Annotated in this window: 47 protein-coding genes, 1 tRNA gene and 1 pseudogene; 18 read left to right on the top strand and 31 right to left on the bottom strand. The window is 61.5% G+C overall.

Going from position 1 to position 51,221, the window contains the following annotated elements; translation table 11 throughout:
- Positions 1-457 precede the first annotated feature (457 nt).
- From ACFO3E_RS10950 to glmM, 5 genes are all read right to left on the bottom strand, one after another.
- On the bottom strand, positions 458-1,087 hold the full coding sequence (locus tag ACFO3E_RS10950; protein WP_066527239.1) for a L,D-transpeptidase family protein: 630 nt from the start codon (positions 1,085-1,087) through the stop codon (positions 458-460).
- Between the two features lie 139 nt (positions 1,088-1,226).
- Positions 1,227-1,826 (bottom strand): ribonuclease HII, encoded by a 600-nt coding sequence (locus ACFO3E_RS10945; protein ID WP_066527236.1) that lies wholly within the window; start codon positions 1,824-1,826, stop codon positions 1,227-1,229.
- Positions 1,819-2,580: a bifunctional hydroxymethylpyrimidine kinase/phosphomethylpyrimidine kinase gene (thiD, locus tag ACFO3E_RS10940; RefSeq protein ID WP_066527234.1), complete on the bottom strand. Its 762-nt coding sequence runs from the start codon at positions 2,578-2,580 to the stop codon at positions 1,819-1,821. The genes ACFO3E_RS10945 and thiD overlap by 8 nt, the downstream gene beginning before the upstream one ends.
- Positions 2,577-2,801 (bottom strand): DUF1272 domain-containing protein, encoded by a 225-nt coding sequence (locus ACFO3E_RS10935; RefSeq protein ID WP_066527232.1) that lies wholly within the window; start codon positions 2,799-2,801, stop codon positions 2,577-2,579. The genes thiD and ACFO3E_RS10935 overlap by 4 nt, the downstream gene beginning before the upstream one ends.
- 105 nt (positions 2,802-2,906) lie before the next feature.
- Positions 2,907-4,247 carry a phosphoglucosamine mutase gene (glmM, locus tag ACFO3E_RS10930; protein ID WP_066527230.1) on the bottom strand — a complete coding sequence of 447 codons (1,341 nt, stop codon included), beginning with the start codon at positions 4,245-4,247 and terminating at the stop codon, positions 2,907-2,909.
- 89 nt (positions 4,248-4,336) lie between these two features.
- On the opposite strand from glmM, the gene ACFO3E_RS10925 reads away from it, so the two are divergent.
- Positions 4,337-5,743 (top strand): alanine/glycine:cation symporter family protein, encoded by a 1,407-nt coding sequence (locus ACFO3E_RS10925; RefSeq protein WP_066527228.1) that lies wholly within the window; start codon positions 4,337-4,339, stop codon positions 5,741-5,743.
- Positions 5,744-5,792: 49 nt separating this feature from the next.
- On the opposite strand, the gene ACFO3E_RS10920 is transcribed toward ACFO3E_RS10925, so the two are convergent.
- The 5 genes from ACFO3E_RS10920 to ACFO3E_RS10900 form a co-directional block, all read right to left on the bottom strand.
- Positions 5,793-5,975 carry a general stress protein CsbD gene (locus ACFO3E_RS10920; RefSeq protein ID WP_066527225.1) on the bottom strand — a complete coding sequence of 61 codons (183 nt, stop codon included), beginning with the start codon at positions 5,973-5,975 and terminating at the stop codon, positions 5,793-5,795.
- Between the two features lie 143 nt (positions 5,976-6,118).
- The gene (gene rpsI / locus ACFO3E_RS10915; protein WP_082919615.1) at positions 6,119-6,646 is read right to left on the bottom strand and encodes a 30S ribosomal protein S9; all 528 of its coding nucleotides are present in this window, start codon (positions 6,644-6,646) and stop codon (positions 6,119-6,121) included.
- Positions 6,646-7,125 (bottom strand): 50S ribosomal protein L13, encoded by a 480-nt coding sequence (gene rplM / locus ACFO3E_RS10910; protein WP_082919614.1) that lies wholly within the window; start codon positions 7,123-7,125, stop codon positions 6,646-6,648. The genes rpsI and rplM overlap by 1 nt, the downstream gene beginning before the upstream one ends.
- 131 nt (positions 7,126-7,256) lie before the next feature.
- A complete protein-coding gene (gene cutA / locus ACFO3E_RS10905) occupies positions 7,257-7,577 on the bottom strand; it encodes a divalent-cation tolerance protein CutA (RefSeq protein ID WP_066527223.1) in 321 nt (106 codons plus the stop codon).
- Positions 7,574-8,620, bottom strand: coding sequence for a COX15/CtaA family protein (locus ACFO3E_RS10900; protein WP_066527222.1), 1,047 nt, complete (start codon positions 8,618-8,620; stop codon positions 7,574-7,576). Before ACFO3E_RS10900 ends, cutA begins: the two co-directional genes overlap by 4 nt.
- A gap of 141 nt (positions 8,621-8,761) precedes the next feature.
- Between ACFO3E_RS10900 and ACFO3E_RS10895 the strand changes: the two genes are divergently transcribed.
- A complete protein-coding gene (locus tag ACFO3E_RS10895; RefSeq protein WP_066527219.1) occupies positions 8,762-10,795 on the top strand; it encodes a hybrid sensor histidine kinase/response regulator in 2,034 nt (677 codons plus the stop codon).
- 154 nt (positions 10,796-10,949) lie between these two features.
- Here ACFO3E_RS10895 and ACFO3E_RS10890 read toward each other — a convergent pair whose 3' ends face one another.
- Both ACFO3E_RS10890 and ACFO3E_RS10885 read right to left on the bottom strand, forming a co-directional pair.
- Positions 10,950-11,576, bottom strand: a complete 627-nt coding sequence (locus ACFO3E_RS10890; protein WP_066527218.1) for a 2-dehydro-3-deoxy-6-phosphogalactonate aldolase — start codon at positions 11,574-11,576, stop codon at positions 10,950-10,952.
- On the bottom strand, positions 11,573-12,475 hold the full coding sequence (locus ACFO3E_RS10885; protein ID WP_066527215.1) for a 2-dehydro-3-deoxygalactonokinase: 903 nt from the start codon (positions 12,473-12,475) through the stop codon (positions 11,573-11,575). The genes ACFO3E_RS10890 and ACFO3E_RS10885 overlap by 4 nt, the downstream gene beginning before the upstream one ends.
- A gap of 138 nt (positions 12,476-12,613) precedes the next feature.
- On the opposite strand from ACFO3E_RS10885, the gene ACFO3E_RS10880 reads away from it, so the two are divergent.
- Complete coding sequence (locus ACFO3E_RS10880; RefSeq protein WP_066527212.1) at positions 12,614-14,416, top strand: IlvD/Edd family dehydratase; 1,803 nt, start codon at positions 12,614-12,616, stop codon at positions 14,414-14,416.
- A gap of 99 nt (positions 14,417-14,515) precedes the next feature.
- Positions 14,516-15,262: a FadR/GntR family transcriptional regulator gene (locus ACFO3E_RS10875; protein ID WP_066529196.1), complete on the top strand. Its 747-nt coding sequence runs from the start codon at positions 14,516-14,518 to the stop codon at positions 15,260-15,262.
- Positions 15,263-15,303: 41 nt separating this feature from the next.
- Here ACFO3E_RS10875 and ACFO3E_RS10870 read toward each other — a convergent pair whose 3' ends face one another.
- Positions 15,304-17,964, bottom strand: a complete 2,661-nt coding sequence (locus ACFO3E_RS10870; RefSeq protein ID WP_066527211.1) for a GAF domain-containing protein — start codon at positions 17,962-17,964, stop codon at positions 15,304-15,306.
- Positions 17,965-18,186: 222 nt separating this feature from the next.
- Here ACFO3E_RS10870 and ACFO3E_RS10865 point away from each other — a divergent pair, with 222 nt between their 5' ends.
- Positions 18,187-18,846, top strand: a complete 660-nt coding sequence (locus ACFO3E_RS10865) for a protein-L-isoaspartate(D-aspartate) O-methyltransferase (RefSeq protein WP_066529194.1) — start codon at positions 18,187-18,189, stop codon at positions 18,844-18,846.
- 271 nt (positions 18,847-19,117) lie between these two features.
- On the top strand, positions 19,118-20,107 hold the full coding sequence (locus ACFO3E_RS10860) for a LacI family DNA-binding transcriptional regulator (protein WP_066529189.1): 990 nt from the start codon (positions 19,118-19,120) through the stop codon (positions 20,105-20,107).
- A 5-nt stretch (positions 20,108-20,112) separates the two neighbouring features.
- Here the strand turns inward: ACFO3E_RS10860 and ACFO3E_RS10855 are convergent, their stop codons facing one another.
- Together ACFO3E_RS10855 and ACFO3E_RS10850 are read right to left on the bottom strand one after the other, a co-directional pair.
- On the bottom strand, positions 20,113-20,970 hold the full coding sequence (locus tag ACFO3E_RS10855; protein ID WP_066527208.1) for an SMP-30/gluconolactonase/LRE family protein: 858 nt from the start codon (positions 20,968-20,970) through the stop codon (positions 20,113-20,115).
- A 4-nt stretch (positions 20,971-20,974) separates the two neighbouring features.
- Positions 20,975-22,132 (bottom strand): aldose epimerase family protein, encoded by a 1,158-nt coding sequence (locus tag ACFO3E_RS10850; RefSeq protein WP_066527207.1) that lies wholly within the window; start codon positions 22,130-22,132, stop codon positions 20,975-20,977.
- A 101-nt stretch (positions 22,133-22,233) separates the two neighbouring features.
- Between ACFO3E_RS10850 and ACFO3E_RS10845 the strand changes: the two genes are divergently transcribed.
- On the top strand, positions 22,234-23,538 hold the full coding sequence (locus ACFO3E_RS10845) for a sugar MFS transporter (RefSeq protein WP_066527205.1): 1,305 nt from the start codon (positions 22,234-22,236) through the stop codon (positions 23,536-23,538).
- Positions 23,539-23,604: 66 nt separating this feature from the next.
- Here the strand turns inward: ACFO3E_RS10845 and ACFO3E_RS10840 are convergent, their stop codons facing one another.
- Entirely contained in the window at positions 23,605-24,498 is an 894-nt protein-coding gene (locus ACFO3E_RS10840) for an N-formylglutamate amidohydrolase (RefSeq protein ID WP_066529188.1), read from the bottom strand.
- A 148-nt stretch (positions 24,499-24,646) separates the two neighbouring features.
- On the opposite strand from ACFO3E_RS10840, the gene cpdR reads away from it, so the two are divergent.
- On the top strand, positions 24,647-25,024 hold the full coding sequence (gene cpdR / locus ACFO3E_RS10835; RefSeq protein ID WP_066527203.1) for a cell cycle two-component system response regulator CpdR: 378 nt from the start codon (positions 24,647-24,649) through the stop codon (positions 25,022-25,024).
- 5 nt (positions 25,025-25,029) lie between these two features.
- Here cpdR and ACFO3E_RS10830 read toward each other — a convergent pair whose 3' ends face one another.
- Positions 25,030-26,376, bottom strand: a complete 1,347-nt coding sequence (locus ACFO3E_RS10830) for a dicarboxylate/amino acid:cation symporter (protein WP_380804671.1) — start codon at positions 26,374-26,376, stop codon at positions 25,030-25,032.
- A 124-nt stretch (positions 26,377-26,500) separates the two neighbouring features.
- Between ACFO3E_RS10830 and ACFO3E_RS10825 the strand changes: the two genes are divergently transcribed.
- The 4 genes from ACFO3E_RS10825 to ACFO3E_RS10810 all read left to right on the top strand — a co-directional run bounded on the left by ACFO3E_RS10825 (position 26,501) and on the right by ACFO3E_RS10810 (position 28,832).
- A tRNA-Val gene (locus tag ACFO3E_RS10825) sits at positions 26,501-26,575 on the top strand.
- Positions 26,576-27,092: 517 nt separating this feature from the next.
- Positions 27,093-28,130 carry a tyrosine-type recombinase/integrase gene (locus ACFO3E_RS10820; protein WP_380804668.1) on the top strand — a complete coding sequence of 346 codons (1,038 nt, stop codon included), beginning with the start codon at positions 27,093-27,095 and terminating at the stop codon, positions 28,128-28,130.
- A 136-nt stretch (positions 28,131-28,266) separates the two neighbouring features.
- Positions 28,267-28,464 (top strand): type II toxin-antitoxin system VapB family antitoxin, encoded by a 198-nt coding sequence (locus ACFO3E_RS10815; protein ID WP_380804666.1) that lies wholly within the window; start codon positions 28,267-28,269, stop codon positions 28,462-28,464.
- Positions 28,461-28,832, top strand: coding sequence for a type II toxin-antitoxin system VapC family toxin (locus tag ACFO3E_RS10810; protein ID WP_380804663.1), 372 nt, complete (start codon positions 28,461-28,463; stop codon positions 28,830-28,832). Before ACFO3E_RS10815 ends, ACFO3E_RS10810 begins: the two co-directional genes overlap by 4 nt.
- A 538-nt stretch (positions 28,833-29,370) precedes the next feature.
- Here ACFO3E_RS10810 and ACFO3E_RS10805 read toward each other — a convergent pair.
- Positions 29,371-30,900 carry a YfhO family protein gene (locus ACFO3E_RS10805; RefSeq protein WP_380804660.1) on the bottom strand — a complete coding sequence of 510 codons (1,530 nt, stop codon included), beginning with the start codon at positions 30,898-30,900 and terminating at the stop codon, positions 29,371-29,373.
- 117 nt (positions 30,901-31,017) lie between these two features.
- Between ACFO3E_RS10805 and ACFO3E_RS10800 the strand changes: the two genes are divergently transcribed.
- Positions 31,018-32,034 carry a glycosyltransferase family 2 protein gene (locus tag ACFO3E_RS10800; protein WP_380804657.1) on the top strand — a complete coding sequence of 339 codons (1,017 nt, stop codon included), beginning with the start codon at positions 31,018-31,020 and terminating at the stop codon, positions 32,032-32,034.
- Positions 32,031-32,732: a class I SAM-dependent methyltransferase gene (locus tag ACFO3E_RS10795; protein ID WP_380804654.1), complete on the top strand. Its 702-nt coding sequence runs from the start codon at positions 32,031-32,033 to the stop codon at positions 32,730-32,732. Before ACFO3E_RS10800 ends, ACFO3E_RS10795 begins: the two co-directional genes overlap by 4 nt.
- Here the strand turns inward: ACFO3E_RS10795 and ACFO3E_RS10790 are convergent.
- Entirely contained in the window at positions 32,706-34,007 is a 1,302-nt protein-coding gene (locus tag ACFO3E_RS10790; RefSeq protein ID WP_380804651.1) for a hypothetical protein, read from the bottom strand. The genes ACFO3E_RS10795 and ACFO3E_RS10790 overlap by 27 nt on opposite strands.
- Positions 34,008-34,553: 546 nt before the next feature.
- Here ACFO3E_RS10790 and ACFO3E_RS10785 point away from each other — a divergent pair.
- On the top strand, positions 34,554-36,332 hold the full coding sequence (locus ACFO3E_RS10785) for a hypothetical protein (protein WP_380804649.1): 1,779 nt from the start codon (positions 34,554-34,556) through the stop codon (positions 36,330-36,332).
- A 73-nt stretch (positions 36,333-36,405) separates the two neighbouring features.
- Here the strand turns inward: ACFO3E_RS10785 and ACFO3E_RS10780 are convergent, their stop codons facing one another.
- From ACFO3E_RS10780 to traA, 9 genes are all read right to left on the bottom strand, one after another.
- Positions 36,406-37,356, bottom strand: coding sequence for a glycosyltransferase family protein (locus tag ACFO3E_RS10780; protein ID WP_380804647.1), 951 nt, complete (start codon positions 37,354-37,356; stop codon positions 36,406-36,408).
- Positions 37,334-38,635 (bottom strand): glycosyltransferase family 2 protein, encoded by a 1,302-nt coding sequence (locus ACFO3E_RS10775; protein WP_380804645.1) that lies wholly within the window; start codon positions 38,633-38,635, stop codon positions 37,334-37,336. The genes ACFO3E_RS10780 and ACFO3E_RS10775 overlap by 23 nt, the downstream gene beginning before the upstream one ends.
- A gap of 175 nt (positions 38,636-38,810) precedes the next feature.
- The gene (locus ACFO3E_RS10770; protein WP_380804642.1) at positions 38,811-40,052 is read right to left on the bottom strand and encodes a class I SAM-dependent methyltransferase; all 1,242 of its coding nucleotides are present in this window, start codon (positions 40,050-40,052) and stop codon (positions 38,811-38,813) included.
- A gap of 3 nt (positions 40,053-40,055) precedes the next feature.
- Entirely contained in the window at positions 40,056-41,027 is a 972-nt protein-coding gene (locus ACFO3E_RS10765; protein ID WP_380804639.1) for a GDP-mannose 4,6-dehydratase, read from the bottom strand.
- A 7-nt stretch (positions 41,028-41,034) separates the two neighbouring features.
- Positions 41,035-42,084, bottom strand: a complete 1,050-nt coding sequence (locus tag ACFO3E_RS10760; RefSeq protein WP_380804637.1) for a glycosyltransferase family 2 protein — start codon at positions 42,082-42,084, stop codon at positions 41,035-41,037.
- Positions 42,081-42,866, bottom strand: a complete 786-nt coding sequence (locus tag ACFO3E_RS10755) for an FkbM family methyltransferase (RefSeq protein WP_380804634.1) — start codon at positions 42,864-42,866, stop codon at positions 42,081-42,083. Before ACFO3E_RS10755 ends, ACFO3E_RS10760 begins: the two co-directional genes overlap by 4 nt.
- A 21-nt stretch (positions 42,867-42,887) precedes the next feature.
- Positions 42,888-44,429 carry an oligosaccharide flippase family protein gene (locus tag ACFO3E_RS10750; protein ID WP_380804632.1) on the bottom strand — a complete coding sequence of 514 codons (1,542 nt, stop codon included), beginning with the start codon at positions 44,427-44,429 and terminating at the stop codon, positions 42,888-42,890.
- Positions 44,413-45,507, bottom strand: a complete 1,095-nt coding sequence (gene gmd / locus ACFO3E_RS10745; protein WP_380804630.1) for a GDP-mannose 4,6-dehydratase — start codon at positions 45,505-45,507, stop codon at positions 44,413-44,415. The genes ACFO3E_RS10750 and gmd overlap by 17 nt, the downstream gene beginning before the upstream one ends.
- 286 nt (positions 45,508-45,793) lie before the next feature.
- Positions 45,794-48,643, bottom strand: a complete 2,850-nt coding sequence (gene traA / locus ACFO3E_RS10740; protein ID WP_380804628.1) for a Ti-type conjugative transfer relaxase TraA — start codon at positions 48,641-48,643, stop codon at positions 45,794-45,796.
- Between the two features lie 172 nt (positions 48,644-48,815).
- Here traA and ACFO3E_RS10735 point away from each other — a divergent pair, with 172 nt between their 5' ends.
- The 3 genes from ACFO3E_RS10735 to ACFO3E_RS10725 are packed head-to-tail and all read left to right on the top strand — an operon-like array spanning position 48,816 to position 49,567.
- A complete protein-coding gene (locus tag ACFO3E_RS10735) occupies positions 48,816-49,142 on the top strand; it encodes a conjugal transfer protein TraD (RefSeq protein WP_380804626.1) in 327 nt (108 codons plus the stop codon).
- Positions 49,048-49,380: a conjugal transfer protein TraD gene (locus tag ACFO3E_RS10730; RefSeq protein ID WP_380804623.1), complete on the top strand. Its 333-nt coding sequence runs from the start codon at positions 49,048-49,050 to the stop codon at positions 49,378-49,380. Before ACFO3E_RS10735 ends, ACFO3E_RS10730 begins: the two co-directional genes overlap by 95 nt.
- Positions 49,381-49,399: 19 nt before the next feature.
- A complete protein-coding gene (locus tag ACFO3E_RS10725; protein ID WP_380804620.1) occupies positions 49,400-49,567 on the top strand; it encodes a hypothetical protein in 168 nt (55 codons plus the stop codon).
- A gap of 15 nt (positions 49,568-49,582) precedes the next feature.
- Here ACFO3E_RS10725 and ACFO3E_RS10720 read toward each other — a convergent pair whose 3' ends face one another.
- From ACFO3E_RS10720 to ACFO3E_RS10710, 3 genes and pseudogenes are all read right to left on the bottom strand, one after another.
- Entirely contained in the window at positions 49,583-50,512 is a 930-nt protein-coding gene (locus tag ACFO3E_RS10720) for a HEPN domain-containing protein (protein WP_380804618.1), read from the bottom strand.
- A 60-nt stretch (positions 50,513-50,572) separates the two neighbouring features.
- Positions 50,573-50,821, bottom strand: coding sequence for an RNA polymerase subunit sigma (locus ACFO3E_RS10715; RefSeq protein ID WP_380804615.1), 249 nt, complete (start codon positions 50,819-50,821; stop codon positions 50,573-50,575).
- Positions 50,818-51,120 (bottom strand): annotated as a pseudogene (locus ACFO3E_RS10710) (zincin-like metallopeptidase domain-containing protein); the annotation flags it as partial. The pseudogene ACFO3E_RS10710 and the gene ACFO3E_RS10715, both read right to left, overlap by 4 nt.
- Positions 51,121-51,221: the final 101 nt, after the last annotated feature.

The raw sequence follows: 51,221 nt of genomic DNA, 5'->3' as shown, positions 1-51,221 counted from the left end.
AGATCGTCTCATCATCCATATTCATCTGTCCCGTCCTCCTTCCGGAGGGGGCCAGTTTTCAGTGACGCGAGGGGGTCAGTTTTGCATGTCGCCTAACAGACGCGGCCTGAACCGATCTGGCGGGTTCGTGGCGGGCAAGCTGCGCGGCAGCACGCGACCGATTTATGCCGAAGTTCACAGTGTATGCGCGCGCGTGCCTGGGCGCGCGTAGGCGTGAGGGCATGATTTATCAGACGTTTCAAAGAGGGGGCGGGATAGGCGCGCTGAGGCGGAATAGGACAGGCTAAATGGATGCCTGTTTGAGAAAATAGGATGTTTTTTTAGAAGCCTGTGGCCATTGGGTTACGCCTAGTCTCGAGCGGCCTGCGTTGAGGTCGGGGACGCTATAAGACCGGTTGGCGATAGTGCGCTCCCCTCTCCCCGGCCCTCTCCCCTGACGGGGAGAGGGAGAATGCCCCTACCAGCGGCGAAGTCGGGGTTGGAACACGCTGGGGTCTATGGCAAGCATCGGCGCGTCGCGGGTGGCCAATTCCACCAGAGCTTTCTCCAAAAGCGGAGGCTGGGCATTGGGCGTGAAGGTCACGACAGCCGTGCCGGGATCGTTAAGCACCAGCATGTCGAGCATCAGTGCTGGCCTCAAATCATCCGCATTCACGCGCACCAGTGTTCCAATCTGCGTGAGGGCAAAGAGTTTGCGCGCGAAGGCTTGCGGCAGGCGAATACAGCCATGGCTTGCCGGATAGCCCGGATTGTGCCCGGCATGCAGCGCGATGCCGTCCCAGGTCAGACGCTGCATGAAAGGCATGGGCGCATTGCTGTAGATGTTCGACCTGTGCCATTCCCGTTTTTGCAGGATCGCATATTCGCCAGTGGGCGTGCGATGCCCCTTCGTGCCGGTCGATACGCTGGCCATGCCGACCAGTCGGTCGCCACTATAGACATGGACCATCTGCCGCTCGATGCTGATGATCAGGTAGAGCGGACCGTCGAAAGGCCCCTCCTCCAGCCAACGATAACTACCCGCTGCCAGCGGCTCGCTATCGATCGCCGTTGGTTGCGCCTCGGCCGGTTTAATCCACGGCGACATGACGCAAATGCTAAGCAGGGCAAGGGCTGGCAGAAAGCGCATTAAGTCTTTCTTAACCATCTGCAGCCGCCGTGCCAGCCCGGATTTACGACGATGTGGTGGCGATCATCCCGTCATGGGACGCGGCGCGGCCCTCTAACTAAAGCAGCATCAATTGGGCAACCGGAGCGAAACTGCGGCGATGGAGCGGCGTCGGCCCATGTTCCCGCAGCGCAGCCAGATGCATCGGGCTGCCATAGCCCTTGTTCGTTTCCCAGCCATAATGGGGATGCGAGGAAGCCGCCTCGATCATCATCCGGTCGCGCGCTTCCTTTGCCAGGATCGAGGCAGCGGCGATGGACAGGCATTTGGCGTCGCCTTCCACAACGGCAGTCGATGTCCAGCGCCATTTGGGACAGCGGTTGCCGTCCACCAGGACATGGGCGCAGTCATGGCTCAACGCTTCCATCGCCCGCGTCATCGCCAGCATCGTCGCCCAGAGAATGTTGAGGCTGTCGATCTCCTGGACCGAAGCCATGCCAATCCCCCAGCAGAGGGCGCGCGCTTTGATTTCTCCCTCCAGCACCGCGCGGCGGGCAGCAGTCAGTTGCTTGCTGTCGTTGAGGCCGTCCGGGCAATCGTCCTGCCTGAGGATAACGGCAGCGGCGACCACCGGTCCCGCCAGCGGACCCCTGCCCGCTTCATCCACCCCAGCGACGAGGCCGGGATGATGCAGAAGCTCATGCGCGAAATCAGGCATGGAAGTGAAATCCGAACGGCGCGCCCATCGGCCCGTGTCCCTGCCCTAGGCCGGGCGCCAAGACCAATGCTTCACGGACATATTTGCGCGCGCGATCGATGGCGTCGATCAGATCCAAGCCCTGCCCCAAGCCGGTCGCAATAGCGCTGGCCAGCGTGCAACCCGTGCCGTGCGTATGCGGCGTGTCGATCCGTTTATTGCTCCACGCCTTGCGCACGCCCTGCGGCCCGATCAACCGATCGGTGAGCATCGTCCCTTCGCCATGGCCGCCTTTGGCCAGCACATGGGTATCGAAGCGAAGGGCGATCTCTTCCCCGCCCAAGGCTTCCAGTTCCGGGATGTTCGGCGTGACCAGCGTCGCGATGCTCATCAACTGTTCGAAAGCAGCGATCGTCGACTCGTCCGCAAGGGCCGAGCCGCTGGTCGCGACCATGACGGGGTCGAAGACGATCGGCACATGTTCTAACTGGGCAAGCCGGTCCGCAACTGCGGCCGCGGTTTCAGCAGAGCCGATCATGCCGATCTTTACCGCATCGACGCCGATGTCACTGAGGACGCTGTCCATCTGCTGCACCACCATGGGCGTTGGCACGGCATGGACGCCCTGCACGCCCAGCGTGTTCTGCGCGGTGATCGCGGTGATCGCCGTCATGGCATGGCCGCCGAGCAGCGTCACCGTCCGGATATCCGCCTGGATACCCGCGCCGCCGCCGCTGTCCGATCCGGCGATGATCAATATGCGTGCGGGCGTCATGCCTTATGGCGGCGTTGGGTGGTTGCGGGATGACGGGCGAGCGCATCGCCCATGCGGGTGGGACGATCCATCAACTCGCCGCCGCAATTGGGGCAGCGATCGTCCAGCACCTCGGCACAAGGCGCGCAGAAGGTGCATTCGAAGGAGCAGATGAACGCGCCCGGTTCGTCGGCGGGCAGGTCGGCGCCGCAGCGCTCGCAGTCGGGGCGCATTTCAAGCATGGCCGAACCCCGTCATGCCAGCGGAAGCCGGCATCTTTGGACGAAGGACACGACTCATCCGAAGGAAATCCCAGCCTTCGCTGGGATAACGAGGGAATGGAAAGCTCACGCAGCCACTCTCGCGACGGCGTTGCAGATGCGTTCGACGACGTCCTTCACCTGATCCTCGCGGTCGCCTTCGGCCATCACGCGGATCACCGGCTCCGTACCCGAAGGACGGATGACCAAGCGGCCGCAGCCGTTGAGTTCCGACTCGGCCTGCGCGATCACGCGCTTCACCTCCTCATGCTCCAAAGGCTTGCCGCCCGAAAAGCGGACATTTTTGAGGAGCTGCGGCACTGGATCGAACTGATGCAGCACTTCGCTCGCAGGCTTGCCCGCGCGGACAAGCGCCGCCAGCACCTGCAGCGCGGCCACGGTGCCGTCGCCGGTCGTCGCATAGTCGGACAGGATCATATGACCGGACTGTTCGCCGCCGACATTGAAGCCGCCCTCGCGCATCCGCTCCAACACATAACGGTCGCCGACCTTCGTGCGCTCCAGATTGATGCCCTGGCCCGCAAGATGCCGTTCCAGGCCGAGATTGGACATGACCGTCGCCACCAGCCCGCCACCGCGCAGCGACCCGTCGCGAGCGAAATTGCCCGCGATGAGCGCCATGATCTGGTCGCCATCGACGATCTGGCCCTTTTCATCCACGACGATCAGCCGGTCTGCATCGCCATCCAAGGCTATGCCGATATCGGCTCCCGATGACACGACCGTTTCCTGACACAGGAGCGGAGACGTCGATCCGCATGCGTCGTTGATGTTGACGCCGTTGGGCGTGACCCCGATCGCGATCACTTCCGCGCCCAATTCCCACAAGGCAGAGGGAGCGACCTGATAGGCTGCGCCATTGGCGCAATCGACGACGATCTTCAGCCCGTCGAGGCGCAGGTCCGCGGGGAAGCTGGATTTGACGGCGTGAATGTAGCGGCCGCGCGAGTCCTCCACGCGGCGGGCTCGGCCGATGTCGGAAGGAGCCGCCAGCGGAATATCCTGCTCCAGCATCGCCTCGATCTTCAGCTCATCCTCGTCGGACAATTTGTATCCGTCAGGGCCGAACAGCTTGATCCCGTTGTCGGCATAGGGATTGTGGCTGGCGGAGATCATGACGCCCAGGTCCGCGCGCATCGAATGGGCGAGAAGCGCCACCGCAGGCGTCGGGATCGGGCCGAACTGGACGACGTCCATGCCAACGGCGGTGAAGCCCGCAACAAGGGCGTTTTCGACCATATAGCCGGAAAGGCGCGTGTCCTTGCCGATCACCACACGGTGGCGGTGACTGCCGCGCTGGAAATGCTTGCCCGCGGCCATACCGACCTTCATCGCCAGTTCGGCCGTCATCGGCCACTGGTTGGTGCGGCCCCGGATACCGTCGGTGCCGAAATAACGCCTGCTCATGATTCTCGTCCCGCAAAGCGACCTAAGCTGCCGTCATCCATAGCAATCTTTGTTCGACTTTCCACCGGAGACCAGTCATTCCTTAGCAGATGGACGGGTTCAATGCAGCGGTGGACGCGCTGGCGGGCGCCGTCTTTCTCAAGGTGCCGCTGCTGGGCGCGCAGATCGAACTGATCGTGCTCTATCTGGCTGTGCCGATGCTGTTCTTCACGATCTGGCTGGGCTTTCCCAATGTGCGCGCCGTTGGAAGAGCGCTGCGCATCTTGCGGACGCAACCAGGCCCTGGCCAGGCGAAGGGTGACATTAGCCAATGGGGTGCGCTGACTACTGCGCTGGCCGGGACTATTGGCTTAGGCAATATCGCTGGGGTCGCTGTGGCGCTGACCATGGGCGGGCCGGGTGCGATCCTGTGGATGTTCGTCATCGGCTGGTTCGCGATGACCGTGAAAATGGCCGAGGTAACGTTGGGCCTCAAATACCGGACCTTCGACAGCCGCGGGCATGTGCATGGCGGCCCCATGTATGTGCTGCGCGCGGTGGGCGCGGCGCGGGGATGGCCCCGCTTCGGACTGGCGCTTGGCGGTCTCTATGCCTTTTTCGCGCTGTTCGGGGCGATCCCGATGGTTCAGGTCAATCAGAGCTTTGCCCAGGTGAAGGTGGTGACGGGGCTGTCCAACGGCTGGGCTTACGGCGTCCTGCTTGCTGCTGCGGTTGCGTTAGTAACGCTCGGCGGCGCGGCTTGGCTGGGCGAGGTGGCGAAGCGGCTCACGCCGCTTAAGGTGGCGGTCTATCTCACCGGGGTTGCGGCTGTGCTGATATTTCATGCGCCTGCGATTCCGGGCGCGCTGGCCGAGATCTGGCAAGGCGCGTGGAACGGCACCGCGGCGACGGGCGGCGCTGTCGGCGCGTTCGTCGCGGGAATGCGGCGAGCGGTGTTCGCAAGCGAGGCGGGTGTGGGCTCCGCCGTGATGGCGCACAGCCTGGCGCGGGTGCGCCATCCGGTGTCGGAAGGGCTGGTGGCCCTGCTCGAACCTCTGCTGGGCACGATGATCGTATGCGCTGCCGGCGGCTTGGCCCTGGTGGTCGCGGGCACATGGCGGTCAGGGTTGGAGGGGATAGCCATCACCTCCGCCGCCTTTGCACAGGTGTCACCCTGGTTCCCTTGGCTGCTTGCTGTAGTCGTGGTGCTGTTCGCCTATTCGACGCTGGTGGCCTGGGGCTTTTATGGCTTGCAGGCTTGGGGTTATCTGTTCGGCAACGGGCCGAAGGCGCAGTGGAGCTACAAGATTCTCTACATCATCGCCCTGCCCCCGGCGGCGGCGATTGATCTGGGCCGGGTGGTGGACATTGTGGACAGCAGTTTCTTCCTGATGGCCATACCCAATGTCATCGCGCTCTATCTATGCGCGGGTGAATTGCGGCGGGATGTGCAGGACTATCTACGCGCTTCAGAAGATGGGGCGCAGAGGACCAGCGGGGCGGGTGCCTTGGGATAAAAGAAAGGCCCCGCCACCGGCGAGGCCCTTGGTTTAGTGAAGGTTTCGATCAGATGTCGTCGCCGAGCGCGCCCTTGATCGAACCCTTGATATCCTGCGCCGTGCCCTTGGCCTTTTGCGCCTTGCCCTCGGCGGCCAGGTCGGCATCGCCCTGATTGCGGCCTACGCTTTCCTTGATGGCGCCAGCCGCCTTGTTGCCAGCGGCCTTCGCCTTGTCGGTTAGTTCGCCCATCGGGTCCTCCTGTCGTTAGCTACGGCAGATCAACAACCCGGAGGAAGGAAAGGTTGCCACCGATACGGGGACGCAACGGCATAAGGCAAAAAGAAAGGGGCCAGAAACCCAGCCCCCTTCCAAAAACTCTTGCGAGTAGAAGCTTAGCGCTTCGAGAACTGGAAGCTACGACGGGCCTTGGCCTTACCGTACTTCTTACGCTCGACGACGCGGCTGTCGCGGGTCAGGAAGCCTTCCGCCTTGACCGCGCTGCGCAGCGCCGGTTCGTACTTCGACAGAGCTTGGGCGATGCCGTGCTTCACGGCGCCGGCCTGACCCGACAGACCGCCGCCCTTGACGGTGGCGATCACGTCATACTGGCCTTCACGCTCGGTGACGCCGAACGGCTGGTTGATGACCAGACGCAGGGTCGGACGGGCGAAATAGACTTCCTGATCGCGGCCGTTGACCGTGATCTTGCCGGTGCCGGGCTTCACCCAGACGCGGGCGACGGCGTCCTTGCGGCGGCCGGTGGCGTAGGCGCGGCCGAGGCTGTCGATTTCCTGGGCGCGCAGCGGAGCCGAGGGCTGAACCGGAGCGATCGGGGCGTCAGCAGCGACGGCATCGGCAGCGGCCGGAGCGTTGGCGGTCAGCGACGCGAGGTCGGACAGGGACTGGCGGTTATCGGACATTATGCACCCACCTTGTTCTTGCGGTTGCGCGACGCGAAATCGAGCACTTCGGGGTTCTGCGCTTCGTGCGGATGTTCAGCACCGGCGAAGATGCGCAGGTTGCGCATCTGCTGACGGCCGAGCGGACCACGGGGGATCATGCGCTCAACGGCCTTTTCAAGGACGCGCTCGGGGAAACGGCCTTCCAGAATCTTGGCAGGCGTGGTTTCCTTGATGCCGCCGGCGTAGCCTGTGTGCTTGTAATAGACCTTGTCGGTAAGCTTGCGGCCGGTGAACTTCACCTTGTCCGCGTTGATGATGATGACATTGTCACCGCAATCAACGTGGGGGGTGAAGGACGTCTTGTGCTTGCCGCGAAGGATGTTCGCGACGGTCGAGGCGAGGCGGCCGACGACGAGACCTTCCGCGTCGATCAGGATCCACTTCTTTTCGACCGTGGCCGGGGTTGCCGGCTTAGTGGTCTTCATCAGCGCCTTCATGGTGCCAATCTCCAGAATGAAATAGTGAATTGAACGTGTTTTGAGGGCGTTCAAAGATGGGCGCTAATGACCGGCACACCTTCAGAAGTCAAGAGATTCGGCCACTTTCCTGACGGGTAAAATAATACCCGTCATTTCGCGATCTGCTCGGCGACCCATTTTGCGTAGCTGAGATCGGCCATTTCGACCGGCAGAGCGAGGATTGCAGGCACATCATAGTCGTGAAGTTCGGCGATCCGCGCCATCAGCGCGTCGCGGCGCGACGGGGTGGTCTTGAACAGCACCGGCACCTCGGCCGACATTTCCAGGACGCCGTTCCATTCATAGATGGACGTGCCCTGAGCCAATATGTTGGCGCATGCGGCCAGACGCTCCTCAACAAGCTGGCGCGCGACGCGCTCGGCGGCTTCGGCCGAACCGAACAGCGTATAGACGAGCGCCACCCCGCTCATGCCCGGCGCGCCCCCACGGCATGCGAGCCCCAGGCGGCAGACGCGACTACCAGCGCGCCGACCGCTTGATGCAGCACCGCGAGCGGCAGAGCGATGCCACTGACAACCGTAGCGATGCCGAGCGCAACCTGCGTCCCGACAGCGGCATTGATCGCGATCGACGCGCCACGCTGCCCCGCCCGCTTTGCCTTGCGCGCGAGCAGGATCAGCATGGCGGCTGCGACCCAGGCCCACCAACGGTGGATGAAGTGGACGAGATAGGGGTCGTTGGAGATCGTAGCCCAGAGCGAGCCCAGCCACTCGATGCCCTCAGGCACCAAATGGTCGTTCATGAGCGGCCAGCTATTGGAGACATAACCCGCGTCCAGCCCGGCGGTGAAAGCGCCGAACAGCAGCTGGACGAACAGGACCAGCAGCACGAGCAGCGCAAATGGCGGCAGGATTGCAGGTCGGGCGGATGGATCACGCGCAACCGCGCGCAGATCGAGGGCGGTCCAGATGAGCCCGCCCATGATGAAGAGCGCCGTCAGGAGATGAATGGCGAGCCGGTAATGGCTGACATCGGTGCGCACCGAGAGGCCGGATTTCACCATCCACCAGCCGATCGCACCCTGAAGCCCGCCGAGCGCGAGCAGCGCGACAAGGCGCAGACCATAACCGATAGGGATGGCCCGGCGCCAGGCAAACCACAGCAGGGGCAGCGCGAAAGCGACGCCGATCAGGCGGCCGAGCAGCCGGTGCACCCATTCCCAGAAAAAGATGAACTGGAAATCGGACAGGGTCATGCCCTGCCGAAGCTGCTGATATTCGGGGATCTGCTGATAGAGGCGGAACGCCTCCATCCACTGGTCGTGCGTGATCGGTGGAATGGCCCCGGCAATGGGCTTCCACTGAGTGATCGAAAGGCCCGATTCGGTCAGGCGCGTGATGCCGCCGACCACCACCATGCAGAAAACCAGCGCCGCGACAGCAAGCAGCCAGCGGGCGATGGATGCAGGGCGGGGAGCGGACATGGCCGGGCGACGGAGAGCGATGGCGGTCATGACGGCGATCCATGCGCCGATGCCCCGATTGTTGCAAGAGGGCGACCCATGGACAAAAGGTCGCAGCGGCCCGCGCGAGCGGGATACAATTCAACAGACAGGCGTATCCCTGTCTATGCGGTTCTTAACAGAGGATAATCGATGACGGCGGCGAACAACATCGCCGGGATGATCGCGGCGCAAGGCCCGCTAGGCGAACTGACCACCCGTATCGGCGAACAGTCGCCATTGGGTCCGGTCGATCAATGGTCGCCCGCCCTGATATCGACAGTGCGACTGATGCTGTCGTCCAAGGCCGAGATCGTGCTGTTTTGGGGTCCGGATCTTTGCGCGCTTTACAATGAAGCATATGCCCCGACCATTGGCGACAAGCACCCCGCCGTGCTGGGCCGCCCCGCGCGCGAAGGCTGGGCCGAGTTGTGGCAAGATCTTGAGCCCCTGCTGCTGTCCGTCGTCGAGAAAGGCGAGACGGTCCATGCAAAGGACCGCCCTTTTTATATCGAGCGTGACGGCGGTCGAGGCGAAGAGGTGTTTTTCGACATCAGCTATTCGCCCGTATTCGAAAGCGACGGGTCCATCGGCGGCGCGCTGTGCATCGTCAGCGAAACCACGCAACGCGTGAAGGCCGAGCGCGAAATGCTGGCCGAACGCAATCGTTTGTGGACGCTGGCGCGAGACCCTTTCCTGGTGGCGGACATGACGGGCACATGGCTGTCGGCCAGCCCCGCCTGGACGGACATATTGGGCTGGAGCGAGGACGAACTGATCGGCCGGACGTCGGAATGGATGGAGCATCCCGAGGACGTCGCGCGCGTACGCAACGAACTGGAGACGCTGCAGCAAGGGGTGCCGACGCTGCGGTTCGAAAATCGCTTTCGGGCGAAGGATGGCAGCTATCGCAACTTCAGCTGGACGGCGGTGCCCGACAATGGACTAATCTATTGCGTAGCGCGCGACGTTACCGAGCAGCGCGCTCATAGCAGGGCGCTGGCAGAGGCGGAGGCGGCGCTACGGCAGGCGCAGAAGATGGAGACGCTGGGCCAACTGACCGGCGGCGTCGCCCATGACTTCAACAATCTGCTACAGGTCGTGACCGGCAATCTGGAACTTTTGCAACGCGGCCTGAAGAACAACGATCGACTGCGCCGGGCGGCGGAAAATGCGATGGCCGGGGCCGAGCGGGCCGCGATGCTGACGCAGCGGCTGCTGGCCTTTTCCCGCCGCCAGCCGCTGACGCCCGAGCGAGCCGATCCCAATCGGCTGGTCAGTGGCATGTCGGACCTACTGGGGCGCACGCTGGGCGAGACGATCGAGGTGGAGACGATCCAGACGGCGCGCGTCTGGCCGGTGGAGATCGACGTCAACCAGATGGAAAATGCGCTGTTGAACTTGGCAGTCAACGCGCGCGACGCGATGCCGGGTGGCGGCAAGCTGACGATCGAAGTCGCCAACACGCACATCGACGACCATTATGCCGCCCAGGAAGAAGAGGTGACGCCGGGGCAATATGTGCTGATCAGCATGTCGGATACGGGCCACGGCATGGACCCCGATACGTTGCGACATGCGATCGAGCCGTTTTTCACGACAAAGGAGGTCGGACGCGGCACGGGCCTGGGCCTGTCGATGGTCTATGGCTTCATCAAACAGTCGGGCGGTCATATCCGCGTCTATTCGGAGGTCGGTCAGGGGACCAGCATCAAGATCTACCTGCCGCGCCATCATGGGCCTGTGCCAGCCAATGACCGGGCGGAGGGAAGCCCACGGTTACCGCATGGCGGCGGCCATGAAACGGTGCTGGTATGCGAGGATGACGACAAGGTGCGCGCCTATGCCGTCGAGGTGCTGAACGAACTAGGTTATCGCGTGATAGAGGCCAATAACGGCGCAGCCGCGCTGGATGCGCTGGACCGCGCCACACCGCCGGTCGATCTGCTCTTTACCGATGTGGTGCTGCCCGGCGGGATGACGGGCGCGGACGTGGCGCGGGAAGCGGCGCTTCGGCGGCCGGATCTCAAGATATTGTTCGCGACCGGCTATGCACGCAACGCGATCTTCCACCACGGGCGGCTGGACCCGGGCGTCGAGTTGCTGACCAAGCCTTTCACCTATGCCGATCTGGCGGGAAAGGTACGGGAAATGCTGGACCGGCAAGAGACGCGGCAGGTGGGGTAATGGGCGGGCTTGGCCCTCGACAAATTGACTGAGATACGTGACGGCCACAAACCTCTGTTCGTATCGAGCGAAGTCGAGAAACGGATTAGAGCGCGCGCTTCACGTTTCTCGACTTCGCTCGATACGAACGGGGAGGCGTAGGAGGTCTTATCCGCTAAATCGCGCGCCAGGCGGCGACCAAGGCTGCGGCACGTTCCCCGACCACATCCGCGCTGTCGCCGGGGCGGTATAGAGCGCCGCCGACGCCTATGCCTTCGCAGCCCGCCGCGAGCCACTGACCGATCGTATCTGCGCCGGTGCCCCCTACCGCCCAGAGGCCGACATGGCGGGGAAGAACGTCCTTCACCGCCTTAACATAGGCGGGGCCGAGCTGCGCGGCGGGGAAAAGTTTCAGGCGGCGGGCGCCTGCTTTGACGGCCACGAATGCCTCGCTGGGGGTCAGAAAGCCGGGCAGCAGTTCAAGGCCGAGTTCCGCGCCGCGCGCGATCACGGCTGCGTCGGTATTGGGCGTGACCATGATGCGACCGCCGACGCGGTGCAGATCCTCCACCGCATCGACCGTCAGCACCGTGCCGCCTCCGATCAGAGCCTTAGCTCCGAAAGCTTGCTGAAGTGCACCGATGCTCTCCAGCGGGTCGGGTGAATTCAGTGGCACTTCGAGAATTTGGATCCCCGCATCGATAAGCGCCGCGCCGATCGCGGGGGCTTCTTCGGGACGCAGGCCGCGCAGGATGGCGGCGATCGGGGGCGCGCCATCCGCGAGCAGGGCGTCGAGTGTCATGCGTCATTCTCCGGAAGGGTGAGGCCGGCGAGCACGCAATCGTCGCCGTCCAGCATATGGGTGGTAAGGCCCTGCGCTTCCAGCGCCTGCGCGTAGTGGGTGCAAAGGCGCTGATCGCCGATCAGGGTGATGTTGCCTGCCTCCCCGAGCATCGCGGTGACCTCCGCAATCTCGCATCCGATCAGCAGGCCGGAAAGATAGGCAGCCGCCCAATCGGAAGACCGTCCGGCGCGCAGCCGCATCGACCGTGCGGCGAAGAGGCTGGTGAGCAGACCGCCCTGCCCAGCGCGGCCAAGACCTTCGGCAAAGCCATCGCCTTCTTCGGCAGGATTGTGCGGTTTCGACTTGGCGCCCAGCGTCGATTGGCCATGCAGCAGCGCGTAGAGTTCGCCAGTGGGAACCGTGCGGAAGGTGAGGATGCGGCCATCTTCGACCAGCGTCCACTTATTGTGCGTGCCGGGCAGGACGATCAGTTGGCGGCCATCGGCCAGATGGGGGTGGCGGTTGATGGCGCCGAACAGCTGTGTCTCCTCGCCCCGCATGACGTCCGGCACGCCATCGCTGCTGGTGCAGGCGAGCCCGGCGAGGATGGTGACGGGCACGCCGCGCCAGTCGAACCGGGCTGCGGCGGAGCGCCAGTCGCTGGAAGTAGCGGGACAATCGGCATAGGGCGCCTCCACCCAGCCGTCGCGCGCACCGGCCATGCCGCAGAGGCGAATGCTGCCGGGCATGCCACCGTCGAGCCAAGGCGCGATGCTGTCTGCGAAGGCTGCTTCCGCATTCGCGCCGACCGCAGCAATGCCGGGACCCTCGAGGCGCGCAATAACCTCACCCTGTTCGATGCGGAACAGGCGCAGTCGGCTCGTGCCCCAATCGCCGACGACGTCATAACCGCTCATATCTGGGGACCTGTGTGCTGCTGGGCTAACGGTTTCACGGGAGAATGCAATCCATCCTTGTCTGTCTATTTGTATGAGTATATTGACCGAGCGAAGACGTCAATCTGTTGCACAGCCCTAGCTTTTCAGGATGTTCTCATGGCCGTATCCTTCCCTGCCGACCGGAAATTGCGCAGCCGCGCCTGGTTCGACAACCCCGACAACATCGACATGACCGCACTCTACCTGGAGCGCTACCTGAACTTCGGCCTCAGCCTTGAGGAATTGCGGAGCGGCAGGCCGATCATCGGCATTGCGCAGACCGGGAGCGACCTGTCGCCATGCAACCGTCATCATCTGGTGCTGGCGGAGCGGATTCGCGAGGGCATAAGGGAGATGGGCGGCATCGCGTTGGAATTTCCCGTTCATCCGATCCAGGAGACGGGCAAGCGGCCGACCGCGGGACTGGACCGGAACCTCGCCTATCTGGGGCTGGTCGAGGCGCTGTACGGCTATCCGATCGACGGCGTGGTGCTGACCACTGGTTGCGACAAGACGACACCCGCGCTGCTGATGGCGGCGGCGACGGTCAATATCCCCGCGATCGCGCTGTCGGTGGGACCGATGCTGAACGGCTGGCACAAGGGCGAGCGGACGGGATCGGGCACGATCGTCTGGCATGCGCGGCAGTTGCTGGCGGCAGGTAAGATCGACGATGAGGGCTTCATCAAGCTGGTGGCGTCGTCGGCGCCCTCGACCGGCTATTGCAACACCATGGGCACGGCGACGACGATGAACAGCCTCGCCGAGGCGCTGGGCATGATGCTGCCCGGATCGGCGGCGATCCCTGCGCCCTATCGCGATCGGCAGGAGGCCGCCTATCGCACCGGCAAGCGCATCGTCGAAATGGTGGCGGAGGATCTGAAACCTTCCGACATCTTGACGCTGGACGCATTCCATAATGCGATCGTGGTGAATTCGGCGATCGGCGGATCGACAAATGCGCCGATCCATCTGGCGGCGATCGCGCGCCATGCCGGGGTCGAACTGCCGCTCAAGGACTGGGAGGCAGTGGGGCATAAGGTCCCGCTGCTGGTGAACCTCCAGCCGGCGGGCGAATATCTGGGCGAGGATTATTATCATGCGGGCGGCGTGCCTGCGGTGGTCGGGCAGTTGATCGGCCAGGGCCTGATCCGCGAGGGGGCGATGACCGTCAACGGCAGGACCATGGGCGAGAATTGCCGGGACGCCGCGATCGAGGATGAGAAGGTCATCCGGCCCTTCGCCCAGCCGATCAAGGAGGAGGCGGGATTCCTGGTCCTCTCCGGCAATTTGTTCGACGCGGCGATCATGAAGACCAGCGTCATCAGCGACGAGTTCCGCCAGCGTTATCTGTCCAATCCCAATGATCCCAATGCCTTTGAAGGGCCTGCGGTCGTATTCGACGGGCCGGAGGATTATCATGCGCGGATCGATGACCCGGCGGTGGGCATCACGGCCGACACGCTGATGTTCATGCGCGGCGCGGGGCCGATCGGCTATCCCGGCGCGGCGGAGGTGGTGAACATGCGGCCGCCCGCATATCTGATCACGGAGGGCATCAGCGCCCTGCCCTGCATCGGCGACGGGCGGCAATCAGGCACCAGCGGCAGTCCCTCGATCCTGAACGCCTCGCCAGAAGCGGCGGCCACGGGTGGCCTGGCGCTGCTGCGGACCGGCGATCGGGTGCGGATGGACTTGAATGCAGGCATGGTGAATGTGCTGATTTCGGATGAAGAACTGTCTGCGCGGCGATCGGCTCTGCTGGCCGAGGGGGGCTACCCCTACCCCGCCTCGCAGACGCCATGGCAGGAGATTCAGCGCGCGCTGGTCGGGCAACTCGACAGCGGCGCGATATTGGAAGGGGCGGAGAAATATCAGCGTATCGCCCAGACCAAGGGCCTGCCGCGCGACAATCATTGAGCGGTCAGGCGAGCATCGGCGGACGGCGGCTGCGGGCGACTTTCTTTGAGAGCGGCATTGCCGTACGGCTGGCGTTCGATGACTGGCAAGGAGCGAGCGTTGGGCAGCGAAGGCAAGCATTCAGCTGAACGCATGTTCGGACATGAGGAGGGCGGCCTTCGCATCCACCAGGCGATCGCCCGGCAGCTGGGCAGCGCGATCGTCGCGGGAAAATACAGACCCGGCGAGCTGTTCGAAGGCGAGATCGAGGCAGCCGAGCGGCTTCGCGTGTCCCGCACCGCTTATCGCGAGGCCGTGCGCATCCTGATCGCGAAGGGCATGCTGGAAAGCCGCCCCAAGGCGGGCACCCGCGTGCTGCCGCGCAGCCGATGGAATGTGCTGGACCCGGAGATGCTGGCCTGGATGTTCGCGGGCGAGCCGGACCCCGCCTTTGTGCGCGACCTGTTCGAACTGCGCGGCCTGATCGAACCATCGGCTGCGGAACTCGCGGCGCGGCGGCGGACCGATGCCCAACTGGCGACCATGGAGACAGCGCTCTCGACGATGGGCGAGCATGGGCTGGCGACCGAGGAAGGGCGCGCGGCGGATCAGCAGTTCCACAATGCGATATTGGCCGCGACGCAGAATGAAGCGCTGGCGGCGCTGGCAAGCTCCGTGGGCGCGGCGGTCAGTTGGACGACCATGTTCAAGCAGCGGAAGTCAGCGCCGCCGCGCGATCCGCTGCCGGATCATCGCGCGGTTTTCGAGGCGATTGCCTCCCGCGACACGGCGGCGGCGCGAGCGGCGATGACGGAGCTGTTGCGGCTGGCGCTCGCGGATATGGATATCGCGCTTACTGAACCTTGAGAGGTGGGCGGTAGCTTTTCGCCCGGAGAGCCTCGCCGCCTTCAGACTCGGTCCAAGATGTCGCGGAGGCGACTGGCCAGGTCTTGCAGGGTGAAGGGCTTGGGCAGCAGGGCAATGCCCGGGTCGAGCTTTCCGTCGCGCAGGAAGCCGTCGCGGGTATAACCGCTGGTGTAGAGAATCTTGAGGTCGGGTTTCAACGTACGCGCGCGTTCGCTCAGATCCTTGCCCGACATGCCGGGCATCACGACATCGGTGAAGAGAAGGTCGATCGACTGGCCATCCGCCTCAATCAGGCGCAGCGCGGCATGGCCATCCGCCGCCTCCAGCGCTCGATAGCCCAATTCCCGCAAAGTCTCGACCGAATAGGCGCGCACGGCATCATCATCCTCGACCACCAAAATGGTCTGGCCTGAAGCCGAGAGGTCGTGGGCCGTCACTCGGTCCTCCTGCGTCCCCTCCGCATCGCCGGTGAAGCGCGGCAGGTAGATTTTGACAGTGGTGCCCTGCCCCTGTTCCGACAGCACTTCCACATGCCCGCCCGATTGCTTGACGAACCCATAGACCTGGCTGAGGCCAAGCCCGGTCCCGCGCCCGATCTCCTTGGTGGTGAAGAAAGGTTCGAAGATGCGCGACAGTACCGGGGGAGCCATGCCGGTGCCGGTGTCGCTGACCGCGACCATCACATAATTGCCGGGCGCGACATCGCCGCAAGCGGCGGCATAATCGCTGTCGAGATAAGCGTTGGCGGTCTCGATCGTCAATGTTCCGCCATCTGCCATGGCATCCCGCGCATTGACAGCAAGGTTCAGCAGCGCGCTTTCGATCTGGTTGGGATCGGCCTCTACCGGCCAGAGATGCGGGGCATTGACCGTCTTGAGCTGGATCAGTTCGCCTAGCGCCCGCTTCAGCAGGTCGGATAGCCCTTCCACCACGCGATCAAGATGCAGCGGCTTGGGTGACAGAGGTTGGCGCCGGGAAAAGGCGAGCAGGCGCTGGGTCAGCGCGGCGGCACGTTCCGCCCCCTGCCGGGCGTTTGCGATGGCGCGCACCGCCTTAGCCGGATCGCCGCCATTGGTGAGGCCCCGCTCGGCCAGTTCGATATTGCCGTTGATGACGGTCAGCAGATTGTTGAAGTCATGTGCGATGCCGCCGGTCAGTTGGCCAACGGCCTCCATCTTGTGCGCCTGGCGAAGCTGTTCCTCCACCGCGCGCTTTTCGGTGAGATCACGGGTTACCTTGGCAAAGCCGATCAACCGTCCCTGTTCGTCATGGATCGCATCGACGATGATATTGGCCCAGAATTGCGTGCCGTCCTTGCGCACGCGCCACCCTTCGGCTTCGAACCGGCCAGCCGTGGTGGCAACCTCCAGCGTGCGGGCGGGCATGCCCGCTTCCCGATCGGGTTCAGTGTAGAAGCAGGAGAAATGCCGGCCGACAATTTCATGCGCGGAATAGCCCTTGATCCGTTCCGCGCCCGCATTCCAGTTGGTGATCGTGCCCGTAGCATCGAGCATGCACATCGCATAGTCGGTGACGCCCTGGACCAGCAGCCCGAAGCGCCGCTCGCTCTGTTCCAGTTCGCGGAAGGCTGCGCGGATTTGCTCCGTACGCTGCTCGATCCGCTGCTCCAGCGTGGCGTTGAGTTGGCGCAATTCCCCTTCGGCCACGGTGCGGGCCGCGATTTCACGCTGCGCCTTGTGGTGGAGGCGCGCATTGTCGATCGCGATGGATGCGTGCCCCGCGACGCCCGCCATGATCTTTTCATGTTCAGCGGTAAAGCGGCCCGCCAGATGATGGCCGAAGAACAGGCCGCCTTGGACTTCGCCACTATGCGATACGACGGGCACGGCAAGATAGCTGGTGACAGGCAGATGGCCAGGCGGCATGCCCTTGTGCGGAGCGTTGTGGCCATAGCGGGGATCCGCCCGGATATTGTCCGACCGCACAATCCCCTCCCCTGCGAAGGTCGGGCCAAACACGGCGGTGTTGCGCGGCATGGACAAATTGCCGAACGCCTCACGCGGAACGCCGGAAAGGCTGTAGAGCATGTAGCTCTCACCCTTCTGGTCGACGAGATTGTAGAAGAAGGCTCCGAATTCCGCGCCGGTCAGTTCGACGGCGGCGTCGGTGATCGTCTGGACGACGACATCCAGATTCTGTTCCGCCGCAACGGCCGCGCCCATGCGGTTGACGATTTCGAACGAGGTTTGCAGCGACACGTTGCGAATCGCCGCGCCGACCAGCCGAGCCAACTGGCTCAACATTTCGACGGATAGTTCGTCGGGGGCGTCCACCTCCGCCCAGTAGGCGCCGATCGCCATCGGCTTGGACCCCGTATCGACCGGCGTCATCACCATGCTGCGGACGAAAGTGGCGCTGTAGAGATGGTAGGGAACGCGTGGATCGGCGGAGATGTCCGAGATGATCGCCGGTTTCCCATGGGTCATGACCCAGCCCGACACGCAAGACGAACGTGGAAAGCGCTGGCCCGCCCACAGCGGCTCAATCGCATCTTCGGCGACATAAAAGCATTCGTCGCCTTCGCCCAACACGACCGTAATGCCCTGCGCACCCGCAATGCTGCGCGCAGCCGTCCGCACGACCTCCACGACATCGCCGAGCGATCGGGCGTTCGCCAGCCGCTCGGCGGCTGCGAACAGCGGCGTCCAACGCAGGGACGCCTCATGGTCCGGCAGCATCATGTCCAACGGGGGCAACCTCGGGGAAAGCTGTGCCAGCTACCATAACGCTTTGTTTTTGAACAGCCAACTCCTCCATCGTGGGGAAGATGGTGAAAAGTCGGTCAACCTTTGCGGCACCAGGGGGCATTGATAAAGGTCAGGGCGCAACGGGCGGCAAAGGGCTATGGTGACGCTGGCGGCGCGGCCGAGTCGCGTCATTCCGATCAATGGCCCGGAGGCGGCATGGCGGACAGCGAGCGCCTGCGCCAGATGATGGTGGAGCGGCAGATCGCCCGCCGCGGCGTCGGCGACCCACGCCTGCTGGCGGCCATGCGCCAGGTGCCGCGCGAGAATTTCGTTCCAGAAGAGCTGCGCGACTTCGCTTATGAAGACAGGCCGCTGCCGGTCGAGGGGGGCCAGACGATTTCGCAGCCCTATATCGTCGCCCGAATGATCGAGGCTGCGGCGATCCGCGCAAGCGACCGGGTGCTGGAGATCGGCGTCGGGTCGGGCTATGCCGCCGCGGTCATGAGCCGCCTTGCCGCGCATGTCTTTGCGATCGACCGGCTGGGCGAACTGGCCGCACTCGCGCGCGGGCGGATGGAACGACTGGGCTATGACAATCTATCGATCCGCACCGGCGACGGTACGGAGGGGTGGCCGGAACAAGCGCCCTTCGACGCCATATTGGTCGCGGCAGGCGGTCCTTCCGTGCCGCCGCCGCTGCGCGAACAGCTGACGATCGGCGGGCGCCTGGTAATCCCGGTGGGCGAAGCGAGAGAGCAGCAACTTATGCGCATAACCCGCACCGGCGAGGAAGCGTTCGAAACACAGAAGCTGGAGGCGGTGCGCTTCGTGCCTCTGATCGGCGCTCATGGCTGGCATGATACGAAGGCGCGATGAAAGCGCATCCCGGACGGCCGCGTCCTTGTGCAGTTAGTCCGAAACCGTCCGGGATGACGTCATTGCCATTCGAAGAATGACAACGCTGTCTTGGACTTTTAAAGATTTAGTCTGATCGATCAAGCCCTTTTTGACCCAGGATGATCGATTATAATTTTTCGGCCAAATGACGGCCGCGAATGCTTGTTTTCTCCCACTTTTCCGTGCCAAGGATCGCTCATCATGAGAGGTGGATACAGCGAGCAGCCGCGGATCGCGTGGCAGGATCTTCATGCCGAGCATCCATGACGTAGCGGCGGTCGCTGGCGTTTCGATCAAAACCGTCTCGCGGGTGGTGAACAAGGCGCCCAATGTCAGTGCGGAACTGCGGGAACGGGTGACGGCAGCGATCCGTCAGCTGGATTATCGGCCCAATCAGTCGGCCCGGCGGCTGGCAGGCGGGCGGTCCTTCATGATCGCTTTCCTCTACAACAACCCCGTGGCCAGCTATATCAGTGGTATCCAGGCGGGCGCGGTGAACCGGTGCCGGGACCTCGGCTATCATCTGGTGGTCGAGCTGATCCCGCTGGAGGGTGAGGCGCGGTTCGAGATTCTGGAAGGGCTTGTGGCCGCGCTGCGCCCCGACGGCGTGTTCCTGGCCCCGCCGCTGTCGGACGATCCGGCAGTGCTGCAGTGGCTGTCCGAGCGGAAACTGCCCTGCGCCCTGATCGCCGGTTCGGTGAGCGCGCAGGGCCTCAACATTCCCACGCCCGAACGGGCTGCAGGCCGGATGGTAGCCGATCATCTCATCGCGCTCGGTCATCGGCGCATCGGCATTATCACGCCGCCGCCTAGCCATGGCGCAGCCGCCTGCCGGGTCGATGGCTTCCGCGACGGCCTCGCGGCTGCGGGCCTTCCTCGCGAGGAGAGCCTGTTCGTTGAGGGTGGGTTCGACTATGCGTCCGGCATCGCGGCGGGCGAGCATCTGCTCGGCCTAACGAAGCCACCGACGGCTGTCTTCGCGACCAATGACGATATGGCGCTTGGCCTTCTGGCGCTGGCGCGCCGCCGGGGGTTGAATGTGCCGCAACATTTGTCCGTGGTCGGATTTGACGACACGCCGGCTAGCTTCACCGCTTGGCCGCCGCTTACCACGGTGCGCCAGCCGCTCGCCGAAATGGGGGCGGCTGTGATCGACTCGCTGATCAACGGCCCATCGGAGCCGCCAGCGTTCCGCTTCGAATTGGTGCAGCGCGACAGTTCCGCGCCGCCCTTCCCTTAGCCTGCTTAGCCTGCGAACAAGGGCGTCGGCAGGCCCTTCACGCCCGCATCGACCTCGAACAGCCCGCCATCATATTCGCTTTCGGGCAGGCCCACGGCCGCCGAACTTACAAACATGCGGTCGAGATTTGCTCCGGCGAAACAGATGTTCGTGACCTGCCGCGCTGGCAAGGGAATGGCGCGATCAAGCTTGCCTTCGGGCGTGAAACGGCTGATGCGCGCGCCATCCCAATGCGCGATCCACAAATGACCGTCGGCATCAACGGTCATGCCGTCAGGATAGCCATCCTCTTCGCTAAAGCGGATGAACAACTCCCGGTCTGCAAGGCCGCCGCCTTCCGTCCGGGCGAAGCGATAGACGCTGCGCCGCGCGCTGTCCGTATGGTAGAGCCAAAGGCCGCAGGGGGAGAAGGCCGGGCCATTGGGCACCTTGTAGCCGCTGTCCATCTGGAGCCAGCGCCCGTCTGGATCCAGGCGGTAGAAAGCGCCGCTCTCCGCCTGCTCCGCCATGTCCATCGTGCCGCACCAGATGCGTCCTTCGGCATCCGCCTTGCCGTCATTCATCCGGTTGCCGGGCAAATGCGGCTCAGGGTCGCCGATCGGTTCGATCGCGAGCGGATCGAGCGAGAGACGGGCGAAACCGCTCTGCAATCCGGCGATGAAGTCACCGCCCTGCCGCTCGACGATCCAACCGATCGGCTCAGGCATGGCCCAGCGTAGGATGCTGCCGTCGGCAAGTGACAGGCGATTGACCGCTGGTGCGACTATGTCGGTCCAATAGACAGCATTATCGCGCGCGGACCATAAGGTGCCTTCGCCCAGCGTGTCGCGAATATCGCGCTGGATCAGTTCCCACTGCGCCATCGGATCAGCGCATTACCGACAAGCGATAGATCATGACATGCCGATAGGGCTTGCCGGGGTCGAGCCGCGCTGACGGGAAGTTCGGATGATTGGGCGAGTCCGGGAATTTCTGGGGCTCAAGGGCGAAGCCGTCGCCCATCCGGTAGAGATGACCATTTTTGCCGACGAAAGTCCCATCGAGAAAGTTGCCCGAATAGAATTGCAGCCCCGGCTCCGTGCTCAGCACCTCAAGGACACGGCCTGAAGGAGGGTCTTCCAACCGGGCGGCAAGTTCAGGGTTCGCGGTCGTCCCCTTGTCCAGCACCCAATTATGATCGTAGCCGCGGCCCGACCGGATCTGCGGATCGGCGCCGTCACGGACTGCGTCATCCACCCGGCGGGGCGTGCGGAAGTCGAACGGGGTTCCCGCGACCGGCCTTATCTCACCAGTGGGAATAAGCCCGGCATCGACGGGGGTATAATCTTTTGCCGGAATCGTCAGCAAATGGCCGAGCGCACCGCCCGGCGCGCCCTCTCCGGCCAAGTTGAAGATGGCGTGATTGGTCAGGTTGACGACGGTCGGCTTGCTTGCCTCCGCCTCGAAACTGATGGTCAGCGCACCGCTTTCGTCCAGCGCATAGCTGATCCGGGTGTCGAGCCTGCCGGGATAGCCCGCCTCTCCATCCGGACTGCTGTAGGACAGGACGAGTTGAGGCCGGGGGCCGCCGGTCAGGGACACGACCTTCCACACTTGCTTGTCGAACCCTTTGCCGCCGCCATGCAGCGTGTTGCCTTTGTCGTTGAGCGGCAGCTGATAGCTCTGGCCGTCAAGGGTGAACTTGCCGCCTGCAATGCGGTTCGCATAGCGGCCCACTGTCCCCCCGAAATAATCGGGCCGCGCCAGATAAGCCGCGAGATCGTCATAGCCCAGCAGCACGTCGGCCTGCTTGCCATTGCGGTCAGGCCCGGTCAGCGACTGCAGCGTGGCGCCGTAGGTCAGTATCTTGGCGGAAACGCCGTGCCCGTTCGACAGCGTGATTGCTTCGACGGGCGTGCCCTCGGGCAGATGACCTGCAGGCGCGCGGCTCGTCTCGGCGGCCAATGCTGATGCGCTTGCCATCACAAGCGCCAGATAATAGGACGATGATGTTCGAAAAGCATGGCTGATCCAGGCCCTCTGCATGCATGCCCCCTTGCTACCGAGATATTGACGCCCGACAGCGAGCTATATACTCGGACAAATTGAAAGAGCACAAGCCTGTTAGCGCCTGTTGGAGAAGATGAATGCCCGCACCTCCCTCATCATCAGCCACTCTGACGGCCGAACATCACCCCGCTACTCGATATGGGCCGGCGCTGACGCTGCTGGCGAGCCTGTTCTTCATGTGGGGCTTCATCACCGTCATCAATAACACGCTGCTGCCCCACCTGCGCAGCGTATTTGAACTCAACTATACCCAGACGACGCTTATCGAGTCTGTCTGGTTCATCGCTTACTTCGTGGCATCGATCCCCTCGGCCAAGCTGATCGAGCGGGTAGGCTATCAAAAGTCTCTGGTGATCGGCCTGCTGGTCATGGCCGCCGGATCGCTGGGCATGATGCTGGCGGCGAGCCTGCCTTCCTATGGCGTGACCTTGGCCATGCTATTCGTCATCGCCAGCGGCATCACGCTGCTGCAGGTTGCGGCAAATCCCTACGTCGTCGTGGTGGGCAAGCCGGAAACCGCATCGTCGCGCCTCAACCTGGTGCAGGCGATGAATTCTGCCGGAACGATGCTGGCGCCGCTGTTCGGCGCTTATCTGATCCTGGGGCGGTCGAAGGGCGGTACGGCTGCCGCCGGAACGGTGCTGACCGAGGCGGAGCGGATCGCCGACGCCCAGTCGGTGATTTTGCCCTATGCGCTGGTTGCGGTGGTTCTGGTAGTGCTGGCCATCGTCATCGCCCGTTTCCCGCTTCCCGCCATGGGATCGGCGACGGCAAGGCTGGCCCGGGAAGAACGCAAGAAACATTCGCTCTGGTCGCACCGCAACCTGGTTTTCGGCATTCCGGCGATCTTTATCTATCTGATCGCGGAGATTGGCGTCGCCAACCTCTTCGTGAATTTCGTCAGCCAGCCGAACATCGCGAACCTTACCCATGAGCATGCGGGCCGTTACCTGACGTTCCTATGGGGTGGCATGATGGTCGGCCGCTTCGTCGGTTCGGCGATCATGCAGAAGGTCGATGCAGGCAAGGTATTGGCCGCTTTCGCCACCGGCGCCTTCATCGTCATGATCGTCACCGTCCTGTCCGACGGCCCTGTCGCCATGTGGTCACTGATCCTGGTGGGTCTTTTCCATTCCATCATGTTCCCGACTATCTTCTCGCTCGGCATTCGGGGTCTGGGACCGCTGACCGAGGAAGGGTCGGGCCTGCTGATTATGGCGATTGCAGGCGGATCATTGGTCGTGGTGCAAGGATGGCTGGCCGACAATTATGGCCTGCAGACGTCCTTCCTGCTGACCGCGGTCTGCGAACTCTACATTCTCTTTTATGCGCTGTGGGGTTCACGCCCCACGCACGTCCTGCCGGACCAGCATCTGGAATAAGGGGCTGACACGGTCGGAGAATAGGAAGGCCGGGGCGCGCATCGCTCCGGCCTTTTTTGCTGCGCACTATTCGGCGGCAAGGGGATAGGCAGCGCGCGGGCTTTCCGCAGAAAGTGCGTCGATCAGAGCCCTGATGATCGCCTGAAGCCGCGGCAGGCCGGGGCCCGGCCGATCGAGCGCCGCGTCGAGATAGAGGCTGCGGTCCACCTCCACCTGCAGCGCATAAAGATCACCGGCAGGGTTCCCATGCCGTTCGATCATATGATCGCCCGCATAGGGATGGTTCTGCGCAACTGTCAGCCCATGGCCGGTCAGCACATCCGCCGCCAGCGTCATAAGGCGCGCCGACGCAGCGCGGCCGAAGCGGTCGCCCAGCACGACCTGCGGAGCGGCCTGCCCCGCGGCGGCGGGTGGAAGCGGCGGCATGGAATGCAGGTCGATCAGCACGGCATGGCCGTGCGCGTCCCTCGCCGCCCGCATCATCCGGCTGAGGCTCGCATGATAGGGGCGGTGAATGAGGTCGATCCGGCGGCGCACCTCGTCCCAGCCGACTGGCCGCTGCCACAACTCATAAGCGCCGGGCAAGCGCCGGGGGATCAGGCCCAGCCCTCCGCGCAGCTTCGCACTGCCCTGGAATGAGGCGTCGCGCGGCAGGCCCGTCACCATGGCGGGATCAATCTCCCGCTCATGGCGATTAAGGTCGATCATCGCGCGTGGCGCACGCGCCACCAGCACATGATAGTCCCGTTCGATCAACGGATAGGCAAGCAGGTCCGCCCACCGGTCCTCTAGCCGTCGCAACACGTCCGGCGCGACTCTGGCTCCGTCCAGCAGCGCCGGGTCATAATCGCGCCCCGCATGGGGCACTGAAATGATGACCGGCGCGATGGGGCGTTCCGGGCCGTAAAGGTCATGCGATGCGGTGGATTCGGCCGGAGCGCGCGGTGCGGAATAGCTCAAATCATCTCCTTCCACAGGACGCCCCCAAAAATGGTTACTCGGCTGGATATCTCTGGCTGTTCTCGCATATAATGGCATGCAGCGCCACCCAGGAGGGGTGCCGCACCGATCGGCCGAGACCGGCCAGAGACGAGACTGACTTAAAGCGATGGTTCGAATTCTGCTGGCCGAAGATGATGACAGCATGCGCACCTATCTCGCCCGCGCGTTGGAGCGGTCGGGATATGAGGTGGTGGCTGTGGCGAACGGCTCGCAGGCCGTGCCGCACATCGACCGCGACCGATTCGACCTGCTGCTGACGGACATCGTCATGCCGGAAATGGACGGTATTGAACTGGCCCAGCATGCTGCGGCGGTAGCGCCGGACATGCGAATCATGTTCATCACCGGCTTCGCCGCCGTGACGCTGAAAGCCGGCAAGGCGGTGCCGCAAGCCAAAGTGCTTTCAAAGCCGTTCCATCTGCGTGATCTGGTGCTGGAGATCGACCGCATCTTCGGCAGCACCAGCATGACGGGCCTTAACTGAATCGATCAACCGGCGACGACTTCCTCCATATCCGGAGTCGGGGGCAGCGGTGCGCCAGCCATGGCGGCGGCGAATCGCTTCCGATCCAAGCCGCCCTCCCATGCCGACACCACAATGGTGGCGACCGCATTGCCGATGAAGTTGGTGAGGCTGCGGCATTCGCTCATGAAACGATCGACGCCCAGGATCAGCGTCATGCCCGCAACCGGAACGGACGGCACGATCGACAAGGTCGCCGCCAAGGTGATGAAACCCGCGCCGGTAACGCCCGCCGCTCCCTTGCTGGACAACATCGCCACCAGCAGCAGCAGGATCTGATCGCCCAGGCTAAGATGCACATTCGTCGCCTGCGCGATGAACAGCGCCGCCAGCGTCATATAGATATTGGTGCCATCGAGGTTGAAGCTGTAGCCGGTAGGCACGACCAGGCCGACGACGGACTTGCGGCACCCTGCCCTTTCCATCTTTTCGATGAGGCTGGGCAGCGCCGCTTCTGAGGAGGAAGTGCCGAGCACCAGCAGCAGTTCCGCCTTCAGATAGCGGATGAGGTGCAGGATGTTGAAGCCCGCCAGTCTGGCGACGAGCCCGAGTATGAGCAGGACGAACAGCAGGGAGGTCAGATAAAAGGTCGCGACCAACCCGATCAGGTTGGCGAGCGCGCCCACGCCATATTTGCCGATGGTGAAAGCCATCGCCCCCAGCGCACCGATCGGCGCCGCCTTCATCAGGATGGAGACGAGCTTGAAGATCGCATGGCTCGCCGAATCCAAGACTTGCATCAGCGGATCGGCCCGGTCGCCGATCAGCGTCAGGGCGATGCCGAACAGGATAGCGACGAACAGCACCTGTAGGATGTTATGCCCGTCCGCGACCGCCGAGATCAGCGTTGCCGGGATGATATCCATCAAGAAGCCGGTCAGCGTGCGATCATGCGCCTGCTGCTGATATTCCGCGACCTTGCCCGCGTCGAGGCTGGCGGGATCTATGTTCAGCCCGGCCCCCGGATGCACGACATTAGCGACGATCAGGCCGACGATCAGGCCGACGATCAGGGCCAGGGTAGAGAAGGTCAGGAAATAGTCGAAAGCCTTCGCCGCCACCCGCCCTATCGCGCCCAATTCCTTCATGCCGGCAATGCCGGTGACGATGGTCAGGAAGATGACCGGGGCGATGATCATCTTCACCAGCTTGATGAACGCCTCACCAAGCGGTTGAAGGGCGATGCCAGCCTGCGGGAAGAAGTGGCCGATGAGGACGCCGATGCCGATCGCGACGAGCACCTGCACATAAAGCTGGCGGTAGAAGGGCAAGGGTGAGGTCGCTCCGGCCGTCGCATCGTCGAACTTTATCATGCTGCTGAGCGCCCCCTTTGCACCGCAGCATATGAACTGCGCACCTTCTGTCCAGAGAATTGAGTGAAAGGCGAATTTCCCGCTTGCGCCCCCCCCGGACCGCCGCTATTGGCGCAACTCCCGTGGGCGTGTAGCTCAGTGGTAGAGCACTGTGTTGACATCGCAGGGGTCGCAAGTTCAATCCTTGCCACGCCCACCATCGAAAACCCCGTCAAATCAACGATTTGGCGGGGTTTTTGTTTGCTCGGAGGAGGCCAATGGCCAACCCGGGCCTTCGGCCCTTTCGGCAAATTTTGGGCAAATCCCCCGCTTCTTTTGGCAATTTCTGGGCATGCGAATGCCGGGCGATCGCAGCCACTTCCCGAGTCGCGGACGCCATCGAAACAGACTGTGGGTGTGGCAGGCGACGTCCGTTCGCTGCTGCTCAGCCAGACCGATATGGCAGCTTCGCCTAGGCCAAGCTTGGTCCGATGGAGCGCCCTTAGAGATGGTCTGTGCACCGACCCGCAGCGACCAGCCTCAAGGGCTCGGGCGCCACCTGAAGTGATGATCAATTGCCTCCAGGCTCGCGACACTCCGCCTTGGCCCGGCATCCAGCCTCCGGCGAAAGGGTCCGCGGAATGCGAGCGATCTTCATCAGACATGGCTCGTCGCTCGTCCCGCATGCGGAGAGATCCGCCCGGCGCAGGCGGCGAACAAAATTAAAGGAAACCAAGATGCTATCCATCCGTACCCGTGGGAAGCACGGCATCTATTACATCCGCGGCTCAGTCGGACTGGGCAAGAAGAAGATCATCGTCAAGGAATTCAGCACAGGAACGAGCGACCCCGACGCCGCAGCCCATCTGATGGCTGAGCATGAGACGAAGCTGCGTCACCAGCTGATGTTCGGTCCGGCCGCTCTCGTCGCGCAGGGAACCATCGCCCAGGCCTTCGACAGCTACCTGACAAAGGCAAAGCCCCCATGTGCGTCCGACGTCCTGCGCATCGGGAAGCTCAATGGCCTCATCGGCGACTTCAGCCTGCGCGAGCCCAAGCAGGCGTGGGAGCATTTTCGCCGCGCCTATCTCACCGGGCATGACCCGGCGGGCCAGGACCGCTATCGCTCAGTGTTCCAGGCGGCAATCAATGTCTATCATGAGTTACATGATCTCCCGCCGCTGCGGATAAAAGCCATCCCGTTCAACAATGAGCGAGTGCGCTTTCTCAGCAAGGAAGACCGCGACCGGCTGATCGCAGCCTATTCGCCTCACATCCAGCCGATCATCACCATGCTTGCCTTCCATGGTCCGCGCATCCAGACCGCATTGCAGTTGCAGTGGGGCGTCGAGGGCGTCGATATGCAAGAGGGATCGATCCGGCTCAATCACACAAAGAACGCGATCATCCGGTCCGTACCGATGCATCCTCGCGTGATGGATGTGCTGCGCCCGCTTTGGGAGAAACAGGGGCGGCCCACAAAGGAGCATGTTTTCCTCAACCGGTTCGGTAAACCCTATCAAGACACCCGCAAGGCGAAGATCCCCGGTGGCAACCCGATCAAGAATCAGCATGCCACCGCCTGCCAGCGCGCGGGGATCGAGGATTTCACCGTCCATGACTGGCGCCATCACTGGGCGTCTCACTGCGTCATGGCGGGCATCGACCTCATCACCATCATGAACATGGGCGGCTGGAAATCGCTGCGGATGGTCCAACGATATTCAAGCGTCAGCGTGGATCACATGCGGGAGTCCATCAACAGGTTGAGCTGAGGCAGATCTTTTGGACCTGGGGCAGACCACATGGTCTGCTCCGTTCCGCCGGTGAGCAGATGAAGCAGCTTAAACCAAATGCACTCGAACTGTCATCATATGATGCTATATTCCGTGCATCAGAAGGACGAGGTTTATGCGAACTACCCTGGCATTGGATGACGAGCTAATTGCGAAGGCTCAGTCGTTCACCGGCTTGACCGAAAAATCAGCGCTCATTCGTGAAGCGCTTAAAGCTCTCATAGAACGGGAGAGCGCCGCACGCCTTTCCCGTCTTGGCGGCACTGAGCCTCATAGTGAAGCCGCTCCGCGCCGACGTCCCGATCCTGCATGATCCTGGTCGATACCTCCGTCTGGATGGATCATTTTCGTCAGGATGATCCGGCGCTCGCCCGATCACTCGACCAGCGGCAGGTTCTTTCCCATCCCTTCGTTATCGGGGAGTTGGCGCTGGGAAGCCTTCGGCAAGGAGATCTCATCCTCGAAGCGCTTCGCGGATTGCCGTCAGCTCTCGTCGCGCACGATGACGAGGTTCATGCCTTCATTGACCGCCACAGACTGTTCGGCCTGGGCATTGGCTACATCGATGCACATCTGCTGGCAGCAACCTGTCTGACGCCCGACGCCTGCTTCTGGACACGTGATAAGCGCCTGAGGGCTGCTGCCTCGCAGCTCGGCGTGGGTGCGAATCTGGATCAGTAGCCGGCTTATCTCCGGCAGCGACCTGATCCAGAACCGGCATCCGGCCGCCTGCCAACGCGCCAGGATAGAGGATTTCGCCCCTTCATGACTGCCGTCATCATTGGGAATCCCGCAGCGACATGGCGGAAATCGTCATCAACATCATCATGAACATGGGCGGCGGGAATCGCTCCGAGTGGTCCGGCGCTATTCCAGCGTCAGCGTCTCCGCAGGATAATTTCGCATTTCCTGACCTTCCCGCCTGAAATGTCCTCCGCTTGAGAACGTGTACCAGCTTCACCCTGAAAGAACTGGCGCGAATGGCTGGGCAGGCAGCGCTGCCTCAGGCCCTCGACTGGATGGCGCCCGGGGAAACGATCGCACCGTTCGATCAGCTATGGGATTGGATGCGGTGGGAGTTACCGCTCCCGTCCAATCGGCGCATCATCATTGAACAGAACAGTGCCACTCCCCCTTTTGTTTGAACAGAGCGCTTTGCGCGGCCCAAATCTTAAGTGCTGGAACGTAAATGCAGCTTAATCCGATCTGCTTAGCTCCCTCAAGCTCGTTGTAGCCGCGTTCCCTCGGAAGTGGCCGATTGAGGTTCGGCGATGGATCTGGCTCCGCGTCTAGAGAATTGCGTGAGCCCAAGCAGAAGCGCCGCCATCATGCTGATCGCCAGCCCGACCTTCTCCTGCCAGATCGCAACCCGCTCGATGCGGTAGATGCCAGGCTGGGCGTCAAAGCTGATGAGCGGCCCCTGATGCGGGACGGGCGAGCCGTCCTGCATCACGCGCCAAATCGGAAAATCCGCCTGATGGACTGTAACCCGCCCGGCTGTCCCGACCCGGATCTCGTTCCCGCGCGGCAGAGCACGAAATTTCTGCACGTCCGTCCAGCGATACTCCTTTTCCACCAGGGAAGTATCGAAGCCTCGCGGCAGATATTCCGGCGCGTCTGGTTTGATCCGGTCGATCAAGGCATAGTCCACTGGATGGTGAAGCGCGTCCATCGCCCGCGAGGCCATGAGTCCGTAGGCAAAAATGAGGAGGGCCGCGCCTGCTCCAAGAAACAGGCGGATGCGGTGTAACTGGCAGGACAAGAGCGCTGTGATCGCGGTAAACTCAACGATGCCCATCATGCGCCAGGGAAACTGTGCCTTGTTGAGCAGGGGAATGTCCCAGACGAAAGGAAGGAGACGCACAGCGGCCAGCGCCCCGATAACCGTCAGCACGGTCCAGAAGGACCGCGCCGGCCGGGCGAGAACGATGAGTGCCAATGCCGGTCCGGTAAACATCGTGAAGTTCGTGTTGTAGATCGACCAGTCCGTCGCCCGATAGCCTGGACCCCAGAGGAGAACCGTGGAGATATGGTCCTGAAGCGTCGCCGCCGGCAGCAGGAAGAACGCGGACAGCCCCAAGGCGATCACCCCTGCCGCAGCGCCAGGTAGAAGCGCCGTCGGCTCATGCCAGATGCGCCGGAGCATCAGCGGCCCTATCAAAAACACCCCGGTGAGCACTGCTAGCGGCAAATGGGTGATGATGAGGGCACCATAGGACAGCGCCAGCAGCAGAAGGCCACGACGATGCGGCAGGCGCTCGATCCCAAGCGCAATCAGCGGCAGCCAGACAAGAGCGGCGAATTCCGCCAAGGCCCCTCGCACATGAAAGTTATAGAGATGATAGGGTGCCAGCATGTAGAGAATGGCACCCAGCAGCGGGTAAGTGTCCCGCGCTGATAGCCAGGCATGCATGGTGAGCCCCGAAGCGATCAACAGCAGCAGGCCGGCACCATTTATCGCCTGAGGCACCGAGAGCCCCAGCGCATGCAGTCCGCCAGACACCCAGTAGGCGAGAGGTGGGTAGAAGTAGAAGGTGGGAGCGCCCAGACCCTCAAAACTGTTCGGAAGCCAGCGCTCATAAAGATGGCCCGCCGCCATCTGCTCGCCGAAATGGGCCGTCCACATGTGGTTATAGAGATGCGAATGGGTCGCCCCGGGCCCCAGTACAAAGCTGGGCAACAAGGCCCCAATGCCGACCAGGGTCAGGATGAAAGCGGGCTTTGCGATCAGGGCTCGGAAGTTGGGCATAACTCCTCATGCCAGCCCATGGTAAATTTTGCCTTTAACCTCGCCCCCCCTCATCTTCCATTAACCATTCTGGCCGATAGCCTAAGGTCTAATCCCGGGTGGACCAGGCCAAGACCCATGCGCATTTCGCTGTCGATCATCGTTCCGGTGTTCAACGAACAGGAAAGCATCTCGCTTTTCCTGGACGCAGCGCGTCCTGCGGTCGCTCAGGCGCTCGACCTGATCGGCCCTGACGCCCGCGCAGAATTTCTCTTCGTTGATGACGGCAGCACGGATCGCACCGGTGACATATTGACAATCCTTGCTCGTCTGAGCCCCGACATTCGTTTGGTCACCCTGTCACGCAACTTCGGCAAGGAAGCAGCGCTTGCGGCCGGTATTGATCGGGCAAGAGGGGACGCCGTCGTTCCGATCGACGTCGATCTCCAGGACCCGCCTGAAGTCATCATCTCGATGGTGCGCCACTGGCTGGCGGGAGCGAAGGTGGTCAATGCGCGGCGCGCTGACCGGTCGAGCGACGACTGGTTCAAGCGCTGGAGCGCACACGGCTTCTATCGTCTGATCAACCGCCTTTCCGATCATCCCATTCCGGAGAATGTCGGCGATTTCCGGCTGCTGGATCGCCAGGCAGTGGACGTGATCAAGCAGCTCGGCGAGCAGGCGCGCTTCACAAAAGGCCTCTTCTCCTGGATTGGTTTCCGCGTCGCCACCATCGATTATGAACGTGCCCCGCGTGAGGCCGGAATCAGCAAATGGCGGGTCGGCAAGCTCTGGGGGCTTGCGATCGACGGAATCACCGCATCCACCACGATGCCGCTGCGCATATGGTCGTATATTGGCGGCGGCATCGCCGTCATGGCCTTTGCCTATGCCGCGTTCCTAGTGCTGCATACGCTGCTGACCGGGGTGGATACGCCCGGCTATGCCTCTATCATGATCGCGGTGCTGATGCTGGGCGGCCTTAATCTTATGAGTCTTGGCATCATCGGCGAATATCTGGGCCGCGTCGCGCAGGAAGTGCGCGATCGGCCGCTTTATGTGGTGGCTGAGGAAAGCGAACCGGCAACACGGTCCGTGAACAAACCCCATTGCGAGGAACAGGACGAATGGATCGATCAGCCTATGCGAGCATGAGCGCGCAAGAGCAGGATCATTGGTGGTTTGTCGCTCGCCGCGCCATCATTGACAGCCTGGTCCGCGCCCATGTTCCACTGCCATCCGATGCTCGCATCCTCGAGGCGGGCTGCGGCACCGGCGGCAACCTCGCCCTGCTCGCGCAATATGGGGCGCTAGACGCCATGGAATATGACGAGGATGCACGCGCCTTGGCGAGTGCGCGCGATCTGTGCCGTGTGGAGGAAGGCGCCTTGCCCGACGCGATCGGCTTTGGCGAAACCCGCTACGATATGATCGCGTTGCTAGACGTGCTTGAACATGTCGAGGAAGATGAAGCTGCACTTCGCGCCTTGGGCGCGCGGCTGGCGTCCAACGGACGGCTGCTGCTGACCGTGCCCGCAGCGCCTTGGCTCTGGTCGGATCACGACGTGCTGCATCACCATAAGCGCCGCTATACGCACGAGGGTCTGCTCGACATTGTCCGTGAAGCAGGACTGAAAGTCGAAGTCTCAGGCTATTTCAACAGCCTGCTCTTCCCGCTCGCGGTGGCGCAGCGCTTCGCCCACCAACTGCTGCGGCGTGACACACCGCTAGACGCGCGCCCCGCGCCGCTCCTCAATGCCGCGCTTCAGCGTATCTTTGCAGCGGAGCGACACCTGCTCGGTCGCGTTCCCTTTCCCAGGGGCCTGTCACTTTACGCCATCCTCTCTGTCTGACAGGGCATTGCGCGGGTCATAGGGCAGTTTCCAGGAGCCATCCCAACAACGCGCCGGCTCGTGTGCATCGGCAGGGGCGGGATCAACAGGGCGGATGAGTGCTGGAACCTTGTCGAGAGGGGCAAGATAGGATCCTTTGGGAAAGGCTGCGAAGGTCTGGTCCCAAGCCTTGAAGAAACTGCAGCGCACTTCAGGTGCTGCGGGATAGACCAAGGCACGGCGGATTTCAGCAAGGCCGGTCAGGCTGCCGATGGCAAGCACCACCATGAGCCAGCGCCGTCTCTCGCCCCGTTGCACCACATGGTCGCTGACCATCGCCGCGAGCACAGCCAGCCCCGTGATCGAACCGCGCATCATGAAATCGGTCGACCAGCCGATCTGCACGAAGGGAATAAGCATCAGCCAGGCGAAGGCCAGCCACAGGCTGTCCCGTCCGAACCGCGTCGATCGTCCTGCGATCGCCAGAGGTATCAGGTAAGCCAGCGTCTCGAAGGATTGGAACAGCAGCCATTGGACGAAAGGGATCGGCTGCCAATGAAAGCCAACATCATCCGATCCGGCGGCCAGATAGATGAGCGACGGAACGCAAAGGAGAAGGGAAGCTGCGGGAGCTAGAAGGTCGCGCAAAAGAAGGGAACGCGAGATCAGCGTCCGCAATCCTGCCAAGGCCGCGAAAGGCATCGCTCCCATCAATCCCAAGGGCGACCAGAGTGCCGTCAGTGGGAGCACTGCCAGCCAAGGGGCGAGAGGGACACGGCCCTCGCGCCATAGCATATAGCCGACAGCGCCCAGCCAGCCGGCAATCGCATGTTGCGGCACCCAGAACAGCAGGGTGATTGTCGAGGAATATTGGATTTCGGCCCAGTCTTCCAGATGACCGGTGAGCATTCCTTGCATCAGAAGGTCGCCGATCGCATCCATGCCGGAGAACAGGATAAAGATCGTGAGGCCGATCAAACGCGAGCGCCGATCGGCGAACAGCTGGCTGCCGAGGGCGAGCAGGAGCGCGATCAGCGTCACATTCTGCAGCAGCAGCGCCGTGTCTGCCGCCCTCGCACCAAGGACCTTGAAGACCAGCGCGGGCACCAGGAACATGCCTATCGGCGCGCGCAGCAGGTCAGGCTCGGCGCGCGCCGTATAGACGAAGGGCCAAGGATTGATCCCCATGTCCCGCAGCACGGCAAAGCGCACTTGCCAATCCACATTGGCATAGAAGAACCGGCCTTCGCCGCTCAGCGCCAGCAGGCCTAGCGCAACCAGGAAACAGGTCAGCAAGGTGCTCAGCCCAACACCGCGGCTATCCTTTGTGATTTTGACCGTGAACAAGCAAAGGAAGGCAACGACCATGCCACCGACTGCGTAGACCCAAAGAGGCGCGACATTGAGAAATCGCCAGAGCAGCATCTGGCTGCCAGCAAGCCAGGCGATAAGAACCGCCCAAATCCAGCCCGGGGCGACGGGACCGGAGCGCCGATTTTTTCCTGTCTTGTGGTCGGCACCGGAGAATAACCCAGCACCTTCAATCATAGGTATTTCTCGCATTTTTCAGGCCCTAAGACTGTGCGCTAGAGTCCACAGGTGAGCAGCGTTTGATAACGAAAGTATGCCCCCGAGTTGGTCCTCCGCTCTAACCTCTCAGCATGTCAGGGTAAATGACATGACTTACGACCCCGGCGAGATTGACTCTGACGCGTGCGTCGATGTCGCATCAGCCTCTAACTCGGACAAGAGAGGGATCAGCACGGTTTAGAGCGCTTTGGCATATACTTAATATACGCGAGATATTAAGCGGAACGACGCAAGAAGCCGAGGCCTTTAGAGATGCGCAACATCCGCTTATGGATCGATAAGAGTCTTACGATCAGCGACACAAAAGCGCCAGTTGAACCGCAACAGCAAGCGGCTCCCCAATTGCTCCTGCGGATCGCTGTCCAGTGCCTGATGGCGATGGTTGTACTTTTCGCCATCGCTTTATTCGTCCCTCAAGTTCGGCTTTTCTGGGTGACAACAAAGCTATTGGTACAGCAGGATCTCTGGTTGCTTGAAGCGTTCTTGTTTCTGTCCGTTCCGCTTTTTATCTCAGCCCGTCCCATGCCGAGGGAATTGCAGCTTCGTGACGCGCATACCTTACTTATAGCCCTTGCGCTGGTGACCTTGTGCTATCTCGGGCACCGCCTTCTCCTCATGGACTATGATCTTAGCCGCGATGAGCAGATGGCGAATTTCGATGCTGCGATATTCTCGCATGGCCGCTTTGCCTGGCCACTGGCTGCTGAATGGCAAAAGGATGCATCAGCTCTAAACTTGGAATTCATGCTTCCGGTCGGGAACCCGGCCGCTTGGGTTTCGGCATATCTCCCCTTCAATGCAGCGCTGCGGGCGGTCGTCGGCAGCATCGCCGACCCCGCGCTCACCGGACCTTTGCTGACGGCCGGTTCGCTGCTGCTAATCTGGAGCATCGCTCAACGCATCTGGCCAGCAGACCGGGAGGTGCCCACCATCGCCGTGCTGCTTCTGCTCGGATCCGGCCAATTCGTGATTACAGGTATGACGGCCTATGCCATGCCTGCCCATCTGTTCTTCAACCTGTTCTGGTTGCGGCTCTTTTTAGCTGATCGTCGTCCGTGCGACGGATTAGCGATCCTGGTGGGGTTCATAGCAACAGGGCTGCATCAGCCGCTGTTCCACCCCATGTTTGTAGCGCCTTTTCTGTTACTGCCTCTGTTTGAGCGCCGGTGGCAAAGGTTTGCCATTTTTGCGCTCAGCTATGGCGCCATAGGTATTTTCTGGCTCTCCTGGCCGATCTTCATCCATAGCCTCGTAGCAGGTCCTGCATCGATAACAGCTGCTGCGGGGACAGATTATCTGTCCAGAATTGCTCAGGTGTTTTCCCTGTCGATAGCCAATCCGACGCTAACAGCGGCGAACATATTGCGGTTCTGCACGTGGCAGCATCTTTTCCTTATTCCTTTGATGACGGTCGGCATTCGCGCTGTGCGCCAGAATCGGCTCGCTGCTGCCTTGGCAGCTAGTTTCCTGCTGCCCATTGTGGTGATCGCCGTCATTCTACCCTACCAGGGAATAGGTTTTGGCTATCGATATCTTCATGGAGTCCTTGGAAATGCAGTGCTGCTGGCGCTGTTTGGCTGGCAGACACTGGTGATCCGCCATGAGGAGTTGCGGCCGATCATGCTCCGAGCCTGCGCGGCCAGCTTATTGATCCTTTTGCCGGCTCAGGCATGGATGGCACATGCCCGTTATGCCCCGTTCGCGCTGATGAGTGAAAAAATCAAGCAAAGCGGCGCGGACTACTTCCTCATCAAGGCGACTGATGGCCCGTTGACGCACGACCTTGTGCTCAACCGCCCTGACCTTTCCAATCGGCCCCTCCGACTTGGATTTGAAGACATTGAAGATGCACATCTGCTCGCCCGGCGTATATGCAAGGCCGGGGGGACAATGGCGTTCGGGACGGATGCGTTCTACGCTCCAACATGGTCCTATTTTGGTAACAAGCCCGAGCGTCTAGCCAGCATGAATCTATATGAAATCAAAGCGCCGTTCATCAAGGCGGGATGCAAGATTAAATTGATCTCGTGATCGTTCGGGGACTGGTTCCTATGGTCAAGGTCACCGTCCGACGAGCGATAAAGAGGTCCCGCTGCGGCCATCATCACGCCTTCATGAGTCTCCGACCGAGGTCGAGCCGCGGGCGCAGGCGGTCAAGAATCCGTGATTTGTGAAGGTAGATAGCTGCACCAACTGGACCCAGCTTCACAACTTCAATGAGCGCAGGCAGCAGGCCCGAGAAATCGCCACAAGAGGCAGCGGCCAGCGCACAATTCACAGCGATGGATGCACGGACCTTGTTCTTGTTAGCCAAAGAGAGCTGCTCGAAAGCATCAGCGTGATTGTTCAACACGACTCTAAATTGGCCTAGAAAAGCGGCTGGATCACGGCTGCCCTTTATTGTCAGCGACCCTCCATGGATCCGAAACCCTGTGGTAACGGCATTTCGAACCCCAACCCTTCCTAACTTCATGATCTTCAGATAGAGATCCCAATCCGCTGTATACCAGAGGGCTTCCTCCATTCCGCCGATTGCGAGCCAAGCCTCACGCCGAATGACCGGGCTTGGGATCGCGATATTGTTCTGTACCAGCAAAGTATCTCGCAGTGACGCCCCCTCGTGGAGGCCGGCAGCAAAAGGTAGCCGCCAGTGCCCCAGCAGGCGACCCTCGGCCGCGACGAAGCGCGAGGCCCCAATCGACATGACTGCGTCAGGCCAGGACTGCAGCGCGGTCCGAACGGCATCCAAATGACCAGGTAGCCACAGGTCATCCTGATGGAGCATGACCACATGAGGGGCGCCTGCGTCGTGCACGCCCTTGTTGGTCTTGGAAGTCCACGGCAGGAGATCTGGTACATCTTCCCATATGATGTTCATACGGCCGAAAAAGGGGGCAGCAGCGCGCCGCGCAGCCCCATTATCGTCGCCCGAATTATAGATGCGGAACTCGACACCGGCGGGATTCTCGGCCGCCGCGCTGGCCAGCGTCATGGGCAGAAATTGTGCGCCCATGTGGACGGGAATGATGACGCTAAGCCAAGGTGTCATGGTCATCGCGCGCAGATTTGGCGCTTCCGTTCAGGAAATCTCGAAAGAAATGTGCCTCATTCCCGCCGACAATCGCAAGGGCGAAACCGCCTAGTGCCGTTTGGAGGCCCAGCGTAATCGACAGGGCTCCCAGGACGGGGGGCAGAATGGAATTGGTTGACTGGAAATCTCGCTGGACCCATCCGACCGCGACGGAGATCAATATCATCAGCCCAGCAGCTATAAGAGCGAACCCGACGAGCAACATGCCTTCGAAGTTGGTGAATCGGGTAATCAGTCGAGTGAACAACCTCGATGGCTGGTATCCTGCATGGATACCGCACAGGCAGCCGATCAACGTCATGATGAAGGCCATGTGCCCCGACGCCACCAATGTGGAACCAAGCAAAGTCCAGTAGGAACCAATTTGCGGCACTGTTCCCGGCAGAAAATATTCCGCGCTAGATCCCACCAACAACATGGAACCCGCCGTCAGTGCGATCAGGGCGGGCAAGCCCAACACGCGGGTCGGCTTGAGCATCAGCAAATATCGCAAATGTCGCCAGCCGTCACGCCACGGGCGAAGGTGCGGCTCACGGCTGCGCAGGTCGGGTGACAGGGTTGCAGGCGTCTGATCTATACGGAGTTGCTTGAGGGACGCCTTGATGATCATCTCACTGGCAAACTCCATGCCCGTGGATGTCAATCCGCATTTCTGAAATGCTTTCTTGCTGATCGCGCGCAATCCGCAGTGGGCGTCGCCGATCTTTGTACCGAAGAGCAGATTGAGCGTTCCGGTCAGAGCGGGGTTACCGATGTAGCGGTTCTTCCACGGCATCGCGCCAGGCGCAATGCCGCCCTTGAAGCGCGAGCCGATGCACAAATCTGCTCCATCGAGCAGTCGCTCGATCATGGGGACGCCTTCTGTGAAGTCATAGCTACCATCTGCATCACCCATCAGCAGATATCGTCCTCGAGCGGCTTCACAACCGGCGATGAGTGCTGCGCCGTAGCCGCGGCGCACCACGGGCACAACGCGAGCGCCCATGGCTTCCGCCAGAGCTTGGCTGCCATCGGTCGAACCATTGTCAGCAACCAGGATTTCGCCGACCAGCCCGTGAAGGTTCGCCAGACAGCTAATTGCGCGTGAGGCTTGTGCGATACAGTGCGGAAGGCTCTCGCGCTCGTTCAGGCACGGGATGACGATCGACAGTTCGACCTCTGGATCGCAGCCCTGCTCCGTCGGCTGATGCCCGGCCGAAAAGGGGCGATGGGCCGCTCCGAGAACTGATCCTACATCCCCCATTTCAGCACCCCTGTCCCGACGAACGCAAGTTGCTAGCGTTCAGCATCATAATGAATGATAGATCGAAAGAAATGGTTAATGGATAGTTAGGCTCAAACGATCGTAGGGGACCTTCTCAAGCAGCGGTGATGAACGCGGTCTGTCAGCCTTTAAATCGTCCTATTGAGCGGTTGAGCTACCGTTCAACGATCGAAAATTCCGGAAGCGGGAATACCAAGGTGCGCCCGGCGAATGCGGGGGACTGCTCAAAAAAGCTTCTGAAATGCCACGGCAGCACCAGCAGATAATCAGGGCTCTGTTCCAGCAACTTCTGTTCGGAAAGGATTGGGATGAGTGAGCCCGGGGTGAAGGAGCCAAATTTATCGGAGTTCACTTCGCCAACGGCGAAAATATCCTGAGCAGTGAACCCGCAATATTGCAGGAGCACATTTCCTTTCGTCGAGGCGCCAAGACCTGCGACGCTCCTACCTTCTGCTCGAGCATCGGCAACAAACGCGCTGACCGTCTCGCGGGCGCGTTCGACCCGATCCTCAAATGCGCAGAATGGAGCCAAGCCGTCCAAGCCAGCTGCGGCCTCATCGTGGAGTATACGGGTTACAAGGCCATTCTGCGGTTCTTCTTTGAGAGATTTGCGCACCGTGACGGAGAAGCTGCCTCCGTTCACATCGTTGAACTCGACGTCATCGATCTTCAGCCCCGTACGCTCTGCCATCCACTGGATCTGTCTGAGCGCATAGAATTCGAGATGCTCATGACAGACCGTGTCGAAGGAATTGGTCGCCAGCATGCTCGGCATATAGCTCTGCTCAAATACCCAGATCCCATCATCGGCGAGGATTTCGCCGACCTCGGCCATGAACGACATCGGCGCCTCAAGATCGTAGAACATCGAAAACGAGGTCACCACCTTGGCCTTCTGGGCGCCAAATCGCGCCCGGATAAGTTCGGCCGAAAAGAACTCAGGGATCAACTCGACATGTGGCGGATAATATTCCCGGAATTTGGAGCCTGTCGGATCTACCCCAGCCAGTTGCAACCCGGCTTGGGTATAGGCCTTGAGGGTGGTCGCATCGTTGCTTCCGATGTCGATAACCAGATCACCTGGCTCAAGTGACACCTGGCGCGAAATCCGCTCCACCTTGCTGTTAAGGTGAGCAACCATGCTGGCGTTCAGGCCTGAACGGTAGCCGTAATTTTCGCCGTACATCTCACTGAGAGCATAGCTATGCTCAAGCTGGAGCAGGCCACAGGCGCTCTTAACGTCGCCAACGCATTTAACGAGTCGCAGGGGACCGCTTCCGACCTTCTGTTCCCTGCTGCGAGGAAAGACGCCGGTCAGCGCCTGCTCACCAAGATCCAGCACGCGCTCGAGATGAGAGTTGCCGCAGATCCTGCATCGCGTAATTTGGGTGAACATTTTTTACCTCGGCTTATCGTTGGTTTGATCGAGCCGCTCCAACTCGGCGTCGACCATCATGTTGACCATGCTCGCAAAATCTATTTCGGGCGCCCAGCGCAAACGTTCCCTCGCTTTGGACGCATCGCCAGCGAGCGGCACGATTTCAGTAGGCCGGAAGGCGTCTTCGCCCTCTTGGACATAGTATCGATAGTCCAGGCCGACGCGTTTAAAGGCCACATCGCACAATTCCCGGACCGAATGGCTTTGTCCCGTGGCGAGCACATAGTCGTCAGCCGTAGGCGCCTGCAGCATCAACCACATCGCGCGCACATAGTCGCCGCTGAATCCCCAGTCCCGCCGCGCATCGAGATTGCCCAATATCAGTTCCTGCGCAAGTCCGGTCTTGATATGCGCAGCCGCCTCAGCAACCTTCCCGGTGACGAACGCAGATCCACGTCGCGGGCTCTCATGGTTGAAGAGAATGGCCGAGACGGCAAACAGACCATGGCGACGGCGATAAATGCCGACCATTTCATGCGCATAAAGCTTCGCCGCGCCATAAGGGCTGCGCGGCCGAAAGGCCGTGTTTTCACATTGGGGACTTTCTAGCGGCTCCCCGAATAATTCGCTGCTAGACGCCTGACAGAAGCGGATGGAGGGATTGGTGCTGCGGATTGCCTCCAATATGCGAGCGACAGCCAACCCGTTTATGTCACCGATACCAACAGGCTCCTCGTACATCGCTGCTCCCGATGCATAGGCCGCGAAATTGTAAATTTCTGTTGGTCGTACCGTTTGCAGGAGCGCAGCGAGCGCAGCCTCGTCCTTCATGTCCCACTGCACGACATCGACGCCCGAATGGGTTTGTCCATCTGCGCCGCGCAAATCGCGCGTCGTTCCAATGACCTTATAGCCCTGTCGCAGCAGCAACTGCGAAAGGTACCAACCGTCCTGTCCGGTGATACCAGTTATGATTGCACATCGGGTCGTCATAGCTGGATCATGGGAGCGGCCGCTTCAACCGGCCCAACCAGAAGCTGGTCAAAAAACGGCTTGCTATATTGGAGAAGCGACTGGCGGCAACAAGATCGTATGCCACCGCTCCCCCTCCCTTCCCGACCAGCGCTAGTACAGCCACTCCGATCAGGTTAGCCAATCGCCCGGGGAAGATTGCGATCAGGCGCGGAACGAAGCGTTCAGAACGGGAAAGTGTGTGGGCGAAATAGAGATCATATTCAGAGCGCGAGTATGCACCAAGCGCCCGATAGCCCAATAACCACCAAAACCGCCGCCAAGGCTCGCTCGGCGTCACCTTTGCCTTTGTTGCATCCGAGTACCCTTCGAAACTCCAGATCAACGATGGCCATTTGAAGGCCCAGATCTCAAATCCCCGCGCCCGCCACATGGCGTTGCCGGCACGAATCATTACCAGCGGTTCGGCCAGGACTTTCGCCAGCCTTATGCCGCGCTCCTGAAAAACCACCCCGACATGAATGAACAAGGAGCCAAGATAGGGCTCTCTCGATCGCGATATCCATGAGTGCCTGCGGATGATGACTCCGCCGATGAACGACAAACAGTATCCCGCGTCCGCCAGAAGAGCTTCCGCATCCTCCGGACCATAGCGGCGCTCCCCACTGAACGCGAGGCGGCTAGACTGCAATGTACGGCTGAGAGTTCGGTCGCGCACCTCGGCATCTACTATAAGCAAATCGACTGCGCCACCTTCCAAGGCTTCGAGGACACGATCGAGCGCACCTGCTGCTAACAGGTCATCGTCTGGAAAGAGCCAGCAATGTCGACCGACCGCATAGTTAACTGCTTTGTCATAGTCGCCATCAACACCGGAGTTCTCGGTTTCACGAAAATATCTTACAGCCGAAGATCGCTCGAGGTAGGGAGCGATCACTGCCGCGGTGTTGTCCGGCGAGGCGCCATCAACAATCACAACCTCGATGCCGGGTCGGAGCTGCGGGAGGATAGAATCCAGCGTCTCACCAATGAAGGCACCGCGGTTGTAAGTCGCGATGCAGATCGTTAGCTGCATCATGCCCGCTTCCGTCGACCAAGGAGGAGATCTCTGACGAAAACTACCGCTGGAGAGCGTCGCAATAGGGGCGCGATGGGCGTCATCGCCTTTAGCACTGCCATCAGCATCCTGCCGAATATCATAGAAGGGTAATAGGCGATCCGCCGCCGGAAACTCGTTAGCGCCAGGTTCGAGACATGCGCATACCAGTCGTTGACGCCCGTCCGCCGGAAGCGGACATACCCATGAGCCTTGAGATGATCTCGCACCGACGTCTCCCACATCGACGAATTGTCCTCGACAATTAGAACCTTTGGACGCCAGCAATCCAACGAGAACCCCCTAAGCAGTTCGAGTTCATGGCCCTCGACGTCTATCGAGATGAAGTCTATATCGGCTGCTGGTTCAGCTTCATCGAGAATGTCATCCAACCGGCGCAGGGGCACCTCAACGGGTTCGGTTCGGAAACCATGCTCCTTGAGGATCTGCGCTGACCTCCGTTCATCTCCAAGCGCGGAGACGGCGTGAGACTGCTCAGCGCCGACGGCCACATGAAGAATCGCACTTCCTGAGACGCTAGAGGCGGCGCATTCAAACAGCTGAGCCTTTCTCCTCGCGCGTATTGCCCGACACAAGGCTGGGTTGGGCTCGACCAAGATGCAGTTCCAGCCGATTTCTTCGAAATACAGGGTCGTGCTCCCGTCGACTCCATTGTTGGCGCCAACCTCGATGCAGACGCCTTGACGTTTACCTTGGAACAGCTTGTCCAGGAGACGGTCCTCACCGAACTGAGAATAGTACATCGCACATGTGCCCCCCATGGCCTATGCCTTCGCACTCAGCGGCGGTGCCCGCAACACGAACATGCTTCGCGCGAACTCCGCCATGCCGGATGTTGAGAGGAAGATCGTCAAAAAAGTAAGGCCAGCCAAAAGCAGGCCGATCGCAGCAGCGGCTGGAGCAGGCAGGCCCACCGACTGTAAACCCAAGCCGCCGCCACCAACGATGACTAGGCTTGCAAACAGAGGGAAGCCTACGTCGCTACCGAGCCAGCGCATCCCTATGCCCGGCAACAGCCTTCGATGCGTGAGCCACGTGCCCAAGAACAGATAGAGTGTGTTGAGGATCGCCCATGCTGCCGCCGCACCTAAGATGCCCAAGCGTAGGGACAACAGAATGAGGAGTGGGGCAAACACCGCCATCAAAATGATGTTGATTATCATAGGCAGGCTGGATTGCCCGAATGCCAATTGCAGCGCGTATGGAAAATGCATTGCGCTATTAAGCGCGGTGCCCAGAAGTAGGAGGCCTACTATGGCGTACAAGCCCTTCGCAAGTTCCGGATTCCCGGTCCAAAGGGTGAAAATCATGGTCGAGAACACCGCCAGGAAGATGGCTGCCGGGAATAGCACCGCCATTAACAGCCGTGTTCCGAGCCGGTAGAGTTGCGCGATCTCCTCGATGCGACCGCCGGCGTGCATCGATACCATCTGCGGATAAGCCGCACTGAACGCAGGAGCCGTTAGAACGTAGAGGCTCCGCGCCACGATGCTCGCTAAAGTATAGCGTCCGAGATCGCTGAGAGGCACAATCTTGCTGAGCACCACCTTGTCACTCTGCACGAACATCGCCCCTAAGATCGCCGTTACAGCCAAGCCGGCTGAGAAACGCCAGATGCGGTGTACACCGGTCATGTCGAAGCGGGGCCGTCGCGTACCTCCGCCTTCGAGAACTCGCCAAGCGATCGCCTTGACGAGCAGGATGTTGATCATCGCTACCAATGCCTGCCAGAGAAAGAACCCCTCGAGGGTGGGGGAGACCTTGGCCAAGATGCCGACGACACCCAGATTTGCGACGGCGACCATGATGATCTCGATCGCGCTGGCCAAACCCATGCGGCGAGCGCCCATCAAGGCGCCGAGATAGAGGGAGAGAGGAAAACGGCAGGCGACCGTGAATCCCATGAGCGCAATCACGTTGGAAAGCGTGCCTGTGTCGGTGGATGCGCTCAGCCAATGTTTTGAAATCAATGGCGCGGCGGCCCACATCCCAATCGCAATCGCGAACGCAACTGCCCAGTACCCAAAAGCCAGCGTGTGGAGCAGGTCCCGGGCGCGCGCGCGCTCATCTTCGCTGTGGGCGCGCGCGACTTCCCGATTGATCGACTGTGAAAGGCCCAGATCGAGAACGGCAAACATCGCTTGGAGCGCGGTATAGAAGCCGATCAAACCGTACGCTTCCATCCCCAGATAGTGGAGATAGAGCGGCACCGTGCATATGGTGACGATCGCTGTCCACGCTGTACTGGCGACCCCCGCAGCGAAGTTCCACCCCAATCTTGGTGCCTGCTTATTCGTGATGGTCATGAACCTGAAAGCCATGTCTTTTGACCAACTGGTCCCGCTGCGCCGTCCTAAGGTCCTCCAGGACCATTTCGCGAACCAGATTGTCGAAGGACGTTGCCGGGCTCCATCCCAGAAGTTTGCGAGCCTTCGCCGCGTCGCCCAGCAGGGTTTCAACCTCAGCCGGGCGGAAATAGCGGGGATCTACTCGAACCAGACAGCGGCCCTTTTCATCATATCCCTTTTCTTCCAGCCCTTTGCCTTCCCAACGCATCACGATACCGAGTTCGGCGGCCGCTGCGGTGACAAAGTCGCGGACGCTATGTTGGACTCCAGTGGCGATCACGAAATCCTCTGGCGCGTCGAGCTGCAGCATGCGCCACATGGCTTCGACATAGTCCTTCGCATGTCCCCAATCCCGTCTGGCGCTCAAATTGCCGAGATAAAGCGTCTCCTGAAGACCGAGCTTTATCCGCGCCAGTGCCCGAGTGATTTTTCGCGTAACGAAATTCTCTCCGCGTAGGGGAGACTCGTGATTGAACAAAATACCGTTGCACGCGTAGAGGCCATAGGCCTCTCTGTAATTTACAGTTATCCAATACGCGTATAGCTTCGCCACGCCATAGGGCGAGCGTGGATAGAAAGGTGTCTGTTCTGTCTGGGGTGTCTCGCGTACTTGACCGAACAACTCGGAAGTGGATGCTTGGTAAAAGCGAGTGCGCTTAGCCAGACCAAGAATTCTTATAGCCTCCAAAAGGCGCAATGTACCCAGCGCATCAGAATTAGCCGTATAGACCGGCTCCTCGAACGAAACGGCGACATGGCTCTGCGCGGCTAGGTTATAGATCTCGTCGGGCTGTACCTGCTGGATAACTCGGATCAAATTGCTTGAGTCAGTCACATCGCCATGGTGCAGAAAAAACCGGACATCCTCTTCGTGAGGGTCGCGATAAAGATGATCGATGCGCACCGTATTGAAGAGTGACGCACGTCTCTTGATGCCATGAACGATGTAACCTTTGGACAGCAGAAGTGCCGACAAATAGGCTCCGTCCTGACCCGTCACACCGGTGATCAATGCAACTTTGCCATTCTTCTGCATGACGTTCCCCTTGCGTACCCTCATTGCTCGTTCGGCTTCGAAGCGATGGCCAAATTAACCATAACTTCTTAACGAACTTTAGCCGCAAGAAAAAAGATTGAGAAAACAACCGCGCCCGCAGGATTTATCCTAACACTAAGGCACGACCTGTTCGCGCGCTATTTTAAACCATGTAAAAATAGCTTTTCAATCAGGCTGCTCCGCGTAAACCACGGCTCACTCAGAATTGTCCTGACCATCCCATCGGCAATGAAGCGTGCGGGGCTCCTGACCGCATCGCCTCACATCACATCCCGATGTTCAGTCCTCGTCCTCGCCCAAGATCAATGCCATGGTTGAGCGCCAGTTCTGCCCCTAGCCTGCGGCCACTGTCGATGGAGATGCCGAGTTCTCGCTTGCGGCTGGCCAGTATCGATTCCATTTGCGGATCGCGCTCGAGGGATGTCGCCATCGACCGCATGCTATCCTGATAGGTACGGCGCTTTTCATAATCGCCCTCCACATAGGCCCGCTCGGCAGCGCGGGAGTAGCGGTTCCACCGCTCGACAAACCGATCGGCGCGCAGCTCCGGATTGGTCCGCACCTCCTTTTCGTGGAGAATAGCGGCGCGCGCGGGCTCAGTGTCGCCGCGCGCTGCTGAGGCTGCGAGGGCGGGGTTGCGCGCATAGGCTGTCTCGGCATCGAGGGCAGCCTTGGGCCGCAGGTCGTTCAGCCCCTTGCGCGCATCGTCGAGCTCCCGCGCTTCATCCGCTGACAGGCCGAGCCCCAGATCCTGCATGTTGTAGATCATCTGAACGGCGCGGGCGTGACGCGCAATGGCGCGATCCCGCACCTGTATCATATCCGGCTGCTGCTCAGGCCTCTCTGGAGGATCGGCGCCGAGCCTTTTTCCTCCCGGAGCAGCGATCGACCTGCCAGCCGCTGCCTGCCGCTCCGGATCGCGCGCCTGTGTGTAGTCGGACGCCATATCCTTGCCCCGCTCGCGGCTCAGCGTGCGCACCAGCCTGCCCCGATCGGCAAAGTCATCCTGGGCATAATGGAGATCGACCGTGCCGCGATGCCGCGACAGCGCGACATAGGCGGCATGACGGTCCAGCCCTGGCGTGGCGAGCACATGCACCTTGTCCACCGTCATGCCCTGCGCCTTGTGGATGGTGGCGGCATAGCCATGATCGATCGCGGCATAGTCCTTGAGGTCGAACGCCACCCTCCGGCCATCATCCAGCATCACCGCCATGCGCGCCTGGCTGACGCTCTGCACGGTGGCGAGGGTTCCATTCTTGACCCCAAGGCTGCGTTCATTTTGCAAGAACATGACCCTATCACCTGCAGCAAAGCTGCGTGTCCCGCGCTCGACGGTGAGCTCGATCTCCTCGCCCAGCCCGCCAGCACGCTGCAGCCGCTCGCGCGCTGCTTGGTTGAGCGCGCGCACCTCGTCATTGGTATGAGTGAGAATGATACGGCTGGCCCCTGGCTCGGTACCCCGATCCCTATCCCAGCGATCGATCAACTCGCGCCGTGCGTCGTCCCGCGTCTCGTCCGCATGGACATGCCCCGCTTTGTCATAGGCGTCGATCGCCTCGCCCGTCCGTCCCGTGGCAAGCGCCCGTGTCGCCTGGCGCTGCCATTCCTCGCTCTGGCGGCGGATGGTGCCGATCTCCACGCTGCCATGCCGTTCGGCCACCGAGCGGAACGCGGCCCCCGCCTCGATCGCCTGCAGCTGCTCGGGATCACCGACCAGCACGACCTTCGCGCCGCGCTTTTCCGCTTCCTTGATCACCCGCTCAAACTGCCGCGTGCCGATCATCCCGGCCTCGTCAATGACGAGGACGGATTTGTCGGTCAGCAGTTCGCGATCCTGCGCCCATTGGTGCTCGAGGCTGGCGATGGTGCGCGACGCAATGCCAGAGCCACCTTCGAGATTTTCAGCAGCAATGCCCGAGAGCGCTGCGCCATACACCTCATAGCCCGCATGCTCCCAGGCTTCGCGAGCCACCCCCAGCATCGCGCTCTTGCCGGCGCCGGCATAGCCGATGACATTGCTAAGCCCGTTCGCGCTGGTCACATGCTCGAGCGCGCCGCGCTGTTCTGCTGACAAGTCCAGCCCGCGTCTGCTTGCCCGTGCGAGCGCGCGATCGACATGACGCGCCGCGACGCCATGGTGGCGGCGCGCGTCGAGCGCGGCGGCGCCACGCTCAAGCCGCTGCTCGATCTCGAGCATGGACCGCGAGGTGAAGCGTTCATCGCCACGCCCATCCTTGCCCAGCGCGACAAGATCGGGCGACGCCTTCACCGCCCCCATTAGCCGATCGAACTGCTCCTTTCCCTCGCTATGCCGATGCACGAACATGGCGAGGTCGCAAGTGGTGAAGGTCGCCTGTCCATGCGTGATGGCATCCAGCGCGATATTCGGATCGGCGAGGATCTTCTCGCCATTGGTGCGGGCGATGGCATGATGCTCTTCGAGCCGCTCGCTGTCATGGCCTTGGCTTGCCATCCGCGAAGCAGCCGGGCCGATCTTGTGCTGCGGCTCAAGATCGATCCCCTGGGCCTCCAGCCTGCGATGATCGATCCGCGCGTCGATATCGAGTTCGGCCAAGCGTTGATTGACGTGTTCCGCCCAGGCTTCGCGCCAGTGGGTGAGCAGCTCGGTCCGGTTCCAGTCGCGCACCTTGGCGCCAAACCCCTCCTGCGTCACTTCGCGTGAAGAGAGCATCACATGGGCATGGGGCTTGGGACTGCCATCGGGCGCGACATCCCAGTGGACATTGAGGTCAGCGACCATGCCCCGGCTTACAAATTCCCGTTCGACGAAGTCGCGCGCCAGGCGAATGCCTTCTGCCTGGCTCATCTCGCGCGGGATGGCGAACTCCACCTCGCGGGCCAGTTGCGCGTCCTTGCGCAGTTCGGCCGCCTCGACATCGTTCCACAGCTGCTCCCGGTCCCGCCATTCTTCCGGCGCGCCTTCGGGCAGCAGCACCTCGCTGTGCACGACGCCTGGCTTGTTGGAGAAATCATGATGCCGGCCAAGCCGCTCGTCATGCAGGCGTGAAGCCGAGCGATAGGCCGCCGCAGCCAAGGCAGAGGAGCCCGCAGCGCGGGAAATGATCTTGGCGGAGAAATGGTAGATCGCCATGGCGGCCTACCAATTACCGCCAAAGCAGCACGTCGGCACGACGTATAAGCGCGCCCTCGAAAGATTTCATCACTCTCGGGAAGCGGCGATCTCAGGAAATTCCAGAGCATTGCCGCTGATCGAGAGCAGCGATAACTGACATGTCCTTCCGTTCACAAGAAGGACATACTCCATGCGCAAGCCAAGAGACTTCGACGCCGAGCTCAAGGCCCTGACCGACAAGGCTCGGCTTTTGAAGACCCGCAAGCAGAGCCAGCTGGGCGAACTGGTGATGACGACCGGCGCCGATAGCCTGAGCGCCGAGGAGCTCGCCGGTGCGCTGTTGGCGATCGCCACGACGACCGACAGCGTGAAGCGGGAGGCGTGGCGCAAACGGGGCGCGGCCTTCTTTTCAGGAAAGCGCGATGAATCTGGCAGCGGCGCTGGCGACAAGCCGGGGAGCGCTGCGCCGAGTGACGATCGCGCGCCACCGGCTGCAGGCGCGAGCGGCACGGTATGATCACCGAGAGTGGCAGGTGAAGCGGCGCGAGCGCACCCGGCATCTGATCGAGCTCGGCGGGCTTGTGATGAAGGCGGATCTCGTCGCGCTTACTGATGATGATCGAGCCGTGATCCTGGGACTTCTCGGCGAAGCGGCAAGCCGCCTGCGGACCGGGGAGCGCGACAGGTTGCTGATGCTCTGGCGGAGGCGCGGGCAACGCATGTTTGCTGCTGACACATTGCCGGATCAGGACTGACCGGCCATAGGCTGGACTCATGACTGAAGAGGCCAAAGCGATCATCCTTGGCGTGCTGGAGCGCGCGCCGCAGTGGATCAGGCATGATCTGGTGGCGAAGGATGCCGCTGCGCGCGCCCGCGCCGAAGAGACGCTCGCGGCGATGATTGCTGACGCACTGGGCAAGGAGATTGGCAGAGCGGCCTGACCGACGCGCAGGTCCTCAGCCAGCGTCCCGCGCGGTCTGCTCGAGCTGGGCGATGCGTTCCGAACAGATGGCGTGTACGACGCGGCCGAGTTCCTCGACCTGTTCGCCGAGCCATGCCAGCTCTTCCTCGGTGATGCGATAATGTTTGGAGTAACGGGCCTTTACATAGGCCTCTTTCAGCTTCTCGAACCGGCCGCGCTGCTGGCGATTGTCGCTCGGCCAGACATGGCAAAGCCGCCGGTCAATCCGCTCGGCCTGCGTACGCAGGAACGCCAGATTGTGAACATGTGGCGTGTAGAAGGTGCAGACTAATAGAACGCAGTGATAGAGCCGTTCGCTCGCCTGGTGCATCAGAAAGGCCGCATCCCGCAACCGCCCCTGCTGCTGACTGAACTTGGCTGTCTCCAACATACCAGATGCGCTCGGCATCCAGTCGTCAAAATATTCCTTGGCCATCTCCAGCGCGGCATGCGGCGTCTTGGGTTGCGGCTTGTGAAGTTCGCTGGGCTCTGACTCGTACAGCGCGATGCCGTCCTTGGCGACATCCATGAAGAAATAGCGGCCATGGGCAAGGCCGTCATTCACCTCCTGCAGGGTGTGGACGATGAAGTTGACCGGGGTCTTGATGCTGCCGGTGAGGCCATATTCACGAATCAGCCGATCATCGAGCCTGGCCCAATATTTGACGCGGTCGGTGAGCCGCTTGTCGCTCACGATGATGAGAAGATCATAGTCCGACTTGTAGCCCTTGGCGGTATGCGGCTCATCGACCCAGGTGCCGCGCGCATAGCTGCCATAGAGGATCACCTTGAGGATCCGGCCCGCCTTCTTCCACTCATGGCGCGAGAGCGCAAAGGCATCCTCGAATTCCTCGAAGATGATCTGCCGCACGCGCTCGAGTTCACGCTGCTTGGTGGCAGGAAGATGATCAAGATCGCTACGCATCAGATGCTTACCCTGTAGGAGCCGCCGCCCGATGGCAAGCCATCGGGCGTAACGGGGCTGTTACAGACGGTGGGAAAGCCTGCGCCACCATGGCTCAGGCCCGCGCAGGGTGCGCAAGTAGATGCGCAGCGCGGCGGCAAATTCCGCCTCGGCTTGGGTCGCGGTAATACCATGACGCTCCGCCAGTTGATCATGGGTCAAACCTTCCATGCGCACATCGAAGAAGATGGCGCGCTGCAGATCGGTCATCCGCCGCAGCGCACGGCGTCCGCGCCGCAGGAAAACACGCAAGGCGAGATCGCCGCTCATGACGCCTGCCCTTCGAATGCCAGCAGATAGTCGGCGGCCTTCGAAGCAGCGCTCGCGGCACAGAAGATCGCCCGCTCGTCTGCCCGGAGCACGGCAAGCCATGCGCCGATATAGTCGCTGTGCCGAACGGTGGGCTGGATGCTGAGCGATGCGCAGGTAAAGGCGCTCGCCATCTCGGCGACCAGCTCTTCTTTAGCATAAAGTGCTGACCCGAACGCACCGCTCTGATCGCGGCTAAGCCGACTGGGATGGCCAGTCCAGTGACCCAATTCATGCAGGACCGTGCGATACCAGTTGATGGAGTGTCAACGGCACAGTAATTTTCCCCAGAACGGGCAAAGTAAAATTCCCCACTTTGCGGTTTGAGGTTCACGATGTGGGCATGGGTGCAGCTCCATCT

It is taken from the genome of Sphingobium tyrosinilyticum, assembly GCF_042654265.1.
In the GTDB taxonomy this organism is placed as follows: domain Bacteria; phylum Pseudomonadota; class Alphaproteobacteria; order Sphingomonadales; family Sphingomonadaceae; genus Sphingobium; species Sphingobium tyrosinilyticum.
Note: the sequence above shows the minus strand (reverse complement) of the source record. Positions and strands in the feature narration are given on the sequence as shown.

Bases quoted from the DNA above. Each gene is read 5' to 3' on its own strand.
- ACFO3E_RS10815 (WP_380804666.1), top strand. From the start codon at position 28,267: ATGCGAACTACCCTGGCATTGGATGACGAGCTAATTGCGAAGGCTCAG.
- traA (WP_380804628.1), bottom strand. From the start codon at position 48,643: ATGGCGATCTACCATTTCTCCGCCAAGATCATTTCCCGCGCTGCGGGC.
- ACFO3E_RS10780 (WP_380804647.1), bottom strand. From the start codon at position 37,356: ATGACCATGACACCTTGGCTTAGCGTCATCATTCCCGTCCACATGGGC.
- ACFO3E_RS10880 (WP_066527212.1), top strand. From the start codon at position 12,614: ATGGCCGTATCCTTCCCTGCCGACCGGAAATTGCGCAGCCGCGCCTGG.
- ACFO3E_RS10760 (WP_380804637.1), bottom strand. From the start codon at position 42,084: ATGATGCAGCTAACGATCTGCATCGCGACTTACAACCGCGGTGCCTTC.
- ACFO3E_RS10890 (WP_066527218.1), bottom strand. From the start codon at position 11,576: ATGACACTCGACGCCCTGCTCGCGGATGGCGCGCCCCCGATCGCCGCC.
- rpsI (WP_082919615.1), bottom strand. From the start codon at position 6,646: ATGTCCGATAACCGCCAGTCCCTGTCCGACCTCGCGTCGCTGACCGCC.
- ACFO3E_RS10730 (WP_380804623.1), top strand. From the start codon at position 49,048: ATGAATCTGGCAGCGGCGCTGGCGACAAGCCGGGGAGCGCTGCGCCGA.
- ACFO3E_RS10950 (WP_066527239.1), bottom strand. From the start codon at position 1,087: ATGTCGCCGTGGATTAAACCGGCCGAGGCGCAACCAACGGCGATCGAT.
- ACFO3E_RS10715 (WP_380804615.1), bottom strand. From the start codon at position 50,821: ATGAGCGGCGATCTCGCCTTGCGTGTTTTCCTGCGGCGCGGACGCCGT.
- gmd (WP_380804630.1), bottom strand. From the start codon at position 45,507: ATGCAGAAGAATGGCAAAGTTGCATTGATCACCGGTGTGACGGGTCAG.
- ACFO3E_RS10885 (WP_066527215.1), bottom strand. From the start codon at position 12,475: ATGAGCGGTTATGACGTCGTCGGCGATTGGGGCACGAGCCGACTGCGC.
- ACFO3E_RS10855 (WP_066527208.1), bottom strand. From the start codon at position 20,970: ATGGCGCAGTGGGAACTGATCCAGCGCGATATTCGCGACACGCTGGGC.
- ACFO3E_RS10765 (WP_380804639.1), bottom strand. From the start codon at position 41,027: ATGACGACCCGATGTGCAATCATAACTGGTATCACCGGACAGGACGGT.
- ACFO3E_RS10775 (WP_380804645.1), bottom strand. From the start codon at position 38,635: ATGGGGGATGTAGGATCAGTTCTCGGAGCGGCCCATCGCCCCTTTTCG.
- ACFO3E_RS10720 (WP_380804618.1), bottom strand. From the start codon at position 50,512: ATGCGTAGCGATCTTGATCATCTTCCTGCCACCAAGCAGCGTGAACTC.
- ACFO3E_RS10945 (WP_066527236.1), bottom strand. From the start codon at position 1,826: ATGCCTGATTTCGCGCATGAGCTTCTGCATCATCCCGGCCTCGTCGCT.
- ACFO3E_RS10925 (WP_066527228.1), top strand. From the start codon at position 4,337: ATGGACGGGTTCAATGCAGCGGTGGACGCGCTGGCGGGCGCCGTCTTT.
- ACFO3E_RS10820 (WP_380804668.1), top strand. From the start codon at position 27,093: ATGCTATCCATCCGTACCCGTGGGAAGCACGGCATCTATTACATCCGC.
- ACFO3E_RS10895 (WP_066527219.1), top strand. From the start codon at position 8,762: ATGACGGCGGCGAACAACATCGCCGGGATGATCGCGGCGCAAGGCCCG.
- ACFO3E_RS10935 (WP_066527232.1), bottom strand. From the start codon at position 2,801: ATGCTTGAAATGCGCCCCGACTGCGAGCGCTGCGGCGCCGACCTGCCC.
- ACFO3E_RS10755 (WP_380804634.1), bottom strand. From the start codon at position 42,866: ATGTACTATTCTCAGTTCGGTGAGGACCGTCTCCTGGACAAGCTGTTC.
- ACFO3E_RS10750 (WP_380804632.1), bottom strand. From the start codon at position 44,429: ATGACCATCACGAATAAGCAGGCACCAAGATTGGGGTGGAACTTCGCT.
- ACFO3E_RS10770 (WP_380804642.1), bottom strand. From the start codon at position 40,052: ATGTTCACCCAAATTACGCGATGCAGGATCTGCGGCAACTCTCATCTC.
- ACFO3E_RS10800 (WP_380804657.1), top strand. From the start codon at position 31,018: ATGCGCATTTCGCTGTCGATCATCGTTCCGGTGTTCAACGAACAGGAA.
- ACFO3E_RS10785 (WP_380804649.1), top strand. From the start codon at position 34,554: ATGCGCAACATCCGCTTATGGATCGATAAGAGTCTTACGATCAGCGAC.
- cpdR (WP_066527203.1), top strand. From the start codon at position 24,647: ATGGTTCGAATTCTGCTGGCCGAAGATGATGACAGCATGCGCACCTAT.
- ACFO3E_RS10735 (WP_380804626.1), top strand. From the start codon at position 48,816: ATGCGCAAGCCAAGAGACTTCGACGCCGAGCTCAAGGCCCTGACCGAC.
- thiD (WP_066527234.1), bottom strand. From the start codon at position 2,580: ATGACGCCCGCACGCATATTGATCATCGCCGGATCGGACAGCGGCGGC.
- ACFO3E_RS10830 (WP_380804671.1), bottom strand. From the start codon at position 26,376: ATGATAAAGTTCGACGATGCGACGGCCGGAGCGACCTCACCCTTGCCC.
- ACFO3E_RS10795 (WP_380804654.1), top strand. From the start codon at position 32,031: ATGAGCGCGCAAGAGCAGGATCATTGGTGGTTTGTCGCTCGCCGCGCC.
- ACFO3E_RS10870 (WP_066527211.1), bottom strand. From the start codon at position 17,964: ATGATGCTGCCGGACCATGAGGCGTCCCTGCGTTGGACGCCGCTGTTC.
- ACFO3E_RS10725 (WP_380804620.1), top strand. From the start codon at position 49,400: ATGACTGAAGAGGCCAAAGCGATCATCCTTGGCGTGCTGGAGCGCGCG.
- glmM (WP_066527230.1), bottom strand. From the start codon at position 4,247: ATGAGCAGGCGTTATTTCGGCACCGACGGTATCCGGGGCCGCACCAAC.
- ACFO3E_RS10850 (WP_066527207.1), bottom strand. From the start codon at position 22,132: ATGCAGAGGGCCTGGATCAGCCATGCTTTTCGAACATCATCGTCCTAT.
- ACFO3E_RS10920 (WP_066527225.1), bottom strand. From the start codon at position 5,975: ATGGGCGAACTAACCGACAAGGCGAAGGCCGCTGGCAACAAGGCGGCT.
- cutA (WP_066527223.1), bottom strand. From the start codon at position 7,577: ATGAGCGGGGTGGCGCTCGTCTATACGCTGTTCGGTTCGGCCGAAGCC.
- ACFO3E_RS10860 (WP_066529189.1), top strand. From the start codon at position 19,118: ATGCCGAGCATCCATGACGTAGCGGCGGTCGCTGGCGTTTCGATCAAA.
- rplM (WP_082919614.1), bottom strand. From the start codon at position 7,125: ATGAAGGCGCTGATGAAGACCACTAAGCCGGCAACCCCGGCCACGGTC.
- ACFO3E_RS10805 (WP_380804660.1), bottom strand. From the start codon at position 30,900: ATGCCCAACTTCCGAGCCCTGATCGCAAAGCCCGCTTTCATCCTGACC.
- ACFO3E_RS10810 (WP_380804663.1), top strand. From the start codon at position 28,461: ATGATCCTGGTCGATACCTCCGTCTGGATGGATCATTTTCGTCAGGAT.
- ACFO3E_RS10865 (WP_066529194.1), top strand. From the start codon at position 18,187: ATGGCGGACAGCGAGCGCCTGCGCCAGATGATGGTGGAGCGGCAGATC.
- ACFO3E_RS10900 (WP_066527222.1), bottom strand. From the start codon at position 8,620: ATGACCGCCATCGCTCTCCGTCGCCCGGCCATGTCCGCTCCCCGCCCT.
- ACFO3E_RS10845 (WP_066527205.1), top strand. From the start codon at position 22,234: ATGCCCGCACCTCCCTCATCATCAGCCACTCTGACGGCCGAACATCAC.